At 67.7% G+C, this 57671-nt stretch carries 41 protein-coding genes and 2 pseudogenes (2 of these 43 only partly in view); 26 read left to right on the forward strand and 17 right to left on the reverse strand.

Annotated elements, in window-relative coordinates:
• Window positions 1-587, reverse strand: the 5' portion of a protein-coding gene (locus JF542_RS08565; RefSeq protein WP_207075526.1) for a UPF0280 family protein. It extends 277 nt beyond the left edge of the window; 587 of the gene's 864 nt are visible here — the first part of the coding sequence; its start codon is at window positions 585-587; its stop codon lies off the left edge, out of view.
• The gene (locus tag JF542_RS08570) at window positions 584-2014 is read right to left on the reverse strand and encodes a 6-hydroxynicotinate reductase (RefSeq protein ID WP_242533686.1); all 1431 of its coding nucleotides are present in this window, start codon (window positions 2012-2014) and stop codon (window positions 584-586) included. The genes JF542_RS08565 and JF542_RS08570 overlap by 4 nt, the downstream gene beginning before the upstream one ends.
• A gap of 371 nt (window positions 2015-2385) precedes the next feature.
• On the opposite strand from JF542_RS08570, the gene JF542_RS08575 reads away from it, so the two are divergent.
• The 4 genes from JF542_RS08575 (at window position 2386) to JF542_RS08590 (ending at window position 9960) form a co-directional block, all read left to right on the forward strand.
• Window positions 2386-3234: an FAD binding domain-containing protein gene (locus JF542_RS08575; RefSeq protein ID WP_207075528.1), complete on the forward strand. Its 849-nt coding sequence runs from the start codon at window positions 2386-2388 to the stop codon at window positions 3232-3234.
• Window positions 3224-5941: a molybdopterin-dependent oxidoreductase gene (locus tag JF542_RS08580; protein WP_207075529.1), complete on the forward strand. Its 2718-nt coding sequence runs from the start codon at window positions 3224-3226 to the stop codon at window positions 5939-5941. The genes JF542_RS08575 and JF542_RS08580 overlap by 11 nt, the downstream gene beginning before the upstream one ends.
• A gap of 47 nt (window positions 5942-5988) precedes the next feature.
• Window positions 5989-8049 (forward strand): hydantoinase/oxoprolinase family protein, encoded by a 2061-nt coding sequence (locus JF542_RS08585; protein WP_207075649.1) that lies wholly within the window; start codon window positions 5989-5991, stop codon window positions 8047-8049.
• 234 nt (window positions 8050-8283) lie between these two features.
• Complete coding sequence (locus JF542_RS08590; RefSeq protein ID WP_207075530.1) at window positions 8284-9960, forward strand: hydantoinase B/oxoprolinase family protein; 1677 nt, start codon at window positions 8284-8286, stop codon at window positions 9958-9960.
• A gap of 306 nt (window positions 9961-10266) precedes the next feature.
• Here JF542_RS08590 and acnA read toward each other — a convergent pair whose 3' ends face one another.
• Window positions 10267-13038 carry an aconitate hydratase AcnA gene (acnA, locus tag JF542_RS08595; protein WP_207075531.1) on the reverse strand — a complete coding sequence of 924 codons (2772 nt, stop codon included), beginning with the start codon at window positions 13036-13038 and terminating at the stop codon, window positions 10267-10269.
• Between the two features lie 231 nt (window positions 13039-13269).
• On the opposite strand from acnA, the gene JF542_RS08600 reads away from it, so the two are divergent.
• Complete coding sequence (locus tag JF542_RS08600) at window positions 13270-13977, forward strand: DUF1223 domain-containing protein (protein WP_207075532.1); 708 nt, start codon at window positions 13270-13272, stop codon at window positions 13975-13977.
• On the opposite strand, the gene JF542_RS08605 is transcribed toward JF542_RS08600, so the two are convergent.
• From JF542_RS08605 to purB, 4 genes are all read right to left on the reverse strand, one after another.
• Window positions 13941-14828: a lysophospholipid acyltransferase family protein gene (locus JF542_RS08605; RefSeq protein ID WP_423734650.1), complete on the reverse strand. Its 888-nt coding sequence runs from the start codon at window positions 14826-14828 to the stop codon at window positions 13941-13943. The two genes, JF542_RS08600 and JF542_RS08605, sit on opposite strands and share 37 nt — an antisense overlap.
• Before the next feature lie 175 nt (window positions 14829-15003).
• The gene (locus JF542_RS08610) at window positions 15004-16056 is read right to left on the reverse strand and encodes a flagellar motor switch protein FliG (protein WP_207075534.1); all 1053 of its coding nucleotides are present in this window, start codon (window positions 16054-16056) and stop codon (window positions 15004-15006) included.
• A 137-nt stretch (window positions 16057-16193) separates the two neighbouring features.
• The gene (locus tag JF542_RS08615) at window positions 16194-16349 is read right to left on the reverse strand and encodes an adenylosuccinate lyase (RefSeq protein ID WP_207075535.1); all 156 of its coding nucleotides are present in this window, start codon (window positions 16347-16349) and stop codon (window positions 16194-16196) included.
• Window positions 16350-16554: 205 nt separating this feature from the next.
• Window positions 16555-17859, reverse strand: coding sequence for an adenylosuccinate lyase (purB, locus tag JF542_RS08620; protein ID WP_007799455.1), 1305 nt, complete (start codon window positions 17857-17859; stop codon window positions 16555-16557).
• A gap of 216 nt (window positions 17860-18075) precedes the next feature.
• Between purB and JF542_RS08625 the strand changes: the two genes are divergently transcribed.
• Together JF542_RS08625 and JF542_RS08630 are read left to right on the forward strand one after the other, a co-directional pair.
• Entirely contained in the window at window positions 18076-18483 is a 408-nt protein-coding gene (locus JF542_RS08625; RefSeq protein WP_207075650.1) for a DUF6314 family protein, read from the forward strand.
• A 127-nt stretch (window positions 18484-18610) separates the two neighbouring features.
• The gene (locus JF542_RS08630; protein ID WP_007799458.1) at window positions 18611-19912 is read left to right on the forward strand and encodes a DUF3422 family protein; all 1302 of its coding nucleotides are present in this window, start codon (window positions 18611-18613) and stop codon (window positions 19910-19912) included.
• Here JF542_RS08630 and JF542_RS08635 read toward each other — a convergent pair.
• Window positions 19903-20652, reverse strand: coding sequence for a hypothetical protein (locus JF542_RS08635; protein WP_207075536.1), 750 nt, complete (start codon window positions 20650-20652; stop codon window positions 19903-19905). The genes JF542_RS08630 and JF542_RS08635 overlap by 10 nt on opposite strands.
• Before the next feature lie 123 nt (window positions 20653-20775).
• Between JF542_RS08635 and JF542_RS08640 the strand changes: the two genes are divergently transcribed.
• A complete protein-coding gene (locus JF542_RS08640) occupies window positions 20776-21651 on the forward strand; it encodes a glycosyltransferase family 2 protein (protein ID WP_207075537.1) in 876 nt (291 codons plus the stop codon).
• A gap of 155 nt (window positions 21652-21806) precedes the next feature.
• Here JF542_RS08640 and JF542_RS08645 read toward each other — a convergent pair whose 3' ends face one another.
• The 4 genes from JF542_RS08645 to JF542_RS08660 all read right to left on the reverse strand — a co-directional run bounded on the left by JF542_RS08645 (window position 21807) and on the right by JF542_RS08660 (window position 24909).
• The gene (locus tag JF542_RS08645; RefSeq protein WP_007799465.1) at window positions 21807-22337 is read right to left on the reverse strand and encodes a hypothetical protein; all 531 of its coding nucleotides are present in this window, start codon (window positions 22335-22337) and stop codon (window positions 21807-21809) included.
• 317 nt (window positions 22338-22654) lie between these two features.
• Window positions 22655-24028: a M20/M25/M40 family metallo-hydrolase gene (locus tag JF542_RS08650; RefSeq protein ID WP_207075538.1), complete on the reverse strand. Its 1374-nt coding sequence runs from the start codon at window positions 24026-24028 to the stop codon at window positions 22655-22657.
• 80 nt (window positions 24029-24108) lie between these two features.
• Window positions 24109-24441 (reverse strand): 5-aminolevulinate synthase, encoded by a 333-nt coding sequence (locus JF542_RS08655; protein ID WP_207075539.1) that lies wholly within the window; start codon window positions 24439-24441, stop codon window positions 24109-24111.
• A gap of 174 nt (window positions 24442-24615) precedes the next feature.
• Window positions 24616-24909, reverse strand: coding sequence for a hypothetical protein (locus tag JF542_RS08660; RefSeq protein ID WP_207075540.1), 294 nt, complete (start codon window positions 24907-24909; stop codon window positions 24616-24618).
• A 384-nt stretch (window positions 24910-25293) separates the two neighbouring features.
• Here JF542_RS08660 and hemA point away from each other — a divergent pair, with 384 nt between their 5' ends.
• The 3 genes from hemA (at window position 25294) to ispG (ending at window position 29751) form a co-directional block, all read left to right on the forward strand.
• Entirely contained in the window at window positions 25294-26517 is a 1224-nt protein-coding gene (gene hemA / locus JF542_RS08665) for a 5-aminolevulinate synthase (protein ID WP_207075541.1), read from the forward strand.
• 352 nt (window positions 26518-26869) lie between these two features.
• Window positions 26870-28495, forward strand: coding sequence for a helix-turn-helix domain-containing protein (locus JF542_RS08670; RefSeq protein ID WP_007799475.1), 1626 nt, complete (start codon window positions 26870-26872; stop codon window positions 28493-28495).
• 122 nt (window positions 28496-28617) lie between these two features.
• Entirely contained in the window at window positions 28618-29751 is a 1134-nt protein-coding gene (gene ispG, locus JF542_RS08675; protein WP_007799477.1) for a flavodoxin-dependent (E)-4-hydroxy-3-methylbut-2-enyl-diphosphate synthase, read from the forward strand.
• Between the two features lie 117 nt (window positions 29752-29868).
• Here the strand turns inward: ispG and JF542_RS08680 are convergent, their stop codons facing one another.
• Window positions 29869-31962, reverse strand: coding sequence for a protein kinase domain-containing protein (locus JF542_RS08680; protein ID WP_207075542.1), 2094 nt, complete (start codon window positions 31960-31962; stop codon window positions 29869-29871).
• A gap of 128 nt (window positions 31963-32090) precedes the next feature.
• On the opposite strand from JF542_RS08680, the pseudogene JF542_RS24595 reads away from it, so the two are divergent.
• The 15 genes and pseudogenes from JF542_RS24595 to tagF form a co-directional block, all read left to right on the forward strand.
• Window positions 32091-32228: pseudogene (locus JF542_RS24595) on the forward strand (hypothetical protein); the annotation flags it as partial.
• Window positions 32167-34845, forward strand: a pseudogene (gene tssH, locus JF542_RS08685) (type VI secretion system ATPase TssH); the annotation flags it as partial. The pseudogenes JF542_RS24595 and tssH, both read left to right, overlap by 62 nt.
• Window positions 34846-35051: 206 nt before the next feature.
• Window positions 35052-36200 carry a type VI secretion system protein TssA gene (locus JF542_RS08690; protein WP_207075544.1) on the forward strand — a complete coding sequence of 383 codons (1149 nt, stop codon included), beginning with the start codon at window positions 35052-35054 and terminating at the stop codon, window positions 36198-36200.
• A 21-nt stretch (window positions 36201-36221) separates the two neighbouring features.
• Window positions 36222-36761: a type VI secretion system contractile sheath small subunit gene (gene tssB / locus JF542_RS08695; RefSeq protein ID WP_007799484.1), complete on the forward strand. Its 540-nt coding sequence runs from the start codon at window positions 36222-36224 to the stop codon at window positions 36759-36761.
• A gap of 3 nt (window positions 36762-36764) precedes the next feature.
• Window positions 36765-38273, forward strand: coding sequence for a type VI secretion system contractile sheath large subunit (tssC, locus tag JF542_RS08700; protein ID WP_007799485.1), 1509 nt, complete (start codon window positions 36765-36767; stop codon window positions 38271-38273).
• Window positions 38274-38303: 30 nt separating this feature from the next.
• Window positions 38304-38813 carry an Hcp family type VI secretion system effector gene (locus JF542_RS08705; RefSeq protein ID WP_007799489.1) on the forward strand — a complete coding sequence of 170 codons (510 nt, stop codon included), beginning with the start codon at window positions 38304-38306 and terminating at the stop codon, window positions 38811-38813.
• Window positions 38814-38835: 22 nt separating this feature from the next.
• On the forward strand, window positions 38836-39558 hold the full coding sequence (gene tssE / locus JF542_RS08710) for a type VI secretion system baseplate subunit TssE (RefSeq protein WP_207075545.1): 723 nt from the start codon (window positions 38836-38838) through the stop codon (window positions 39556-39558).
• Window positions 39558-41435 (forward strand): type VI secretion system baseplate subunit TssF, encoded by a 1878-nt coding sequence (gene tssF / locus JF542_RS08715; protein WP_207075546.1) that lies wholly within the window; start codon window positions 39558-39560, stop codon window positions 41433-41435. The genes tssE and tssF overlap by 1 nt, the downstream gene beginning before the upstream one ends.
• Window positions 41399-42463 (forward strand): type VI secretion system baseplate subunit TssG, encoded by a 1065-nt coding sequence (tssG, locus tag JF542_RS08720; RefSeq protein ID WP_207075547.1) that lies wholly within the window; start codon window positions 41399-41401, stop codon window positions 42461-42463. The genes tssF and tssG overlap by 37 nt, the downstream gene beginning before the upstream one ends.
• Window positions 42460-44082, forward strand: a complete 1623-nt coding sequence (gene tagH, locus JF542_RS08725; protein ID WP_207075548.1) for a type VI secretion system-associated FHA domain protein TagH — start codon at window positions 42460-42462, stop codon at window positions 44080-44082. Before tssG ends, tagH begins: the two co-directional genes overlap by 4 nt.
• A 1-nt stretch (window position 44083) precedes the next feature.
• A complete protein-coding gene (tssJ, locus tag JF542_RS08730; protein ID WP_007799498.1) occupies window positions 44084-44536 on the forward strand; it encodes a type VI secretion system lipoprotein TssJ in 453 nt (150 codons plus the stop codon).
• A 14-nt stretch (window positions 44537-44550) separates the two neighbouring features.
• Complete coding sequence (tssK, locus tag JF542_RS08735) at window positions 44551-45885, forward strand: type VI secretion system baseplate subunit TssK (protein ID WP_207075549.1); 1335 nt, start codon at window positions 44551-44553, stop codon at window positions 45883-45885.
• Between the two features lies 1 nt (window position 45886).
• Complete coding sequence (gene icmH / locus JF542_RS08740; RefSeq protein ID WP_207075550.1) at window positions 45887-47245, forward strand: type IVB secretion system protein IcmH/DotU; 1359 nt, start codon at window positions 45887-45889, stop codon at window positions 47243-47245.
• A gap of 4 nt (window positions 47246-47249) precedes the next feature.
• Window positions 47250-50804 carry a type VI secretion system membrane subunit TssM gene (tssM, locus tag JF542_RS08745; protein ID WP_207075551.1) on the forward strand — a complete coding sequence of 1185 codons (3555 nt, stop codon included), beginning with the start codon at window positions 47250-47252 and terminating at the stop codon, window positions 50802-50804.
• Between the two features lie 2 nt (window positions 50805-50806).
• Window positions 50807-51286, forward strand: a complete 480-nt coding sequence (gene tagF, locus JF542_RS08750; protein WP_207075552.1) for a type VI secretion system-associated protein TagF — start codon at window positions 50807-50809, stop codon at window positions 51284-51286.
• Here tagF and JF542_RS08755 read toward each other — a convergent pair.
• The 4 genes from JF542_RS08755 to JF542_RS08770 all read right to left on the reverse strand — a co-directional run.
• Window positions 51273-53594: a type VI secretion system Vgr family protein gene (locus JF542_RS08755; RefSeq protein ID WP_207075553.1), complete on the reverse strand. Its 2322-nt coding sequence runs from the start codon at window positions 53592-53594 to the stop codon at window positions 51273-51275. The two genes, tagF and JF542_RS08755, sit on opposite strands and share 14 nt — an antisense overlap.
• Window positions 53595-53691: 97 nt before the next feature.
• Window positions 53692-56106: an ImcF-related family protein gene (locus JF542_RS08760; RefSeq protein ID WP_207075554.1), complete on the reverse strand. Its 2415-nt coding sequence runs from the start codon at window positions 56104-56106 to the stop codon at window positions 53692-53694.
• A 3-nt stretch (window positions 56107-56109) separates the two neighbouring features.
• Entirely contained in the window at window positions 56110-56988 is an 879-nt protein-coding gene (locus JF542_RS08765; protein ID WP_007799515.1) for a M15 family metallopeptidase, read from the reverse strand.
• 3 nt (window positions 56989-56991) lie between these two features.
• A protein-coding gene (locus JF542_RS08770; RefSeq protein WP_224886882.1) for a PP2C family protein-serine/threonine phosphatase crosses the window boundary here: on the reverse strand, window positions 56992-57671 show its 3' portion. The gene runs 34 nt beyond the window's last position; only the last 680 of its 714 coding nucleotides appear in the window; its start codon lies off the right edge, out of view; it ends in the stop codon at window positions 56992-56994.

The following is a 57671-nucleotide window of genomic DNA, read 5'->3' on the forward strand; positions in this document are numbered from 1 at the left end:
GTGGCGGCCACATCGGCGGTGGCAGCATCTCGGGCCAGTACGGTGACCGCGTCGGCGATGCCCATCGACTGCGAGCGCCCGCGCCAGCCGCTGGTGGCGACACCGCCGATGCCGTCGCCGGGGCCGATGACGGCGCGGCCGCCGGGGGCACGGATGATCGGGTCTTCGCAGATCGCCAGCCGCAGCGGGCTCTGACGGGTCCAGAGCGCGATGTCGCCGCCGTTGTTCACATGTGCACTGTCGAGCCCGTGGCCGGGCACCAGCATCGCGGCGAGCACGTGATCGGCCACCGAGCCAGCCACCGCCGCCATCGGCGTGACGAAGGTTTCGCTGAAGGGGGCGGCGGCTGACACCATGCGGTTTGCCACCGGGCCCATCGGCTGGGCGCCGCGTGGCGCGCGCAGGCGGGGCAGCTCCTGGCAGAGCGTGGGCAGCACCGGCTCGAAGGCTTCGTGGGCGCGGCGCAGGGCGGATTTCGCGGCCTCGGGCACGCCCTTCGCGGTCACGATCAGGTCGATGGGGCCGTGGGTCAGCCGCATCCGCCCATCGCGGGCAAAGCGCACCACGGGGCCCTCGCGAAAGCTCATTTCAAAGGCTCCTTGCCAACCGGCCAGGGCGCGCCGCTCTTGCGGCTCTCCGAGCGCTGGCCCGACAGGCGGTGATCGCTCTGCCGCGGATGCACGCCCTTGAGCGCATCCTCGAGCGGCATGACATAATCCATGTGACCGCCAAGCGCCTGGTAGTCGGCGCGCGACATGGTGAACTCGATCGGAGCGACCAGCGCCGGGGTGGGCACGTAGCCGAAGGCATTCTTCGGCATCTGCGTGACGTCCGACATGAAGGTGATGCCGCCGCCGGGCCACATCATCACCGGCGCGCCGCCGCAGGTGACGCGGGTCAGCCGCGACTGTACGGACCGGGTGAGCGAGACCGGGTTCTCGGTCACGCCAGAGCGCAATGAGCCGCCAGCTCCGGCCATGAACAGCACCGAGGCCATCGAGGGCTCGCAATTCTCCTCGATGCGCTGCACCGACGGCAACAGCCGCGCGGGCATCTCCTTCTGCACCGGCACGAGGTCGTCGTTGAGCTCGTAATAGGCGGCGTGCTCGCCGGTGGTCGAAACCATGAGGATCGACAGCCCCGGCCAGGCCTCGGGCTTCCATTTGTCGAGAATCGCCAGCGGGTCCGAGAGGTCGGTGCCGCCCCATCCGGTGCCGGGCTCGGCGACCTGAAAGTAGCGCCCGGGGGTCGAGCGGCGGCCCTTGATCTTGATGCCGGTGGGCTTCCAGCCGATGACCTTGCCGGCCTGGTGCTCGGACATGACGCCGGTGATGTGGTCGTCGACCACCACCACCTCGTCGACCAGCCCCTGCCATTGCGCCGCGAACATGCCGACGGTGGCCGAGCCGCAGCCGACACGCATGCGCTCTTCCGCCTGGCCGTTGACCACGGGCGCCTTGCCGGCAGTGATCTCGAGATCGGCGCCATTGTCGATGGTGAGTGCCACGCTCTCGCCGTTGCACAGCGCCAGCAGGGCAGAGCAGGTGGCGCGACCCTCTTTCTTGGATCCGCCGGTAAGGTGATTCACCCCGCCCAACGACAGCATCTGCGAGCCGTATTCCGAGGTCGTCACGTGGCCGATGACCTCGCCCTCGGCGCGCACCCAGGCGCATTCGGAGCCGAGGTGGCGATCGGTGTCGATCTTCACCTTGGCGCCGCAATAGGAAAAGATCCCCTCGGTCACAACGGTGATCATGTCGGCATCCGCCGCCGTTGATGCGACGATGAACGGCGCGGGCTTGTAATCGGGATAGGTGGTGCCCGAGCCCACGGCGGTGAGGAAGGCTTCGTCGCCCGAGACGATGTCGCCATCCCACTCGCGGTCGAGGAAGGGCACCAGCGCCACGTCCTCGCGGTTCTCCAGAATGGTCAGCGGGTCCAGACGCACCAGTTCGCCGCCCTCGTTGGCGTAGCGGTCGCAGGCCCCGGCGCGGCCCTCGGCGATATAGCACATCACCGGGCAGGCATCGCAGCGAATCTTTTCGGGCTTGTCCGCTCGCTTGCGTTTTACCGGGGGCGTCTCAACGGTCACGTGCGGGCTCCTTGGCTGGCCATGTGGCGTCATTGCGTCGTAATTCGTTTGTATACGAACGCATGGCCCCGGCCACTCTGTCAAGCGGCATGGTGTGACGGCGCGGGGCGAGATGGACCTGTGTCGCGTTTTTCAGCATTCTGCCAGATGCGGGCGATGGGCGCGATGAAGGCGATTGACAGAAATCGGAAACCGCCCCTACGCTCGCTCTCAAATCGTTCGCACACGAATGAAGTGCGGCGGAAAAGGCGGCGCAGACCGACCAACCCAGCGACCAGCAAGGAGAAAGCCCAATGCCACTGCATCGCCCCGAATCGCTCGACGCTGCGCTCGAGCTTCTGCAGGGCGGCAGGGCGGTCGCCCTTGGCGGCGGCACCGACCTTTACCCGGCGCTGCGCGACGGCACACCGCCGCCGGAGATGGTGGACCTCACGCGAATCGACGGGCTGCGCGGCATCTCTCGCAGCGGGGATGGCTGGCGCATCGGGGGGGCAACCACGTGGACGCAGGTGGTGAAGGCCGACCTGCCGCCGCTCTTCGATGGGCTGAAGGCCGCGGCGCGCGAGGTCGGCTCGGTGCAGATCCAGAACGCCGGGACTGTGGCCGGCAACCTCTGCAACGCCTCTCCGGCGGCCGATGGCGTGCCGGCGCTGCTGGCGCTCGATGCGCAGGTCGAACTGGCCGCGCCCTCGGGGATGCGACGGATGCCGCTGAGCGACTTCATCACCGGCCCGCGCGCCACGAAGCTGGTGCCGGGCGAGATCCTCACCGCGCTCTTCATCCCAGAGGCCACGGGGCAGGGCGCCTTCCTCAAGCTCGGCGCGCGGCGCTACCTGGTGATCTCCATCGCCATGATCTCTGCGGTGGTTGAGATGGAGTGCGACACCGTCAAGAGCGCGCGCCTCGCCGTGGGCGCCTGCTCCCCGGTGGCGCGGCGGCTTCCGACACTGGAGGCGACGCTCGCCGGCAAGACCATAGCGCAGGCCGAGCAGGCCGCGCTGGACTACGGCTACCCCGAGCTCAGCCCCATCGACGACGTGCGTGCCGGCGCCGGCTACCGCCGGGAGGCCGTTGCCACGCTGGTGGCCCGCGCGCTTTCGCAGGCCGCTCTCACCGACAAGGAGGTGCCCCATGTCGCTTGATGCGCCGCAGGGCCATATCGGCTTCACCCTCAACGGGTCCGAGATCACCGTGCCCGCCGATCCCACCGCGCGTCTCTCGGAGGTGCTGCGCGAGAGTGCCGGGGCGCGTGACGTCAAGGTCGGCTGCAATGCCGGCGATTGCGGCGCCTGCACGGTGCTGCTCGACGGCGCGCCGGTCTGCGCCTGCATGATCGCCGCCGGGCAGGCGCAGGGTTGCGAGATCGAGACGCAGGCCGGGCTGGTGGCGGGCGACCGCGACGCCGAGCGTCTGGCGCAGAGCTTCCAGCGCCATCAGGCGGCGCAATGCGGCATCTGCACCCCGGGCATGATGGTCTCGGCCGTCGCGCTGCTGCGCTCGGGCGAGGACCTGACCGAAGAGAGCGTGTCGGACGCATTGGGTGGTGTGCTCTGCCGCTGCACCGGGTATCGCAAGATCATCGCCGCCGTGCTCGACGCCTCGACGGCGGCCCCCCTGGCGGAAGGCGGCGTCGGCGCGCCCATTGCGCGGCTCGACGGCTGGCCGAAGGTCAATGGCAGCGAGCGCTTCGGCGATGACGTGGCGCCGGCGGATGCGCTTACCGTGCAGGTGATCCGGTCGCCGTTCCACCGGGCAAGCTTCAGCTTCGGCGATCTCGAGACCTTCCGCGAGGAGAATGCCCTCGAGCTGATCCTCACGGCGGAGGACGTGCCCGGCGAGAACCGTTTCGGCGTGATCCCCGGCTTCGAGGACCAGCCGGTCTTTGCCGAAGGTGAGACCCGCTTCAAGGGGGAGGCGGTGGCGGCCGTGGTCGGCACGCCCGAGGCGCTGGGGGGGATGGAGCCGTTTCCTGTCGCATGGGAAGAGCTGGCGTCGGTGCTGACCCCGGAGGGGGCCGACACCGCCGCGCTGCTGCATGGGGACCGCACCGACAACGTCATGTGCCGCGGCTATGTCGCGCGCGGCGATGCCGCTGAGGCGATGAGCAAGGCCGCGCATGTGGTTTCGGGCGATTTCTCCACCGGCTTCATCGAGCATGGCTATATCGAGCCCGAGGCCGCCTCGGCCCGGCGCTTGGGCGACCGCATCGAGGTGCAATGCTGCACGCAGGCGCCGTTCATGAACCGCGACGGCATCGCCGGGATCATGGGGCTGGCGCCGGAGCAGGTGCGCATCCTGCCCACGGCCACGGGCGGCGGCTTCGGCTCCAAGCTCGACCTCACCGCGCAGCCCTACGTGGCGCTGGCGGCGTGGGTTCTGAACCGCCCGGTGCGCATCGCCTACACCCGGACCGAATCCATCGCGACCTCGACCAAGCGGCATCCGAGCCAGGTCCACATGGAGGTCGGCGCGGATGCGGAGGGTCGGATCAGCGCGGTGCGCTTCGACGGGATCTTCAACACCGGCGCCTATGCCAGCTGGGGGCCCACCGTGGCCAACCGTGTGCCGATCCACGCCTCTGGCCCCTACAAGACCCCGAATTACGAGGCGAAAAGCGCCGGCATCCACACCAACACCGCCCCCGCAGGGGCCTTCCGGGGCTTCGGCGTACCGCAATCGGCGGTGGCGCAGGAGCAGCTCTACGATCTGCTGGCCGAAAAGCTGAACATGGACCGGCTCGAATTCCGGCGCCTCAACTGCCTCGGCAATGGCGATCCGACCGTGACCGGGCAGGTCTTCGAGACCGGCATGGGCATCGACGCCTGCTTCGATGCGCTCAAGCCCCATTGGGACAAGGCGCTGGACGAGGCCGAGGCATTCAACGCCACGAGCCAGACGAAGAAACGCGGCGTCGGCATCGCGGCGGGCTGGTATGGCTGCGGCAACACCTCGATCTCGAACCCCTCGACGATCCGCGCCGGCATCACGCCCGAAGGCACGCTCTGCCTGCACCAGGGCGCGGTCGATATCGGGCAGGGGGCCAACACCGTCATCACCCAGATCTTCGCCGAGGCGCTGGGCGTGCCGGTGGGCCAGATCACCATCCTCGGCCCCGACACAGACATTACGCCTGATGCCGGCAAGACGTCTGCCAGCCGCCAGACCTATATCTCGGGCAACGCCGCCCGCCTCTGCGGTGCGGCACTCCGGGCCAAGATCCTGCGGCAGGGCAATGTCTCCGAGGCAGCGACGATCACGTTCGAGGATGGCGGCATCACGCTTTCGGACGCGGGCACAAAGGTGCGTGTCGAGCTCGAGCCCTCCGAGGGCTACGCCATCGAGGCGGTCGAGAGCTACGACCCACCGACCACGCCGCTGGATGAGAACGGGCAGGGCGATCCCTACGCCGTCTTCGGCACCGCGGCGCAGATCTGCGAGCTCGAGGTCGATATGGCGCTGGGCATGGTCAAGCTCTTGCGCATCGTGGCGGCGCATGACGTGGGCCGCGCGATCAACCCGCTGCTGGTCGAGGGCCAGATCGAGGGCGGCGTGGCGCAGGGCATTGGCCTCGCGCTGATGGAAGAGTTCCTTCCCGGACGCACCGAGAACCTGCACGACTATCTCATTCCCACCATCGGCGACGTGCCCCCGATCAAGAGCCTGATCATCGAGAGTGGCGATGCTCACGGCCCCTATGGCGCCAAGGGCCTCGGCGAGCACTGCCTGATCCCCACTGCGCCTGCGGTGCTCAATGCCATCGCGCACGCCACCGGCGCCCGCGTCCATCACCTTCCCGCCACGCCCGACACGGTGCGCGCGGCGATCCTCGCCTCAGGCAAGGGCGCGTGATGCTCGACCACAAGACCCCGGCAGATGCCGCAGGAAAGGCCCCCGAGATGACCGACAAGACCCTCACCGGACGCTTCGCCGGGATTGACGTGGGCGGCACCTTCACCGACCTGGTGTTCTACGACAGCAAGGCGCGGGCGGTGAAGCTTGCCAAGGTGCCCACCACGCTCGACAACCAGTCGAAGGGGGTGCTTGCGGCGCTCGATGCGGCGGCGGTGGACGCCGCGGCGCTTGATCTCATCGTGCACGGCACCACCACCACCACCAACGCGGTGCTCGAGCGTCAGCTCTGCAAGACCGGGCTGGTGACGACACTGGGCTTCCGCGACGTGCTCGAGCTTGGCCGCCGGACGCGCCCGCACGCCTATGGCATGACCGGCCAGTTCCGCCCGATCATCCCGCGCGACTTGCGGCTCGAGATCCCCGAGCGCATGCTGGCGGACGGCTCGGAATACGCGGCCCTCGACGAGGACGCGCTGCGCGCCGCGCTTGCGGAGCTGCTCGAGAAGGGCTGCGAGGCGCTGGTGATCCACTTCCTGCACGCCTATGCCAACCCCGCCCACGAGATCCGCGCCGGCGAGATCGCCCGCGAGATCTGGCCCAACGGCAACATCACCCTCGGCCACGCGCTGATCTCGGAAAGCCGCGAGTTCGAGCGTGGTGTCACGGCGGCGGTCAATGCCTCGGTGCAGCCGCTGTTGCGCCGCTATGTCGAGCGGCTGGCCGACCGGCTGTCGGAGCGCGGCTATGAGCGTGACCTCTTGGTGATGAACGGCAATGGCGGCATGGTCTCGGCCCGTGTGGTGGCCGAGGAGGCCGCCAAGACGGTGATGTCCGGTCCGGCGTCAGGTGTCATGGCCGCCGCCTATACCGGGCGGCGCGCCGGCATCCCCGATCTTCTGACCTATGACATGGGCGGCACCTCCACGGATGTGGCGATGATCCGCGGCGCCGATCCGGCGGTCTCGCACGAGATCGAGATCGAGTATGCCATGCCGATCCACGTGCCGATGGTCGACGTGCGCACCGTGGGGGCGGGTGGCGGCTCCATCGCGCGGGTTGACGCGGCGGGGCTCTTGCAGGTGGGGCCCGACAGCGCCGGCTCGGTGCCGGGGCCGATCTGCTACGGCAAGGGCGGCCTTGAGCCCACCATCTCGGATGCCAACATGGCGCTGGGCCGGATGGATCCGGGCAAGCTCAACACCATCTCCGGCGATGTCTCGCTCGAAACCATCCGCGCCGCCTTCCAGAGCCGGCTCGGCGATGCGCTGGGGCTGGACGCCACCGAGGCGGCAGCGGCGGTGCTGCGCATCGCCACGGCCAAGATGGCCGACGCGGTGCGCATGGTGTCGATCTCGCTCGGCGAGGATCCGCGCGACTTCGCGCTCTTCGCCTTCGGCGGGGCGGGGCCGTTGCACGCCTGCGCCATCGCGCGCGAGCTCGGCGTGCCTCGGGTGCTGGTGCCGGCGCGGCCCGGCATCACCAACGCGCTGGGCTGCGTGGTGGCCGACCTGCGCCACGATTACGTGGCCACGGTGAACCAGCCTCTGGATGCCTGCGACATGGAGGAGGTGCACGCGCTCTTCGCCCGCCAGGTCGAGGAGGGCCGCGCCGCCATCGGGCGCGAGCGGGTCGAGATCGCCGAGGAGAAGATCTCCTTCTCGGTCGAGATGCGCTTCATCGGCCAGACCCACTTGCTGCGCGTGCCGCTGCCCTCGGCGACGCCCACGCGCGAGGCACTTCAGGCGCTGTTCGAGGAGGCCTATTTCAAGCGCTTCCAGGTCAAGCTGCCGGAAATCCGCCCGGCGCTGGTCAACGTGAACACCTCTGTCATCGGCCGCCGCCCCGAGATTGACCTCTCGGCGCTGATCGACCCCGCGGGCCGCAAGGCGACGCTGGACGAGGCCCGCACCGGCACCCGCCCGGTGTTCTTTGACGCCTGGATCGACACCCCGATCTACTGGCGCGACCACCTGCCGGCGGAAACCACGCTTTCGGGGCCGGCCATCGTCGAGCAGATGGACTGCACCCTGGTGCTCGAGCCCGGCGACGTGGCCACGCAGGATACCGATGGCAATCTCATCGTGACCGTGGGGCCACGCACATGACCGGCGGCATCAAGAGCTCCGGCGCCGGAGTTGGGGGGCACACCCCGCACCCTGGGCTCCGCCCACGTCAGGGCGAAACCGTCCCCCGGACGCTTTCCGGGACGCCCATCCGCCCCCCGTGGAGTATTTGCAACGTAAAGAAGCCGGGAGCGGCGCCCCTGTCTTCTCTTCGTCAAGAATACTCCCGCCGGAGGCATCCTCCCTTTCCGCCCTTGCTGTCTTCGGAGGTCTGACATGACGCTCGATCCCATCACCCTCACGGTCATCCAGTCCGGCTTGCAGCAGGTCTGCGACGAGATGGATCTGTCCTTCTCCCGCGCCGCCTTCTCTCCGGTGATCGCCGAGGCCAATGACCGCTCGGACGGGGTCTATTCCGCCGAGGATGGCAGCCTGATCGCACAAGGCTCCCAGGGCCTGCCGGTCTTCGTCGGCGTGATGCAGTATTCCACTGCGACGCTGATCAGGATGATCGCGGAGGGCAAGGTCGTGGCACCGAAGCCCGGCGACATCTACATCGTCAACGATCCCTATCTCGGCGGCACCCACCTGATGGACGTGCGTTTTGCAATGCCGGTCTGGCGCAATGGCGAGATCTTCTGCTGGCTGTCCAACACCGGTCACTGGCCCGATACCGGCGGCGCGGTGCCCGGCGGGTTCTCGGCCTCGGCCACGGCGGTCGAGCAGGAGGGGCTGCGGTTGCCACCCGTGCGCCTGTTCAAGAACGGCGAGCTCGACCCAGAGATTTACGCCATCATCTGCTCCAACATTCGCGTCGCGGACCAGCGCATCGGCGACGTCAAGGCGCAGGCGGCGGCGCTCTACGTGGGTGAAGCGCGGCTCACCCGGCTGCTCGACCGCTACGGAGACGACACCGTGCGCGAGGCCATCGGCGAGCTGCGCAGCCGCGCCGCCGAGCAGATGCGGGCGCAGATCGCCCAGATCCCGCCGGGCACCTACCGCTCCACCGCCTATATCGACAGCGATGGCGTGGTGAACGAGCCGCTCGAGATCAAGCTCGCGGTGACCGCCGATGGCGAAGGCCTGTCCTTCGATTTCGCCGGCTCCAGCCCGCCCTGCCAGGGGCCGATGAACTCGGTCATCGCCACCACGCTGAGCTCGGTCTACCTTGCCATGCGGCACATCTTTCCCGATGTGCCGATCAGCGCCGGCGCCTTCGAGCCGCTCACCGTCAAGCGCCCGGAGGGCACCTTCCTCGACGCGCAATACCCGCGCCCGGTCTCGGGCTGCGCGGCGGAGGTCAGCCAGCGTATCGCCGAGGCGGTGTTCGCGGCTCTGGTCGAGGCGCTGCCGGGCAAGGTGAGCGCGGCCCCTGCGGGCTCCTCGGGCAATTTCGCGCTGGGCGGCGAGGTGCCCGAGACCGGGCAGAGCTACGTCATGTACCAGATCTCGGGCGGCGGCTATGGCGGCTACGCGGGCGGCGACGGCATCTCCAACGGCTGCTCGACCATCGGCATCTCCAAGGCCCCCCCGGTGGAGATCATGGAGCAGCAATTCCCGGTGCTCTACCACCGCTATGCGCTGCGCGAGGGCTCGGGCGGGGCGGGCGCGCAGCGCGGCGGGTTCGGGCTCGACTACGAGGTCGAGATCCTCAAGGGGCAGGCGCGGGCGAGCTTTGTTATGGATCACGGCCGCTTCGGCCCGCAGGGGGCGCTCGGCGGCGGCGACGGCGCGGTCAACGAGGTGGCGGTGACGCGCGGCGGCGAGACCTTCACGCCGGAGCACCTGTCGAAGGCGCAGGACATCTCGCTGGTCGCGGGCGACCGGGTGCGGGTGAAGACCCCCGGCGGCGGCGGCTACGGTGATCCAGCGACTCGTGAGCGTGCGCTGGTCGACGAGGACGTGCGGCTCGGGCGGTACTCGGCGGAAGAGGCGAAGCGGCTCTTTGGGTGAGCGCTTCCCCGGCGCGGAACAAGGCTGAAGGCCGCCGCGCCATCGTCATGCTGGAAGCATGCCTCTGGCATGGCCCGCCCCCCGGGCTGGCGATTTGTCTGGTCTGGGCGCTGAGTTGCGAGGTCCTTCGGATTTGGTCGGGATAAATCGAGAGATCGCCATCCCGCGGACCGGCGATGGCACGGCAGGCTCCGCGTCGTGGTGAGACGATGGGAACGTTCAAAAAAACCGCCGGTCAGACCGGCGGGTTTCTACGTTCTTGTGATCGTGCCACCCGCGCCAGCGCGCGGGTGGCACGATCAGATATCAAGCGGCGGCGAGGTCGCGCAGCACGTAGTGCAGCACGCCGCCGTGCTCGACATATTCCTTCTCGATCGCCGTATCGATGCGGCACTTCAGGGTGATCTCCTTGGTGGAGCCATCCGCATAGGTGATCGAGCAGGGCACCTCGGCCAGCGGGGCGATGGTGTCGAGCCCAGTGATCGAGACAGTCTCCTCGCCGGTCAGTTCCAGCGTCTTGCGGGTGTCGCCGCCGGTGAACTCGAACGGGATCACGCCCATGCCCACGAGGTTCGAGCGGTGGATGCGCTCGAAGCTCTCTGCGATCACCGCCTTGACGCCCAGCAGCGCCGTGCCCTTGGCGGCCCAGTCACGCGAGGAGCCCGCGCCGTACTGTTCGCCGCCGAAGATCACCAGCGGAGTGCCCTGCTCCTGATGTGCCATCGAGGCATCGTAGATCGAGGTCTGCTCGCCGTCGGGGCCCTTGGTGTAGCCGCCCTCGACGCCGTCCAGCATCTCGTTCTTGATGCGGATGTTGGCAAAGGTGCCGCGCATCATCACCTCGTGGTTGCCGCGCCGCGAGCCGTAGGAGTTGAACTCGCGCACTGGCACCTGACGCTCGATCAGGTACTGGCCGGCCGGGGTGCTTTCCTTGAACGAGCCGGCGGGCGAGATGTGGTCGGTGGTGATCATGTCACCCAGCAGGGCCAGCACCTTGGCGCCTTCGATATTGGTGATCTCGCCCGGCTCCTTGGACATGCCCTGGAAGTAGGGCGGGTTCTGGACGTAGGTCGAGCTTGCCGGCCAGTCATAGGTCTCGCCGCCGTTCACCTCCACGGACTGCCACTTCTCGTCGCCCTTGAACACGTCGGCATATTTCGACTGGAACGACTCGCGGGTCACGGTCTTCTCGACCAGCTCGGCGATCTCGGCATTCGAGGGCCAGATGTCCTTGAGATAGACATCGTTGCCATCCTTGTCGGTGCCGATCGGATCGGTGGCGATGTTGACGTTCATGTCTCCCACCAGCGCATAGGCCACCACCAGCGGCGGCGAAGCGAGGTAGTTTGCACGCACGTCGGGCGAGATCCGGCCCTCGAAGTTGCGGTTGCCCGACAGCACCGAGGTGGCGATCAGGTCATAGTCGTTGATCGCCTTCGAGATCGGCTCGTCGAGCGGGCCGGAGTTGCCGATGCAGGTGGTGCAGCCATAGCCCACGAGGTTGAAGCCCACCGCGTCGAGATCCTCCTGCAGGCCGGCGGCCTCGAGATAGTCGGAGACGACCTTGGAGCCCGGGGCCAGCGAGGTCTTGACCCACGGCTTGCGGTTCAGGCCGAGCTCGCGCGCCTTGCGGGCGACGAGGCCGGCGCCGATCATGACGTAGGGGTTCGAGGTGTTGGTGCAGGACGTGATCGAGGCGATCACGATCGAGCCGTCATGCAGCTGGTAGGCGCCGTCGTCGGTCTTGTACCAGCCCTTCCTGTGGTGGCCCTGATCGCCGGGGATGTCCGCCGGCTCCGGTGCGCCGCCCTCGGCTTCCCAGCGGGCTTCCGAGCTCTCGGAGGCATCCTTGCCGGCGCGCTGGTCCTCGACGAACTTGGCAAAGGCCGGGGCCGCGCCGTCAAGCGCGATGTAATCCTGCGGGCGTTTGGGCCCGGAGATCGCGGGCACGATGGTGCCCATGTCGAGCTCGAGCGTGTCGGTGTAGACCGGATCGTAATCGGGGGTGCGCCAGAAGCCGTTTTCCTTGGCATAAGCCTCGACCAGCGCGATGCGGTCCTTCTCGCGACCGGTCTGCTCGAGATAGCGGATGGTCTCGGCGTCGATCGGGAAGAAGCCGCAGGTGGCGCCGTATTCGGGGGCCATGTTGGCGATGGTGGCACGCTGCGCCAGCGGCAGGTTGTCGAGGCCGGAGCCGTAGAATTCCACGAACTTGCCGACCACGCCCTTCTCGCGCAGCATCTCGACCACCTTGAGCACGAGGTCGGTGCCGGTGGTGCCTTCCATCATCTCGCCGGTGAGTTTGAAGCCCACCACCTCGGGGATCAGCATCGAGATCGGCTGGCCGAGCATCGCGGCCTCGGCCTCGATGCCGCCCACGCCCCAGCCCAGAACGGCGGCGCCGTTGACCATGGTGGTGTGGCTGTCGGTGCCGACCAGCGTGTCGGGATAGGCGACCTCTTGGCCATCCTGATCCTCGTCGGTCCAGACCGTCTGGGCGAGGTATTCGAGGTTGACCTGGTGGCAGATGCCGGTGCCCGGGGGCACGACGCGGAAGTTGTTGAAGGCCGACTGGCCCCACTTGAGGAACTCGTAGCGCTCGATGTTGCGCTCGTACTCACGATCCACGTTCATCTGGAAGGCGCGCGGGTTGCCGAACTCGTCGATCATCACCGAGTGGTCGATCACCAGATCGACCGGGTTCAGCGGGTTGATCTTCTGGGCGTCGCCGCCAAGCGCCTTGATGCCGTCGCGCATCGCGGCAAGGTCGACCACCGCCGGAACGCCGGTGAAATCCTGCATCAGCACGCGGGCGGGGCGATAGGCAAGCTCGCGGTTGCCCTTACCGCCATCCTTGGCCCAGTCGGAAAACGCCTTGATGTCATCCACCGAGACGGTCTTGCCATCCTCGAAGCGGAGCATGTTCTCGAGCACGACCTTCAGCGCCGCGGGCAGCTTGGAGAAATCGCCGAGCCCGGCCGCCTCGGCGGCGGGGATGGAATAATAGGCATAGCTTTTGCCGTTCACCTCAAGCGTCTTGCGCGTCTTGGATGTGTCGTGTCCGACCGTGATAGGCATGTCTGGCTCCCTTGCATAAAGGCTGGAGAAAAGCGTGTGCTTCTCAAATAACTGGCGCATGAACATCTAGTCTTCAAGGGCTTTGCGCCAAATTGTATACCGTAGGATACCAAATGTTTTGCATTCGTGCCACGGCTGGCGCGCTTCACCTGCTCTCGCAAAACCTTGATTGGTTATTTCAAGCGCGTTTGGATACCCCGGATCGGGGGAAAAACAGGGAAAAGACCACCGATGCTTCGACAAAGCCGATGGAGCCACTGGATCGCCGCTGCCTGTCTTGCCGTTTCGGCGACGGTTGCCGGCGCGGACGAGCATCCCGTGGTGGTCGAACTGTTCACCTCGCAGGGCTGTGCCTCGTGCCCGGCGGCGGATGCGATCCTGGCCGAGCTCGGCGAGCAGGAGAACGTGATCCCGCTGGCGCTGCATGTCGATTACTGGGACTACATCGGCTGGAAGGACAATTTCGCCGATCCGGTCTTCACCAAGCGGCAGAAGGGCTATGCCCGGTCCGCCGGGCGGCGGTCGATCTATACGCCCCAGATGATGGTGGGCGGGGTCTACGACGTGGTCGGCTCACGCCCGATGAAGGTGGTTGACGCGATCCGCCACGCCAGCGAGAAGCCGGCGCAGGCGCGGGTCAGCCTGAGCCGCGACGGCGACACGCTTCAGATCATCGCTCAGCCGCTGTCGGCGCTGCCGGAAACCGTGGTGCAAATGGTGCGCTATTCCCCGCGCGAGCGCGTCGAGATCCTGGATGGCGAAAACGCCGGACGTGAAATCACCTATACCCATGTGGCGCATGGCTGGCAGGTTCTGGGCGTCTGGAACGGCGATGCCGATCTCGAGATGAACGTGGCGCTCGAGGGATCCGACCCGGTGGTCGTGATGCTTCAGGAGAAGGATTACGGCGCCATTCTCGCCGCCGCGCGCTTGCGCTGACGCTTGGCCTGCCGCTTCGGTTTCCAGCGGCGGTGAATCCAGAACCACTGACCGGGATCCGCCTCGATCCGCGCCTCGAGCCGGTGGGTCGCCGCGCGCATCATCTCGACCGGATCACCATGCGGGATCGGCGCCTCGAACACCGCCTCGAAGGACACGCCGTCGGGCTGCCGGATGCCGAAGAACGGCACGAAGAGCGCGCCCGTCTTGACCGCGATCTCCGCGCTCGAGGTCAGGGTGGGGGCCGGCTGGCCGAGGAAATCGATCGGCGTGCCGTCGCTGCTGTAGACATCGAAGAGCAGCACGCCCATGCCGCCGCCGCGGATGTGTTTCAGCAGCCCCATGGTGCCGCGCCGGCCCTGTTCGAAGACCGGGTCCGACAGCGCGTGCATGTTGGCGGCGTAATGCTCGTTGAAGAACGGGTTGGCCATTGGACGGTAGAGCCCGCCGATGCGCCAGCCACGCGCCACCAACGCCGCGCGCGGGGCTTCGAAATTGCCGTAATGGCCGGTGACGAAGAGCACGGGGCGGCCCTCGGCGCGGGCGCGCTCGATCTCGGGCAGGCCGTCTCCGGAGACCGGGGCATCCTTCATGCGCTCGAGCAGGCCGGCGACGTCGTAATTCTCGATCATCGTGCGGCCGGCATTCTCGGTCACCTCGTCGGCGATGCGCTGGCGCTCGGGCTCGGGCAGGTCGGGCCAGACATGGGCGAGGTTGTCGAGCACGCGGGTCCGGTAGCCGGCGAGCGGCGCGATGACCCGGCGCACGGCCCAGCCCATGATCCGCAGACGGCTGCGCAGGGGCAGGGTGAGCGCCAGCGCGATCAGGCCGCGCAGGGCGCGGTCCGCCATCCAGTCGGCCCAGCCGCCGCGCGGTGTGTCCTTGCTCTTGCCCAAGCGTCCGCTCCTGTCGTTGCGGGCGAAGAGATAGGCCGGGCGGCCGCGCGGCACAAGCGCCGGGTCCCGGAAGGGGGCTGCGCGCGGAGGCCTTGCGCCGGGTTGGGCCATCGTGTTTCACCGCCGACGCTCAGTCGTCGTCGCCGTCGGGATCGCGCAGCTCGATCTCTCCGGTATTGACGAGGTCGCGGATCGCCGAGACCACCTCGTTCATCGCGGCCTCGCCCTTCTTGGCGTTGACGCTCATCCCGGCGGCATCCTCGCGCAGCGAGCCCGACATGCGCTTGGACACGTTCTCGAGGATGAACTCGACCGCCTTGAGATCGGCCTCGCTGCTAGAGGCGGCGATGGCCATGGTCAGCACATTGCCGGGCACGTCGCGCGTGATCTTGGGCACATCCTCGGGCTTCAACCGCTCGGGGATGTTGGCGAAGGTGAAGATCGCCTTGCGCACCGCCTCGGCGAAGTCCCTGTCGGTCTCTTCCAGCCCTTCGAGCACTTCATCGCGCTTGGCGCTGGCGGCATAGTTGAGGATCGCGCCGACCCGTTCGTTGGGCTTTTTCTCGAAGGCGCGGGGCGGTTCGGCATCGAGCTGGGCGGCGATGCTGAGGCCGATGCGATCGACCGCCTCGGGGCTGACGCCGGCGGTCATCGAGATGGCGTAGCTGATGCGCCGGGCACGATCGCCGGGCAAACGGGCGAGTACTTTGGCGGCCTTCGCGGTCTCGATCTTGGACATCATGACTGCCGCGACCTCGGTCGATTCGCCCAGAACCAGCGTCTCGAGCCGCTCTTCTTCGAGCCCGTTGATCCGTTCCCACGGGTCGCCGGTCTGTCGCACCCCGGCCTCCTTGCGCAGGCGTGCGGCGGTGCGGTGGCTGATGCGCCCGTCGAGCGCCGAGAGCGCGCCGGCCATGTCACCGGGGAAGGACATGCCGATCTGTTCGAGCTCGTTGGTGAATTCCTCGATCACGCTGTTCAGCGTTTCGCGGTCGATATAGCGCATGCGGCCGAGCTGCGCGGTGAGTTCGGCCTGGAGATCGTCAGGCAGGGCGGAGAGCGGAATGTCGGCACCCTCGTTGAGCAGGAACTGCACCACGATGGCGGCCTTGGCCCGCCGGGTCAGCGGACCGCGTCCGGAGGAGGGGCCGGGAAGGGCGGCGAGAGAGGAAGCGTGGGACATCGGACACCGCTTGGGATGGGACATCCGAAGAGGTAGCGCGTCGGGGTTAACGAAGCCTCATCAAATGCCGGCTTGCGGGCCGCGACGAAAAAAGGCGACCCGTTGGGCCGCCTCGATCCAGCTCCGTGAGCGATGTGTCAGCCGGAGATGACCTTGCAGGTGCCGGTGGCGGCGTCAAACACCGTGCCGGCGGCGCAGCTCACCTTGGCCTCGCTATGGCCGGTGCAGGCTGCGGTGACGGCGAAGGGGGCCACGGCGAGGGCAGCGGCGGTCAGTAGGGTCTTGATCGTCATCTTGCGTCCTCCTGTTGGAATACGGGAAGGCTAGCACGGGTTGACGTGGCGGCAAAAAGAAACCGCGCGGATGTCGGTTTCACATCGCCGTGACGGGGAGAGCTTCGGCAAAACGCCGGCTGTCGCCGGCGATGCACCACCGTGGTGGTGCGCCTCCGGCCGGGCGCGCTGCAAATGCGGCCGGAGGCTATGGGCAAGGCGCGGCTTATTCGCCGAAGACGCGCTTGAAGATCGTGTCCACGTGCTTGGTGTGATAGCCCATGTCGAATTTCTCGTTGATGCCGTCGACACCGAGGGCGGCCACGACCTCTTCGTCCGCCAGCAGCAGCTCGCGGAAATCGAGGCGCTCTTCCCAGACCTTGAGCGCGTTGCGCTGGACCATGGAATAAGCATCCTCGCGGCTCACGCCGGCCTGGGTCAGCGCCAGCAGCACGCGCTGCGACATCACCAGCCCGGGGAACTTGTTCATGTTGTCGAGCATGTTCTGCGGGTAGATGATCATCTTGTCGACCACGCCCGCGAGGCGGTTCAGCGCGAAGTCGAGGGTGATGGTGGCGTCGGGGCCGATGCCGCGCTCGACCGAGCTGTGCGAGATGTCGCGCTCGTGCCACAGCGCCACGTTCTCCATCGCCGGGATCACCGTCATCCGCACGAGGCGGGCGAGGCCGGTGAGGTTCTCGGTCAGCACCGGGTTCTTCTTGTGCGGCATCGCCGAGGAGCCCTTCTGGCCCATCGAGAAGAACTCGGCGCCTTCCAGCACCTCGGTGCGCTGCATGTGGCGGATCTCGATGGCGATGTTCTCGATCGACGAGGCGATCACGCCGAGCGTGGCGAAGAACATGGCGTGACGGTCACGCGGGATCACCTGGGTCGAGATCGGCTCGGCGCGCAGGCCGAGCTTTTCACAGACATGCTCTTCGACTGCCGGGTCGATGTTGGCGAAGGTGCCGACGGCGCCCGAGATCGCGCCGGTTGCGATCTCCCACTTGGCCTTCTCGAGACGGTTCTTGTTGCGGTCCATCTCGGCGTAGAAACGGGCGAAGGTCAGGCCCATGGTGGTGGGCTCGGCGTGGATGCCGTGGCTGCGGCCGACGCGGACGGTCATCTTGTGCTCGAGCGCACGCTTCTTCAGCGCCGCGAGCACCTTGTCGACGCCCTCGAGCAGGATGTCGGCGGCGCGCACCAGCTGCACGTTGAGGCAGGTGTCGAGCACGTCCGAGCTGGTCATGCCTTGGTGCACGAAGCGCGCCTCGTCGGAGCCCACATGCTCGGCGAGGTGGGTCAGGAAGGCGATGACGTCATGCTTGGTGACGGCTTCGATCTCGTCGATGCGGGCGACGTCGAACTCGACATCCTTGGCTTTCCAGACGGCGTCAGCGTTTTCCTGCGGGATCACGCCAAGCTTGGCCTGCGCGTCGCAGGCATGGGCCTCGATCTCGTACCAGATGCGGAACTTGGTGGCGGGCTCCCAGATCGCGGTCATCTCGGGGCGGGCATAACGGGGGATCATCGGCTGTCCTCGGGGTTGCGTGCGGATTGCGCGCGTCATAGGGCGTGAGGGGCTGGGCGGCAAGGGTCGGCTGCCTTTGCGGCAGGCGGGGCGCGCAAGAGGGCGCTGTCCGATGGTCGCCCGAGCCGCGACGCCGGGGCAAGAGGGGGCGCTGCCCCCGCCGCAGCGGAGCTGCGACCCCCCCGGAGTATTTTGGACGTAGAGAAGGGCAAGGCGATGCGCGGGTTGGAGGGGTTTCTCGGGACATGGCAGCTTGAGCGGGAGATCTCGCACGGCGATGGCAGCTCTGCGCGCTTCGAAGGGGTGGCCGAATGGCGGCCCGAGGGCGAGGGCGCGGTCTATGTCGAGCGTGGCGAGCTCGTGATGGGGCAGGGGCGCTTCGCGGCCGAGCGGCGCTATCTCTGGGACCGCGACCTGCGGGTGTTCTTCGATGACGGGCGGTTCTTTCACCAGGTCCCCGAGGAGGGGGGCGCTGCGGCGCATTGGTGCGATCCCGACCAGTACGACGTGCATTACGATTTCAGCCGCTGGCCGGAGTGGCAGGCGCGCTGGCAGGTGCGGGGGCCCCGCAAGGACTATGTCATGGTCTCGCGCTACCTGCCGGTGGGGCCGTCAAAGCAGTGAGATTTCCGTGGCTTGTGCCCGGGTATACGTTTGTATCCCGCTAAGGCGCTGAAACGGTTGGTGAAATTTTCTTTACTTCGGGCGGGGGCCTTGTAGGTTTCGGCAGATGACTGCCCGAGGACGCCCCATGCCCCCGATCGAGGACCACCCGCTGCGCTACCAGCTCGCCAACGAGCTGCACGCCCGCCCGTTTCCCGCGCTGCAGGCGCCGGCGCGGGCGGTCTACCTTGCCATCAAGAAGGCGCAGGACGCGGCCTCGCGCGACCGCTCGGAGGATCTCGATCACCTGCTCGACCTGCTCGACCGCTACGGCACCCAGCATCCGCAGCCCGGAGCGACGCATTTCACCGCCGCCATCGGCAAGCACGTGCTGAAATGGGAGCAGCATACCGAGTTCGTCACCTACACGGTGTTTCTCAACGGGCTTGGCGAGCGGCCCTACGATCCGGCGGATTTCGAGGTGTTTCCGGATGACTGGCTGCGCGATGCGCCGGGCGTGCGGGTGACCTCGGCGATGCTGCGGATCTGCGAGCGCCCCGAGGACGAGGATCGGATCAACGATATGACGCGGGACTGGATGGTGGCCGACAGCCTCGCGGTGAGCCGGGTGATCGACGATGCCGTCGTGGTGGCAGGCGACTTCCGCATCGACGAGGGCGGCCATCTGCGCTTTGCGGTGTTCCCGCGCAGCGATGTCGGGGTGCGCCGGGTCGGGCGCATCGTGCAGCGGCTCTGCGAGATCGAGACCTACAAGGCGCTGTCGATGCTGGGGTTCACCCGGGTGCGGGCAATCCAGCCGCGGATGACCGAGATCGACGAGGAGCTGACCCGGCTGATGACCGCCATGACCCATAGCGACGCGCCCGAGGAAGAGACGCTGCAGGCACTGCTGCGGGTGTCCTCCGAGCTCGAGACCCTTTCGGCGCAGACCGCGTTCCGGCTCTCGGCAACCGGCGCCTATGAAGCGCTGGTGACGCAGCGCATCGCCGTGCTGCGGGAGGAGCGCTTCGAGGGGCGTCAGACCTTCCGCGAGTTCATGGCGCGGCGCTTCGATCCGGCCATGCGCACTGTGAAGAGCGCCGAGAAACGGCTCGAGGCGATGTCGGCGCGGGCGATGCGGGCAGGCGATCTGCTGCGCACGCGGGTCGAGGTCAAACGCTCGGCACAGAACCAGGACCTGCTCGAGAGCATGGACCGGCGCGCCGGGTTGCAGCTGCGGCTGCAGCACACGGTCGAGGGTCTTTCGGTCGTGGCGATCAGCTATTACGCGGTGTCGCTGGTGGCCTACCTGCTTTACCCGCTTGCGGGGATGGCGGGGCTCAGCAAGGGCATGATGACGGCGCTGGTGGTGCCGCCGGTGGTGCTGGCGGTCTGGCTCGGGCTCAGGCGCATCCGCGCCAAGGTCGAGGGCGGCGAGGCTCACGAATAGCGGTAGCCGAGATCCGCCTCGCGCCCGAGATCGAGCTGGCTTTGCAGGAAGGTGAGATCCTCCGGCGAGAGTAGGTCCGGCGTCGAGGGGCGCTCTGCGACCGAGGGCAGGAAACGCGAGCCGAGGCGCTTGACCACCGGCCGGTAGGGCTGCGGCGCGGGCGGCAGAGTAAGCCGTTTCTCCAGCGTTTTCAGGAAGCTCTGGGGATCTCCTTGTACCGTTTCCAGCCGGCAGAAGATGACCGAGCAGCCGCGGTTGAGAAAGCCCAGAAGCCCCTCGAGCTTGGCGCGGCGCAGGGCGAAGAGATTGGCGAAGGGCGCCCCTGTCAGCGGATGGCGGTCGAGTTGCAGCGCCTCGCCGCTGCCGCCATGCGCCTGCACCTGCGGGAAGTAGCGCGGCCGGTCGGCGATGGTGGCCCACTCGGCACGGAGGAACGCGGCAAAGGGCAGGCGCTGCATCTCGGACGGGCAGTGCCAGGGTTTCGAGTGCATCGACAGCGCCCATTCGGCGGCGTGGCGGATGACGCAGATCACCGCGAGATCGGCGGGGATCGCGGTCATGTGCGGGAAGCCGTGCTTCCAGCCGAAATCGTCGCTCGGGGCCAGCGCGGTGTTCCGCCCGATCAGGCGCTTGACGTAATTGGTGCCAGAGGACCGCTCGCCGAAGACCTGGTAGCGGGTGATCTTCGCTCCGGTCAGGGCAAAATGCAGGCCGGTCTCGGGGAAGTCGTCGGGGATCATGCGGACGGGCCTCGCGTGATATGCCCGCAACGCTGGCGGGCGGGGCTGGCAATGGCGATTCTCTTTAGAGTGACATGCCGATAGGCTATTGCCGGGGCAGCTGGCAAGAAAGGGATGGGGCGGATGCAATCGGTCGTGGCGGCGGTGACGATGGTGCGGGACGACGCGTTCTTCCTGAAGGCGTGGCTGCGCCATTACGGCGAGACGCTGGGGCGCGAGAACTGCTACATCGTCAACCACGGGCGCGGCGAGGAGGTCGCGAAGCTGGCCGAGGGCTGCAACGTGATCGGCATCCCGGGCGATCCGCACCCGAATTTCGATATGAAGCGCTGGCGGCTGCTGAACGGTGTCGTGGCGGGGCTGCGCAGCTATTACAACCATGTCATCGTGGGCGATGTGGACGAGCTGGTCGTGCTCGACCCAGAGGAGGGGCGCGGGCTGGTGGACTATCTTGCCGAGCAGCCGTTGCGGCGGGTGCTGACGCCGCTGGGGCTCGAGGTGATCCATCGCATCGATCTTGAAGAGCAGGCGATCGAGGGGCAGATCCTCGGGCCGCGCCGTCACGTGCGGCTGGCGCCGCATTATTCCAAGCCCTGCGTGCTCTCGCTCGGCACCAAGATCGCGCGCGGCGGGCATTTCACCCAGGCCTCGAAGCTCTTTACGCCGGATCCGCTGTACCTCTTCCACCTGAAGTTCTGTGACTTCGGCACCTATGTCGAGGCGATGGACCGGCGCAACGCCGTCACCGAAGAGATCGGCGTGGGCGTGAAGGAGGCCGCGATCGGGCGCCACTGGTTCGCAGAGGCGCGGGGCGAGGATCGCGCGCTCTTCGAGGGCTTCGCGGCGTTGCCGATGCAGGAGGGGTTCGACCTCGCCTGGGTGCGCAAGCGCATGAAGCGGAGTTGGAAGGCGCGGGGTGAGACCGGCTACTGGCAGTTCGACCGGCCCGATTATGACCAGCAATATCTGCTGCCGGAGCGGTTCAGCGGGCTGTTCTGAGCAAGCGGTGCGGGAGGTGGGGCGTTGGCGGTATGCCTGCCTCCTGGCAGAAACACCGATGACCGCCGCAAGCGGCGGTCAGGGCGCGTGGGCTTTTCCGATGCGTGAGGGGGCGCGATCGGTCGGCGCGTCACGATGGGATCAGGTCACAGGGATCAGTTCAGGCCGTTCGAGGACACGAAGGCAATCGAGGCGAGATCGATATTGGCAGTGCTCGAAGCGGCGACGATCAGCGAACGAGAGTTCTGATCGATCATCCCGAGGCCCGCGTCGAAGACGCTTGCCGGGGTGTAGACCAGCGCGCCGGCGGCGAGGGCGCCGGCCAGAAGGCCCCCGGAGTTGCGCTTGTCGGTGCTGGCGCGGCGCGCCATCAGGAAGCGGAACAGGTGGATGCCAAGCATCACCGCGGAAACCGCGAGCAGGGCGGCCAGCATGAAGAACACGTAGTCGTGGTATTCCGCGGGCAGATTGCCCTGAAGCAGGCTGTTCTCGATATGGCCGCGGTTGCGGGCGACCGAGATCACCAGGTAGGCCCAGCCGAAGCCCATGATCAGCGACATGATCGGACGTGCGGGGGAAGAGAAGGACTTCTTCACCTCGCCATGGCGCGAGAATTCGGGGTCAATGCGGCTGACCCGTGCTTTGAAGTCCTGCTGCGTCATCTTGCGAAACGTATAGTTTCTCATGATCCGTTCCTTGACCCTTCGACCCTTCAGATCGTCTTTTCGGGAGAAGGCTGATCCCCATGGGGGCCTCTCCTATCCTTAAGGGTAGGCTAGGAAGCAATCATGGCGGATTTGTGCGCCGATTACGGCTGCAACGGGATTTGAAAACGGAAATTTCTCGAAGTTTTTCGGTATCTTTGGGGGAATTAGGCGGAACGTGACAACTTTGTGGCGATTAGATGCGCTTCCTGACACTTTTCCCACTCTGAAGTCTTTCTGGGGGTCTCTGAGAGGGAAACTTGATTCTCAAGAGTCCCCCTCAGGTTGTTCATCTGTCGTCAGGCTGACATTGCATCGAGGATCCGCGCCCAGCTGCGAATGCCCTTGTGATAGCTTTCGAGATCGTACTTCTCGTTGGGCGAGTGGATCTGGTCGTCATCCTTGCCCCAGCCTACCAGCATGGCGTCCATGTCGAGGATGGTCTTGAAGTAGCCGGCGATCGGGATCGAGCCGCCGCAGCCCGCATAGGCCGCCGGGTCGGGCCACTCGTCGGACAGCGCCTTGCGCGCCGCCTCGAAGCCCGGATGCTCGGTCGACATCTGCGAGGCGGGCGAGCAGCTGTGGTCGGTCCAGGCGATCTTGCAGTCGGCGGGCAGTTGCGCCTCGACCCAGGCACGGAAGTTCTTGCGGATCGCCTGCGGGTCCTGCGTGCCGACGAGGCGGAAGCTGATCTTGGCATGGGCCTCGGAGGGCAGCACGGTCTTGAAGCCGTCGCCGGTATAGCCCGACCAGATGCCGTTGATCTCGGCGGTGGGGCGGGCCCAGATCATCTCCAGCGGGGTGACGCTGTTTTCACCCGCGGGGACCGACAGCCCGACATCGCCGAGGAAGCCCTTGGCATCGAAGCCCAAGCCCTCCCACTGGGCCTTGAGCTCGTCCGACAGCTCCGGCACGCCTTCATAAAGCTCGGGCACCTGGATCACGCCGTTCTCATCGAAGAGCCCGCCGAGGATCCTGGTCAGAACGCGGGCGGGGTTCATGGCGATGCCGCCATACATGCCCGAGTGCAGATCCTTGTCGGGGCCGGTGATGGTCAGCTCCTCGCCGAGCAGGCCGCGCAGCATGGTCATGATCGCCGGGGTCTTCGACTGAAACAGGCCGGTGTCGCAGATCAGCGCGATCTCGGCTTTCAGCTCCTCCGCGTTCTCCTTCATGAACGGCACCAGCGACGGCGAGCCGCTCTCTTCCTCGCCCTCAAGGAAGAAGGTGATCTTGCAGGGCAGCGCGCCGTGCTCGGCCTTCCACGCCCGACAGGCCTCGATGAAGGTCATCAGCTGGCCCTTGTCGTCCGAGCTGCCGCGGCCGCGGATCACCTTGCCCTTGGGCGTCTCCTCGATGGCCGGGTCGAACGGGTCGCGGTCCCACAGGTTCAGCGGATCGACCGGCTGCACATCATAGTGTCCGTAGAACAGCACGTGCGGGCCGGGGCCATCGACATGGCCCACCACCATCGGGTGGCCCGGCGTGGCGCGTTTCTCGGCGCTGACGCCAAGCGTCTGCAGATCCGCCACCAGCCAGTCGGCGGCCTTGTCGCACTCAGCCTTGTAGGCCGGGTCGGTCGAGATCGACTGGATGCGGAGAAGCTCGAGCAGACGATCGGTTGCGGCGGGAAGATCGCTGTCGATGCGGGCGAGAACGGCGTCGAGGGACATGCCATGTGCTCCTGTGGCTGTGGGGAGATTGGGTTCGCCGCGACCCTACCAGCGCCGCGGGCACTGTCCAGAGCAGGCGCTCAGACCGCCACCACCGCGAGCCCGGCCAGCACCATCCCGGCACCGAGCGCCTGCCGCAGGCTCAGCCCTTCGCCGATCCAGCTGGCATAGCCGAGCACCAGCAGCGTCTCGGCGGCGATGATGGCGAGATAGACCACCGAGAGCTCGGCTTGACGCATCAGCAGGATCTCTGCCGCGAAGGCAGCCAGGAACCCCGCGATCGCGAGGGCGAGGCCGGTCGCCATGTGGCCCTGCGCCGAGAGCTTCATGCCGACGGTGGCCAGCGCGTAGCCAGCCGCGGTGCCAAGCACCAGCGTGGGCGCGGAAAGGGCCGGGAGGGACAGGCTCCACATGAAATGACCTTTGAAAATCCACTATCAAATCGGGTGTGGCACCACCGGGGTGGCCTCCACGGGTGTTTTCAATGTCATCACGATGCACGCGCCAGAGTTGTCTGGCGAGTACGATAAACCTTACCCTTCGTCAGGGAGGCCGGGACACGTGAGCAATGCCCCGACCGGCAGCGCTCAGCGCTTTCCGGCGCCGCGGCGACCGGATGCCTCGCGCGACCCGCTGCCGTCGCTGCCGCTGCCAGCCCCGGCGGCGGTGCCGCTGGTCTTGCCATGGGCGTTGCGGCTCATGACGCCGCGCATCTCGTCTTCGCCGGGCGTGTCGGCGCTCTTGGCCTGATTGCTGTCGTGGTTCTTCTCCCTGACTTCGCTCAGGTCGTCGGTCCACGGGTTGGCGTGGCCAGCGGCAAGGGTGCTGGCGCTGCCGGTCAGGGCGATGACGGCAAGGGCCAGTGTCGCGAACTGCTTCATGCTGCTCTCTCCTCTCATTGTCTCGGATGGCACCCTGGGGTGCAATCTTTAACATATCATTTTTTGAATGTAATGTCGCCGTGGCATGATGTCCCGACACGTGCCGGCAGCGCTCACGCTTGCGGGAGGGCAGGGGAACGCGCTTGAATTGCTGTATTCGGACGGTATCTATGCGCCAGATCCCGATGCGCCCCGAGAGACGACGCCGGAACACGATCCGAAAGTCTTGATGCAAATCAAGGCCGCGACTCTTAGTCTCTTTCTAAACCGTGGACAGGATGCACTGTGAGCGTTATCCATTCACGAACGTGAATGCGGGTAGGACCGCCGACGAGACGCCGCGCAGCCAGCAACGACGTGGCCAAAGCGAAGGAGGAGATACCGGTGGATTACGCCGCGAAGCTCGACGAAGCCCTGAACCGACTGCACGACGAAGGCCGCTACCGCACCTTCATCGACATCGAGCGCAAGAAGGGCCAGTTCCCGCACGCCACATGGCGCAAGGCCGATGGTTCGGAGCAACCGATCACCGTGTGGTGCGGCAACGACTATCTCGGCATGGGTCAGCACCCGGCGGTGCTGGGCGCGATGCACGATGCGATCGACGCCACCGGCGCAGGCTCGGGCGGCACGCGCAACATTTCGGGCACCACGGTTTATCACAAGCGGCTCGAGGCCGAGCTGGCGGATCTGCACGGCAAGGAAGCGGCGCTGGTCTTCTCCTCCGCCTATATCGCCAATGACGCCACGCTCTCGACCCTGCCCAAGCTGTTCCCCGGACTGATCATCTATTCCGACGAGCTGAACCATGCCTCGATGATCGAGGGCATCAAGCGCAACGGCGGCGCCAAGCGGATCTTCCGTCACAATGATGTCGATCACCTGCGCGAACTGATCGCCGCCGACGACCCGCGTGCGCCGAAGCTCATCGCGTTTGAATCGGTCTACTCGATGGATGGCGATTTCGGCCCCATCGCCGAGATCTGCGATCTGGCAGAGGAGGTCGGCGCGCTGACCTATCTCGACGAGGTGCACGCCGTCGGCATGTACGGCCCGCGCGGCGGCGGCGTGGCCGAGCGCGACCGGCTGGCGCATCGCATCGACATCATCAACGGCACGCTGGGGAAGGCCTTCGGCGTGTTCGGCGGCTACATCGCGGCGAGCGAAAAGATGTGCGACGCTGTGCGCTCCTACGCGCCGGGCTTCATCTTCACGACCTCGATCCCGCCGGCGGTGGCGGCCGGTGCGGCGGCCTCGATCGCTCATCTCAAGCAGGACCAGGGGCTGCGCGACAGGCACCAGACACAGGCGCGGATCCTCAAGACCCGGCTCAAGGGCATGGGGCTGCCGATCATCGACCACGGCAGCCACATCGTTCCGGTGATCGTCGGTGACCCTGTGCACACCAAGCAGCTCTCGGACATGCTGCTCGATGGTTACGGCATCTACGTCCAGCCGATCAACTTCCCCACCGTGCCGCGCGGCACCGAGCGTCTGCGCTTCACGCCCTCGCCAGTGCACGGCCCCGACGAGATGGACAAACTGGTGCATGCGCTCGATGCGCTGTGGTCGCATTGCGCCCTGAACCGTCAGGAACTCAGCGCCTGATCCGATCACACTCCGGTCCCGGAGCGCTGAGTGTCTTGCCAACCCTCCCGTCCGCATGGACCGGGAGGGTTTATCTATCTTTTTACCAATTCGGCGCAGGATCACATCGCGCCGAACGAGAATCCAGCCGATGGGATTCGTGAACAGATAGAGGAACTTCGGCGCGGCCCGCTTCGTTGGGCCAAGTGCACGATGTACGGGCGGGCTTGCGCAGAACGACGCTCATAGCCTGCCGAATCTCTGTAAAAGCAGTTGTGATGTGCTAACGTGGCTCTAATAAAACGCGCGACGCGAATCGCGAAAGCGTGATTGGGCAGGCGAGCTGGGACAGCACCATTTTTAGGTTGAACGCATGATCGGGCGGAAATCCTCACGTAGGCCGGACGAGGTCGTCGAAGATGATGGCCCGCGCGGATTTGATGATTTTGCACTGCGGCTTGGCGATGTCATGCGCGGTGAACGCGCGACCATGGGCAAATCGCTGCTCGACGTCCAGCGCGAGCTGAGGATCAAGGCAAGCTACATCGCCGCGATTGAGAACTGCGATCCCTCCGCCTTCGATACCCCGGGCTTCATCGCCGGCTACGTGCGCTCCTATGCGCGCTATCTCGGCATGGATCCGGACGAGTGCTTCCAGGAATTCTGCGCCGAGAGCGGATTCTCCGTCGCGCACGGCATGTCCGAGAACGCCTCGACCATCCGCAAGCCGAACTACACCAAGTCCGAAGCGCCGCGCCCCGCCGCGCGCGATCCCTTCGCCGAGCCGCGGATGCCCTTCGTGCCCGCCGGCGACAGCCTGCTGTCGCGGATCGAGCCCGGGGCGGTGGCCTCGATGCTGGTGCTGGTCGCGCTGATCGGCGGCATCGGGTATGGCGGCTGGGCGGTCCTGCGCGAGGTGCAGCGTGTGCAGCTTGCCCCGGTCGACCAGACCCCGGTGGTGCTGAGCGAGCTCGACCCGCTCGATGGCGCGGTCGCGCCGGTCGCGGAAGAGGGCACCACCGATGATGTGGTGGCGCAGGCCGATGGCGTTGGCGCCTTCTCGCCCCCGGGCGCCGAGGCGCTCGACCGTCTCTATCGTCCGCAAGCGCTCGACGTGCCGGTGCTGGTGGCCCGCGATGCGCCGATTTCCTCGCTTGATCCTGCCACGGTCGGTGTCTTCGCGCAGCGCGGCACCGTGCCGCCGGCGCCGGTTGCCGCCCCCGATGGTTCCGAGCGTCAGCTTGCGCAGCTGCAGCCGGTGGCGCCGCAGCTCGGCACCGGCGATCAGATGACGCTGGTCGCAGTGCGCCCGGCCTGGGTGCGCGTGCGCGGCGACGATGGCAGCGTGCTGTTCGAGCGCGTGATGGATGCCGGAGAGACCTGGGCGGTGCCGGCAGGGCAGACCGATCCCAAGCTCAACGTGGGCGAGTCCGGCGCGGTCTATTTCGCGGTGAACGGCCAGACCTACGGCCCGGCCGGTCCCACCGGCACGGTGACCCGCGACCTGTCGCTTCAACCCGAGCTGATCGCCGCCGCCTACACCCCGGCCGACGCCACGCGCGACACCGATCTGCAGCGCGTGATGGACGACCTGACCCAGTTCGCAGCGGCGCAGCCGCAGGGCGAGCCCGGCCAGCCCAAGGTGCTCGAGGACAGCGCTCCCGGCGTGACGATGATCGCCGTGCGCACCGCGTGGGTGAGGGTCCGCGCTGCTGACGGCTCGGTGATCTACGAGGCGACCATGCGCGCCGGCGACACGTTCGAGCTGCCCAGCACCGAGGATCCGGCGACCCTGCGGGTGGGCGAATCCGGCGCGGTCTATTTCGCCGTCAACGGCCAGACCTACGGCCCGGCCGGCGACACCGGCGCGGTGACCTCGAACCTTGCGCTCTCGGTCGACAACCTGACCTCGAGCTACCAGGTCGCCGACATCGCGCGTGACGCCGATCTCGAGCGGGTGGTCGCCGAGCTCAACAGCGGCGTAACCGTCACCGACTGATCCGCGCCTCGGTTTCCGTCCGGTTCCCGGCCCGGGTGTCACGCAATCGTCTCTGGTCTCGTGGCGCTCGCGGCATTAGGTATGGCCGCACGCGAACCACCTGTCTCGAGGAGCCTTGCGGCATGAGCCACAATCCGATCCGTCCCTGGCGCAACATCGAGCGGCGCAAGTCGCGCCGGATCATGGTCGGCAACGTGCCGGTGGGCGGCGACGCCCCGATCTCGGTCCAGACCATGACCAACACGATCACCACCGACGTCAAGGCGACGGTGGAACAGGTCCAGCGCGCCGCCGAGGCCGGGGCCGATATCGTGCGCGTCTCGGTCCCCGACGAGGACAGTGCGAAAGCTCTGAAGGAGATCGTGCGCGAAAGCCCGGTGCCGATCGTCGCCGACATCCATTTCCACTACAAGCGCGGCATCGAGGCCGCCGAGGCCGGCGCCGCCTGCCTGCGCATCAATCCCGGCAACATCGGCAGCGAGGCCCGCGTGCGCGAGGTCATTGCCGCTGCCCGCGATCATGGCTGCTCGATGCGCATCGGGGTGAATGGCGGCTCGCTCGAGAAGCACCTGCTGGAGAAATACGGCGAGCCATGCCCCGAGGCGATGGTCGAGAGCGCGCTCGATCACATCCGCATCCTCGAGGACAACGATTTCCACGAGTTCAAGATCTCGGTGAAGGCCTCGGACGTGTTCCTGTCGTCCGCTGCCTACATGGGGCTTGCCGACGTGACCGACAAGCCGATCCACCTCGGCATCACCGAGGCGGGCGGCCTGACCTCGGGCACGATCAAGAGCGCCATCGGCCTCGGCCAGTTGCTCTGGATGGGCATCGGCGACACGCTGCGCGTCTCGCTTTCCGCCGATCCGGTCGAGGAGATCAAGGTCGGCTACGAGATCCTCAAGTCTCTCGGCCTGCGCCATCGCGGCGTCAACATCATCTCCTGCCCGTCCTGCGCCCGTCAGGGCTTTGACGTGATCAAGACCGTCGAGGCGCTGGAAGAGCGCCTCGAGCACATCAAGACGCCGATGTCGCTGTCGATCATCGGCTGCGTGGTGAACGGCCCCGGCGAGGCGCTGATGACCGATGTGGGCTTTACCGGCGGCGGCGCCGGCAGCGGCATGGTCTATCTCGCGGGGAAGGCCAGCCACAAGATGAGCAACGACCAGATGATCGACCACATCGTCGAGGAGGTCGAGAAGAAGGCGGCGCAGATCGAGGCAGAGGCCGACGCCGCCACCGAAGCGGCAGAGTAACGCGGTCGGGCCCAGGAGACGCGGCCGTGGCCCAGAGCCGGGCCGCGGCTCCCTGCCGATCCGTCAGAACAAGACGCTCCTCGCGCAGCGCCGGCCCAACGCCATGTTGTCATTCGCTCAGGGCCGTGCGTCGATGATCCGCGACGCGACGCCAAGCACCACGCCCTCGCGGCCCTCGAGCGTCTCGGCCAGGGCCTCGGCCACCGAGGCCACGCTCTCGTCGCGCGGGCGGCGGATGTCGAAGAGAGGTTCGCGCGACAGGATCGCCACCACCTCGGACTTGCCGTAATCGCCTTCGGTCACCTGCACCGCCAGCCGCGTCGGGTCCTCGGTCAGCGACGAGATCGGCCACAGCACGCGGATCTTGCGAATGCCGTTCTCGACCACGCCGAGTGCGTCGACCGAGGTCTCCTCGGCATTCATGTTGGGCAGGATGTGGAAGACCTTGCCGGTGTTGTCGACCACCATCACCCAGAGCGAGGCGTCGGCCACGTCGGCGGGCAGCTGGATCTCGGCCACCGGGTTCTCGCCTGTGCGGTAGACACCGGTGAGCACCGGCTTGCCCGTGCCGCCGTCGCCGAGCCAGATCGACACCGGCCCGGCGGGCGTGTTGGGCATCACCGAGCGGATGGCGCAGAGATCCTCGTTCAGGGTGCGGGTTTCGATACGCAGCTTGCGGTCGCCGATGGCCGGGCTCAGGTCGGCGCGCATCGCCTCGGCCACCGCTTCGTCCGAGATGTCGCCGGTGATGGTGACGGTTTCGAACAGCGCATAGGTCACGCCATCGCCGTCGAGCTGCTCGAGCGGGCCGCAATCGGCGTGGCCGGCGAGCACCCGGTCGAGCGCGGAGGCCTGCAGCCGCTCGGGCCCTGCCAGCAGTTCGGCGCTGACCGCGAGCGCGCTGTCGCGCCCCGAAATGGCATCGCGGAGCGCGTCGCGCGCCGGCGTGCTGGGGGCGAGGCCGGTGAGCCGGGCGGTGTTGCCGCTGACCTCGAGGTCCCAGCTTTCGAGCGGCGCGAGGCTGGTGAGCAGCGTTGCAACCTCCTCGGTCCAGCCCTCGAAGGGCAGGCCTGTCGCGAGCGTCAACGCGCCCTCGGGTGCGGCACCGCCCGCGGCCTCGCCGAAGGCGGCGCTCAGCGTCTGCGCCGCCGCCTCGTCGGGGGCGTTGCCGCTCAGGTGCGGGGTGGCGCCGTTCTTGACGGCGCTCAGCCGGTAGGGTTCGGCCTGGGGCAGGGGCGGCGGGAACAGCGCATCAAACGCGCCGCCCTGCCACAGCGCGACGCCGCCGGCGGCCATCGCCACCAAGAGCCCGGCTGCGATCATCCCGCCGCGGCCGCCCGTCTTCTTTTTCTGCTTTCCGGTCGCCTTGCCCGAGAACGGCTTCAGCCAACTGTCGAGCTTCTCCAGCGCCTCGGTCGCATCGCGCGGACGGTTGCGCAGATCGGGGGCGGCGAGCCATTCGATCAGGTCCTTCAGCGGCGATTCCAGCCCCGAGGTGTCGAGCGGACGCGCCTTGAAGCGCACCACCTCGCCGGGATTGGTGCCCACCTCCGGCACTTCGCGCCGCTTCACTGCCAGCAGAGAGGCGCCGAGCGCATAGAGGTCGGCGCGGAAATCCGCGTCACCGTCGAGCTGCTCGGGGGCGGCGTATTCGTATTTCCCCGCGAACTGCTTGCCGACGATGGTGCGCGCGCCGGCGGCGGTGTCCTTGGCGATGCCGAAGTCGATGATCGTCGCCTGCTCGGGCTCGCCGGCGCGCAGGATGATGTTGTCGGGTGAGAGATCCCGATGGACGATGCCCTGCGCATGGGTCGCCACCAGCCCCTCGAGCACGCGGTGCGCCACGATCAGCAGCTCGCGATCCTCGAGCCGGCGCTGCTCCATCAGGTCGCTGAGCGATATGCCGTCGACGTAATCCATCACGAGGAAGACGTGGCCGTCATCCGAGCGTGAGCAGTCGGAATAGCGCACCACCGCGTCGTTGAGAATGCTGCGCATCTGCTCTTCGCGCTTCATCAGCTCGACATATTCGGACTGGCCCGAGAACTGCGCGTTGAGCGCCTTGATCGCCACGTTGCGCTCGGAAATCTGGTTTCGGGCGAGGTAGACCTCGCCGGTTCCGCCGCGCCCGAGCACGCCAAGCACCTCGTATGTATTGTTGAGCACCTGGCCCTTGGAAAAGATGTCCGTCGCGAGCGGGTCCTTGAGCACGATCTGTTCCTCGTGGCCGGCGAGCGCCAAAGCGGTCGATTTGAAAGCGAAATTAGGTTAGTCTGAAAGCATAATACGAGACCGATTATTTCATTACCGGCTCTGCCGGACAATATTTTTCGCCGGAGATACTCAAAGATGGCCACTCGCGGCTCGCAGGAAACGATCAAGCGCAAGGAGCTTGTCGGCAAGCTCAACCCCACCTGCCTCAAGGCATTTTCCGAGGCTGCACAGGCCGCGAAACGGCGCGGCAACCCTTATGTGGAACTTGTCCACTTCGTCACGGCGCTCGCGGATACCGAGTATTCGGATGTTGCGATTCTCTTTGATGCCGCCGGGGTCGACCGGCACCGTTTCGACGGCGACATCCTCAAGGCGACAGACGCGCTGCCGCATGGCGCGAGCGCCGTCGAGGAGTTCTCCGACCACATCTTCCGCGCCATCCAGGAGGCCTGGAGCCTCGCGTCGCTCGATTACGGCGATGACACGGTGCGCTCGGCCTACTTGCTGATCGCGGCGCTGAAGGTGCCGGTGCTCGAGGGGCTGCTCTACAAGATCAGTCTCGAGTTCGACAAGATCGACCCCAACGCCATGGCCGACCAGCTCGACACGCTGCTGGTCGACAGCGTCGAGCGCCCGGCCACCGCGCCGGAGGAGGCGCCCAAGGCCAAGCCCGCGCCGGGCGGCAAGTCGGCGCTGGCGCAATACGCCACCAACCTCACCGAGCGCGCCAAGGCGGGCAAGATGGACCCGGTGGTGGGCCGCGACCCCGAGATCCGGCAAATCGTCGACATCCTGCTGCGGCGCAAGCAGAACAACCCGATCCTCACCGGCGAGGCCGGGGTCGGCAAGACCGCGGTGGTCGAGGGCTTCGCCCAGCGGCTGGCGCGCGGCGACGTGCCGCCGCAGCTGCGCAATGTCGATCTGCACATGCTCGACATCGGCCTGATGCAGGCTGGCGCCTCGGTGAAGGGCGAGTTCGAGAAGCGCCTCAAGGCGGTGATCGAGGAGGTGCAGAGCTCGGACACGCCGATCATCCTGTTCATCGACGAGGCTCACACCCTGATCGGGGCGGGCGGTGCCGCCGGCACCGGCGATGCGGCCAACCTGCTGAAGCCGCCGCTGGCGCGCGGCGAGCTGCGCACCATCGCGGCCACGACATGGGCGGAGTACAAGCAGCATATCGAGCCCGACCCGGCGCTGACCCGGCGCTTCCAGACGGTGATCGTCGACGAGCCCGACGAGGAGAAGGCTGTGCTGATGTGCCGGGGCGTGGCCGGCGTGCTCGAGAAGCACCACAAGGTCGAGCTGCTGGACGAGAGCATCGAGGCGGCGGTGAAGCTGTCGCATCGCTACATCCCGGCACGGCAGTTGCCCGACAAGGCCATCAGCCTGCTCGACACCGCCTGCGCCCGCGTCGCGGTGAGCCAGCACGCCACCCCTGCCGAGGTCGAGGATTGCGAGCGGCGGTTGGCGGCGCTCGAGATCGAGTCCGGCATCATCGAACGCGAGGAGGCGATTGGCATCGAGGTCGACGCGCGCGCCGCCGAGGTGGCAGCCCAGCTTGCCGATGCGCAGGCCTGTCTCGACCGCGCCAATGCGCGCTGGGAGGAGGAAAAGGCCATCGTGGCCGAGATCCTCGACTTGCGTGCCCAGCTGCGCGGCGCCGGGGCCAAGCTCGACGAGACCGGCGAGATCGGCGACGCGCCGCCGCCCGAGTGGGAGGTCGCCGAAGGCGACGTTGCCGTGGCCGAGGCCCCGGTTCAGACCGAGCCCGTGACCGAGAGCTTCGACCGCGCCGCCGCGCTCGACAGCCTGCGCGAGCGCATGGCGGCGCTGAGCGCGGCGCAGGGCGAGACGCCGCTGATCCTGCCGGCGGTCGATGCCATGGCGGTGGCCGCGGTGGTGCAGGACTGGACCGGCATTCCCATGGGACGGATGCTGGCAAGCCAGACCGAGCGCGCGCTGTCGCTGGCGAGCAACCTCGCCGAGCGGGTGGTCGGTCAGGACCACGCCATGGAGATGATCGCCAACCGCATCCAGACCTCTGCCGCCGGGCTCAAGGCGCCCGAGAAGCCGGTGGGCGTGTTCCTGCTCTGCGGCCCCTCTGGCGTCGGCAAGACCGAGACCGCGCTGGCGCTGGCCGAGCTGATGTATGGCGGCGAGGACAACCTCATCTCGATCAACATGAGCGAATACCAGGAGGCCCACACGGTCTCGACGCTGAAGGGCGCGCCTCCGGGCTATGTCGGCTACGGCAAGGGCGGGGTGCTGACCGAGGCGGTGCGGCGCCGACCCTATTCGGTGGTGCTGCTCGATGAGGTCGAGAAGGCGCATCCCGATGTGCACGAGATTTTCTTTCAGGTCTTCGACAAGGGCATGATGGATGACAGCGAGGGCCGCCGGATCGACTTCAAGAACACGCTGATCCTGCTGACCTCGAATGTCGGCTCGGACGAGATCATGCGGCTGACGAAGGACGGCACCGAAGCGGTCGAGGAGCAGGTGCTCTCGGACGCGCTGCGCCCGCCGCTGCTCAACGTCTTCCCGGCGGCGCTGCTGGGGCGGGTGGTGACGATCCCGTACTATCCGCTCTCGGACACGATGATCGAGGCCATCGCCGGTCACAAGCTGCGCGGCATCGCCAAGCGGCTGGGCGAGGGCTATGGCGCCGAGCTGGTGATGGGCGACGGCGCGATGCAGGTCATCAAGGATCGCTGTACCGAGATCGAGAGCGGCGGCCGGATGATCGACGCCATTCTGACCAACACGCTGCTGCCAGAGCTGAGCCGGCGAATCCTGTCCTATCAACTGGAGAAGAAGGCGCTGCACAGGGTCACGGTGACCGGCGGTCCCGAGGGGTTCGGTTACGCGTTCGATTAGGCCGGTGCGGCGGAAACGGGCGCGGTCGTCGCTCGGTTTTTGGTAATATGTTGCAACTATTAGGAGAATCTTGACGTAGCGTCGCGATCATTTTCTCGCGAGCCTGCGTTTTGGGCATTGAATACCTTACCTTCAAGATCGTTGCCCGAATCGACGCCGTCTGTAACACTTTGTTTCGTTAAGTCATTTTTTAGAGGCCATTTCTGATGGAGATCGTTTCGCTCCTGGCGCCTGTGGAAGGCGATCAGCCTTCCGGTGTCGAGTTGAGAAATGATGGGAGGTTTCACGCCATCGAGCGTCTGCTCGAGGCTGCCGACAGCAGCGTTCGCCTTAAGGATGATGGAGCGATCAACGAGGCGGCGGCTGCGGTGCCGTGGCAGGAGATCATGGACGAGGGCCGGGCGCTCTCTGCCGATGGTCGCGATCTGCGACTCCTGGTGATCCTCGTGCGGGCCGGCTACGGCAGCGAGGGCTTCGAGGGGCTGCGCCACGGGCTCGAGCTTCTGACCAAGACGCTGGCCGACTACTGGGACAGCCTGCACCCGGCGCTGCGCGACCGGCCCGATCCGAAGATGGCGGTGCTGCCGCGCTCCAACGCGTTGCGCCAGCTCGAGAACGACGACAACGGTCTGCTGGGCGATTTGCGCTGGGGCTTTGTGCTGACCCCGCGCGGCATCGGCCCGATCAGCGGCGATGACCTTGCGAAGGCTGGGTTGAGCGATTTCGAGATGCTCAACCGCGCCGCTTCGGGTCTGAGCCAGGGCGAGAAGGACGCGCTGGTCTCGAAGCACGGCCAGCGGGTCAACCGGGTGAACGCGGCGACGCGGGCGCTCGCCACCGAGGAGACCGAGCGCGCCGACGCGATGATCGCGGATCTGATGGCCTGCGAGGCGGGCATCAAGGCGCTGTGCGCCGCTTTCGATCAGGGCGCCGGGCTGCCGGAGGGGCAGGGACTGATCCTGCCCGAGCTGCTCGAGTTCCTCGAGCGCTGCCGCGCCAGCCTCGAGATGGGCCGCGCTGCCGTGGCCGGGTCCGCCGCGCCCGAGACACAGGCCGCCGCGCCTGCACCGGACGGCGCGGCCGCAGCGCCCGCCGCCGGGGCCGCGCCCGCCGCTGCCGCACCGGCGGTGCCGGCGGTCGATGGCGCGATCCGCAACCGCGCCGATGTCGAGAATTCGCTCGACCGCATCGTCGAGTTCTACGAGCGCACCGAGCCCTCGTCTCCGATCCCGCATCTCGCCCGGCGGATGCGGCGCATGGTGGCGATGGATTTCTTGGAGCTGATGGAAGAGATCGCGCCCTCGGGACTGAAGGAGTTCCGCAACATCGCCGGGGTCGACGACAAGAAGAAATAGGGACACAGGAAAGGTATTCGGATGGCCGACAGCAAGCAGAAAGTCATTGAACGAAACCGGGCCCCCCGGGTTCAGATCGCCTATGACGTGGAGCATTACGGCAGCCCCACGACCATTGAACTGCCCTTCGTGATGGGGGTGATGGCGGACCTTTCCGGTGCCTCCGAGACGCCCGAGGCGAAAAAGCCGATCGGCGACCGCAATTTCGTTGAGACCGATGCCGGGCGCTTCAACAAGTTCATGGAAGCGCTGGCACCGCGGGTGAAGGCGCGGGTCAAGAACACTCTGCCGGCCGAAGAGGGCGAGGAGGCGGACGAGGAGATGTTCGTCGATCTCAGCTTCAAGAGCATGAGCGATTTCGCCCCCGACAAGGTCGCCGAGCAGGTGCCGGCGCTCAACGAGCTGCTCGGCATGCGCCGCAAGCTCGAGGAGCTGCTCAGCTACATGGACGGCAAGGTCGATGCGGAGAAGCGCATCGCCCAGCTTCTCAACAACGAGCCGCTGCTGGCGCAGGCCGCAGAGCAGGCGATGGCCGCGCAGGCCGACAGCAAGGAGGACTGACGCATGGCTGAAGAACAGAAGACGGACGCCGGCGGCGCAGCCGAGGCCGAAGCGCTCGACCTCGGGGAGTTCTCCTCGCTGCTCGAGAAGGATTTCCGGGTCAAGGACGCCGAGAGCGACAAGTTGCAGTCGCTGGTCGCCAACCTCGCGGTTGCGGCGAAGGAGAAGTCGGGCACCGCGACGATCTCGGGCAACGCGGTGAAGTCGATCAAGTCGCTGATCGCCGGCATCGACCAGATGCTGTCGAAGCAGATGAACGAGATCCTGCACGCTCCCGAGGTGCGCGAGATCGAGGGCACCTGGCGCGGCCTGCATTACCTCGTGAACAACACCGAAACGGATCAGAAGCTGAAGATCCGGGTGATGAACATGAAGAAGGACGAACTGGCCGACCACCTCGAGGACTACGAGGGCCAGATGTGGGACCAGTCTGCGGTCTTCAAGAAGATTTACTCGGACGAATACTCGATGTTCGGCGGCGAGCCCTTCGGTGCCATCGTCGGCGCCTACGAGTTCAGCCACAAGCCCAAGGACGTGGGCATGCTGCGCAATCTCAGCGGCATCTGCGCCTCGGCCCACGCGCCGTTCATCGCCGCCGCCGCGCCGCAGCTGTTCCGCATGGAAAGCTGGCAGGAACTGCCCAATCCGCAGGACCTCGAGCAGATCGTCTCGAGCCCGGAATATGCCAGCTGGCAGTCGCTGCGCGAATCCGAGGATGCGCGCTATATCGGCCTGACCATGCCGCGCGTGCTCGGGCGTCTGCCCTACGGCGCCGAGACGGTGCCGGTGAAGGGCTTCGATTTCGAGGAAGAGCTCGACGGCCAGCACGACCATTACGTCTGGATGAACGCGGCCTTCGCCATGGGCGTGAACATCAACCGCAGCCACAAGATCTCGGGCTGGGGAACGCAGATCCGGGGCGTGGAATCCGGCGGCACGGTGATGAACCTGCCGGTGCACACCTTCCCCACGGATGACGGCTCGGTGGCGATGAAATGCCCCACCGAGATCGCCATCGACGACCGGCGCGAGGCGGAACTGGCCAAGCTCGGCATGATGCCCATCCTGCACCGCAAGAATACCGACGTGGCCGCCTTCATCGGTGCCCACTCGCTGCAGGATGACGAAACGCGGGCCGGCAAGCTGGTCGACCCCGATGCGCAGGCGAACGAACGCCTGTCGGCGAACCTTCCCTACCTGTTTCCGGTCAGCCGGTTCGCCCATTACCTCAAAGCCATCGCGCGCGACAAAGTCGGAAGTTTCAAGGAACGCGCCGATATGCAGGTTTGGCTGGGAGAGTGGATTAACCGCTACGTCCTCGCCAATCCGGCCATGGCCGATGACAAGGCCAAGGCCCGAAGACCGCTTGCTGCCGCTGAGGTGCAGGTGGACAGTGTCGAGGGACGTCCCGGGTATTACAACGCCCGCTTCTACCTTCGGCCGCACTACCAGCTGGAGGGGATCAATGCGAGCCTGAGGCTCGTCTCCGAGCTGCCCTCCGTGAAATCGTAGCACTGACTTTGAAGCAAATGGAGAGGTAGAATGGCATTTACCGGCTATCTGAAAATCCCGGATATCGACGGCGAGTCGCAGCGCGCCGAGCATGAGGAAGAGATCGACATCACCGACATCATGTGGTCGGTCGAGCAGGCCGCCACTGCGCAGACCGGCCGCGGCCGGGCGCGCTCGCGCGCCGAGGTCTCGTCGCTCTACTGCAAGAAGGTCTACGATGCCTCCTCGCCCTACATCGCGCTCGCCGCGATGCAGGCCAAGAGCTTCAAGGACGTGATCGTGACGGTGCGGCGGGACTCGGGCGATGCCCATCTCGACTACCTCACCATCACCATGACCAACACGATCATCTCGAGATACGAGGTCAATGGCGTCGGGCGGATCACCGATTCCGAGGGCAAGGAGCGTGAAGGTCAGGAGCTGCAGGAGTCGATCGGCTTCGCGTTCGAGAACATCAAGATCAAGTACATCGTCCAGGAGGAGGATCACTCCGCCGGCGACGAGCACGAGGTCGAGTTCGACATCGCCATGGGGGCCTGAGGCGCGCCGATGAGCACCCCTGATGCCCGAAAGTAGCAAGTCGCAGGCTGTCTCCCGGCAGGAAGTTGTCCAGCCGTCCCTCTGGGACCGGTTGGTCAACGACCTGCCGGGGCTTTCGGCCGAGGCCGACGCGCTGTCCCGCGATCTGGCGGTGGCGCTTGGCTCCGCCGAGGAGGTCGGCGTGCTGCTCGAGGGCGGCCTGCGCGGCATCGAACGCCGCGACGGTCTCGACGACGAGACCCGCATCCTCGCGCGGCGTCTGTTCGGGCTGCGCGCCCGGCAGAAGATGCTCGAGGACAGCGGCATCGTGGTCACCGCGGACGTGCTGCGCGAAGCGGTGCGGCGCGACATCGAGATATTGTTCAATACCGAGCGGCTGGAGGCGGACTTCTTGCTGACCGAGCGCGAAATGCTGGACCACGAGAGCCCCGGGGATCTCCTCGCGGAGTTTCCCGAGGTGCGGCGCAGCGTGCTCAATTACGGCGTGCCGTCCTTCTCGGGGCGGAACGGGCTGGATTTCGACGCGGACGCGCTGGCGCGTGAGCTGAAGCTGGTGATGAACACCTTCGAGCCCCGGCTCAAGCGTGACAGCGTCAAGGTCAAGGTCGAGCGCTCCGCCAAGGCCGGGCTGGTGATCCAGATCGAAGGCACGTTGCTGCTGTCACCGGTGCCCGAACGGATGCGCCTGTCGACAACCATCGACCTCGACAACGGCAACGCCCGCACGACGCTGGAGGAGCGCTGATGGACGCGGTCTTCCTTGATTACTACGAAGAAGAGCTCGGCCATATCCGCGGGCTGGCGCAGGAATTTGCCGCCCTGCACCCCAACGTCGCGCGCAACCTCGCGCTCGACGCGGTGCCGTGTCCCGATCCTTACGTCGAGCGGCTGCTCGAGGGCGTGGCCTTCCTTGCCGCGCGCACGCGGCTCAAGGTCGATGCCGAGGCCAGCCGCTACGTGCGCAACCTGCTCGACATGCTCTATCCCGATCTCGCCGGGCCGTCGCCGGCGATGTCGATGGCGCGCATGGGGCCCGGACCGCAGGTCGAGCGGATGCTCGACGGCTACCGCATGAAGCGTGGGACGCGGCTGGTCTCGGGGTTGCGCGAGGGGCTGCAGACCCGCTGTACCTACACCACCGCGCAGGAGGTGCATCTCTGGCCGATCAAGCTTGGCGCGGTGCGCTACCTGCCGGATCGCGGCGCGCTGGCGCAGGCGGGCGTGAGCCAGGCGCTGACCCGAGAGGCCTCGGCCGGGCTGCTGTTCGAGATCGAGCGGCAAGGGGCGGGCGCGCTGTCGGAGCTGTCGCTCGACCGGCTCGATGTCTATCTCGGCACCGGCGCGCGCGGCGGTGCGCTGTTCGACGCGGTGTTCGGCTTCGGGGCAGGGGCCGCGGCACGGCCCGCCGACGGGCGCACCCCGTTCCGCCGCATCGACGCACCGCAGATGGTGGGCATCAGCGACACAGAGGCGCTGCTGCCGCGCGTGCGGCCCTCGTTCGAGGGGTACCGCCTGCTGCGCGAGTACTTCCTGATGCCCGAGCGCTTCCACTACCTCCGGCTCGACGGGCTCGCCCCGGTGATCCGCGCCTGCGACAAGGGCAAGGCCGAGATCGTGGTGCTGCTGACCGAGGAGCGCGGCGACCTTTCCAGCACCTCGGCGCAGGACCTGAGCCTGTTCGTGAGCCCGGTCGTCAACCTCTTCGAGCACGAGTGCAACCTCGTGGAGCTGCGGCGCAACCGCTCGGCCCATATCGTGCAGGCCGACCGCACCCGCCCCAAGGATTACGAGATCTACCGCCTCCTGCGGGTCGAGGATGCCGAGGCCGACGGTCCGCAGGCACGGGTCAAGCCGCTGTTCTCGACCGAGGTCAGCGCCGACAGCGGCGCGGTCTATTCCGCCGAACGCCGCCCGCGCCTGCCCGACACCGAGGAGGTGCGCCGTGGCCAGACCCGCTCGAGCTATTCGGGCGACGATTTCTACGTTTCCATCGGTCGCCCGGCCGGCGGCGAGGCGACAAAGCCGCTGCGCCGGCTCGATGTGCGGGCGCTCTGCACCAACCGCGATCTGCCGATCCTCGACGACATGCCCAAGCTCACCCTCGAGACCGGCGATCCGGTGCAGGAGATCCGCCTGCTGCGCAACATGCGCCGGCCGCGCCCGTCGTTGCGCTCGAGCCTGCCGCACGGCGCTGGCGGCGAGGGCCAGCTCGATCACCTTACATGGCGTTGGATCAGCCAGCTCAGCCTCAACCACATCTCGCTGACCGAGAGCCGCGATGGTGCCGAGCCGCTGCAGGCGCTGATCTCGCTCTATGCCGATCGCGGCGACCCGAGCCTGCGCCGCCACGGCGAAAGCGTTGAGGGCATCGAGGCGCGCTCGATCGTCGAGCGGTTGCAGCGCTCGGGGCCGATCTGCTTTGGCCGCGGCACCGAGATCACCTTGCTGGTCAACGATCAGATGCTCTCGGGCGGCAGCGACCTGCTGCTCTCGGCGCTGCTCTCGCGGCTCTTCGCGCGGCACGCGGCGATCAATTCCTTCATCCGGACCCGTACGAAACTGACCCATCAGCAGACGGAGGTGAGATGGCCGATGACGCCGGGCACACGCGCGCTGATCTGAGCGCCGCGCCCCCCTCGGCGGAGGAGATCGCCGAGATGGATTTCTTCGAGCTGCTTCGCCAGCTCGAGACCGAGGACCGCCGCTTCGGACGCTCTGGCGATGCCGGGCGCGAGCCGGCCCGGCTGGGCCAGTCGGCACGCATGAGCTTTGCCACCTCCGATCTCGCCGCCTTTACACCGGCGAGGGGCGCGCACCCGGCGCAGGTCACGGTCAACGTGCTGGGGCTGATCGGACCCGAGGGGCCGATGCCGCTGCACATGACGCGCTGGATCCTGCAGCGCCTGTCGAACCGCTGGTTCTCGGGCGAGAGCGAGGGCGTCACCGCCGACACCTCCTTCCTCGAGTTCGCCAACCTGTTGCAGCACAGGATGATGGCGCTCTACTGGCGCGCCTGGGCCGACACCCGGCCCGAGATCCACATCGCCCATGGCGATGGCGAGCGCATCACCGCGATGCTGCGCGCCTTGGCGGGGATCGGGCTGCCCGGAGAGATGACCGGAGACCGCCGCCTCGACGGCTCCAAGCTGCACCACGCCACCTCGCTGGCGCAGGAGGTGCGCAGCCCCGAGCGGCTGGCGCGCTTCCTCGAGACGGTGCTCGAGATGCCGGTGAGCATCGACGAGTTCTCCGGCCACTGGATCGAGATCCCCGAACCGCTGCAGACCCGCGTGGGGCAGCAATATTGCGGCCTTGGCACCGGGGCGGTGGTGGGGGCGCGCAGCTATGACCGGCAGTCCCGCGCCGAGATCCGGCTCGGGCCGTTGACGCTGTCGCAGTTCACCACCTTCCTCGACGATGCAGAGGCGTGGGACCGGCTGCGCCATGCGGTCGTCTTTGCCATGGGGCGCGACCTCGATTTCGGCCTGCGCCTCGTGCTGCGCGCCGACGAGGTCCCCGAGGCCCGCATCGGCAAGGGCCGGCTGGGGCAGACGCTGTGGCTCGACCCGGTCGCCGGGCGCGATGGCGACGAGCTCTGCTTTGGCAGCCTCACCGAGAGCACCGGCGCTGCGGCGGGAGGGGCATCATGAGTTTGCGACTGGTGATCGAGGCGGCGCCGCGGCCGCAGGCGGTGACCGAGATGGTCTTCGAGGGCGGGCGGCTCAGCATCGGGCGCAGCGACGATGCGGATTGGCAGCTCGACGATCCCGAGATGTTCGTCTCGCGCCGGCATTGCGTGCTGTCGGACGAGGACGGACGGGTGATGGTCACCGATGCGTCCTCCGGCGGGCTGTTCATCGACAACGCGGCCAACCCGGTGGGCGCGGGCAACGCGGTGCCGCTGGAGCCGGGCATGCGGCTGCGACTGGGGGATTTCACCCTGCGGGTGGAGCCTGCCAGCGCCGCTCCGGCGGACCCCGGCAGCGGCACCGTGGCGCCGGCGCGGGTGCAGTCGGGCGGTTTCGATTTCGGCCCGCCCGAGGAGGTCGCCCCGCCGCCCGAGCGCCCGGCCTCGCTGCCCGATCCGTTCGGCCTGCGCCGCGATGGCGGGGAGGCGCTGAGCTGGGAGAAGGAAGAGCCCAAGCCGCCGAGGCCGCTGGATCAGGCCGATCCGTTCGAGCTCGACCTGCGTGGGTCGGCCCGGAGCGCGCCGCGCGGCGAGGACGCGCCCTCAGGTGTGGCGCGCCGTGACGACGCGACGCCGCGCCAGCGCGAGCGGCCCGGACGGGGCTATTTCTTCGACGAGGACGCGACCGCTTCGCGTGGCTCGGAGCCTGTGGGCGAGCCCAGACCCGAACCGGAGCAGGCCCCGCCGCGCCGTTCCGACCTGTTTGCGGATCTCTCGGCGGGGCTTGCGCCGCCCGTGGCGGAGGTCGAGGCGCCCGAGGAACCGGACGAAGACGAGACGCCGATCCTGTCGGCGGATTTTTCCTTCGGCCCGCCACCCAAGCCGGAGCCAGAGCCAGGGCAAGAGACCGCGCCCGAGTCAGAGCGCGGCCCCGAACCGCCCGTGGCCGCCGTCGCGCAGCCCGTGCGCGGCGCCCCTGAGCCTCAGGCCCCGCCGCCCGAAGCCTCCGGGCCGCCGGTCCCACCCCAGCAGCCCGCAGCCAGCGACCCGCCGCCGGCGAGCGGGCAGGGCGACCGGCTCGAGGCGCTGTTCCGGGGCATGGGGCTCGACCCCGAGGGCCGCGAGACATGGAGCGACGAGGAGATCGAGCGCATTGGCGCCTCCATGCGCGCCATGGTCGAGGGGGTCATGCTGCTGCTGCGCACCCGCGCCAAGGAGCGCCAGAAGGTGCGCGTGGCCCAGACCATCATCGCCAGTCAGGACGTCAATCCGTTGAAATTTCTCGCCACCTCCGAGGAGGCGCTGGAGGCGCTGATCCGCCCGCGTGGGCGCGGCTACCTTGCCCCCGAGCCGGCGCTGGCCGAGGCCTTCCGCGATCTCACCGACCACCAGGTGCGTACCTGGTCCGCGTTGCAGACCGCGCTGCGCCGCATGGTCGACAAGTTCGATCCCGCCGAGATCTCGCGCGAGATGGAGGATGTCGGCCGGCTCGAGAGCCTGATCGCCGGGGGGCGCAGCGCCAAGCTGTGGCAGCTTTACGAGGAACGCTACCGCGAAATCGCGCGCTCCGCCGAGGAGCAGTTCCTCGGCGAGGTCGGGGCGGATTTCCGCGAGGCCTATGAAAACCAGAGGAGGGACTGACATGCTGATCCATCGTCGCAATTTCCTGATCATCGGGGGCTGCGGGCTGGCGCTCGCGGGCTGCATGGAGACCGCCGCACCGGTGATGACCGTGCGCGTCTCGGGCGCCGCCGGGATGAACCCCGGCCCCGACGGCGCAGACCGTCCGGTCACCGTGAGCGTGCTGCAGCTCTCGGGCTCCAGCGCCTTCGACGCGGCGGATGTCTTCGCGCTGCAGGACCCCGCCACGGCGCTCGGCGGCGAACTGATCAGGTCCGACCAGATCGTGCTCGCCCCCGGCGCCAGCGCCACCCGCGACATCACGCTGCAGACCGGCGTCACCACCATCGGCGTCACCGCCGGCTTCCGCGACCCCGCGGGCAAGATCGTGCGCCGCAAGATCGCCGCCCCCGCCGAGGACATCGGCCTGATGATCTCGGTCGGCAGCGGCGGCCTGAGCGTGACCACCGCCTGAACGAAAGGACCCGCATGGCAAACAGGAACAAGGTCGTCTGGTCCGAGGGGCTCTTCCTTCGGACCCAGCACCTGCAGCAGCAGGACCGGCACGCGGCGTGGCAGCTGTGGCAGGCGCTCGAGGCGATGCCGCTGCAGAGCTTCGGCTTCACCAAGCTCGCGCTTGACCCGGTGGCGCTGGAGACCGGGCAGATCGCCATCGCCGAGGCGCAGGGCGTGATGCCGGACGGCACGTTCTTCTCGATCCCGCATGACACCGCCGAGATCGAGCCGGTGGGCGTTGTCTCGCAATCGGGGGCAGGGCTGGTGCACCTTGCAGTGCCGGCGGTGGCCGCCGACGCGCCGCAGATCGACCCGGCCCACGCGCCGGCCTCGGGCACCCGCTATCGCGGGCGCATGGTCACGGTGCGCGACGAGATCCGCGAAGGCTCGGACCCGGTCGAGCTCGAGGTGGCGCAGCTGGCGCCGAAGCTGCTTTTGCCCGAGGACGAGACCCGCGGCTACGCCACGCTGCCCATTGCCCGGCTCGAGGGGCTGAGCGCGGATGGCTCGGCGCTGCTTGACGCGGGCTTCCTGCCGCCGGCGCTGAACACCGGGGCGGTGCCGTGGTACGGGCGGTTGCTGAAGGAGCTGGTGACCGGCATCGACCGGGTGGCCGACGCCCATGGCGGCATGGTGCTGGGCGGCACCGGCGCCTCGATGGAGAACCTGCTGATCCTCGAGGCGGCCAACAGCGCGCGGCAGCGGCTGGCGCACATGCTGACGCAGGACAACTTCCATCCCTCCGAGCTTTACATGGAGCTCGCCGCCATCGCCGGGCGGCTGGCGACCTACGGTGCCTCGGCGCGGCGCCTCGGAGAGATGCCGCCCTATGACCACACCGATCCGCAGCCGGGCTTCGGCGAGCTTGCCGACACGCTGCGCTCGCTCGTGCTGTCGCTGCGCCATGTCGAGCCCAAGAGCCGTGCCCTGCGGGTGACGCGCCATTCCGAGAACATCTGGACCGTGCGCATCGACAACCCCGAGATCATCCGGACCAGCCGCATCGTGCTGCGGGTGGGGGGCGACCTTTCGGAGGCGCTCTTGCGCAAGATGTTCGTCGACCAGGCAACGGTGGGCGCCGCCGACGATTTCGACGCGTTGTGGAAGTCGCGACTGACCGGCATCCCGCTCAAGCCGCTCGGCTCGCAGCCGCGCGAGATCCCCTATGATGGCGAGCGGCTCTGCCTCGAGCTCGACCGCAGCTCGAACCACTGGGCTTCGCTGGCAGAGGCGCCGGGCTTCGTGGTGGGGGTTGCGGGCAAGCTGGAGCGCGAGCCCGAGATTGATTGCTATGCGGTGAGCCGGTGACATGAGTGACGAAGATCCATTCGGGCTGGAGAACGACGCCGGGCGCACCCGCATCCGGCCGCGCCCCGCTGCCCGGCAGAACCAGAGCACGCCGCGGCACGATCAAGTGGTCATGCCCGAGGGCGGCGGCTCGGTGCGGCTGCGCGGTGGACGGGCGAGCGACAACCCTCTGGTCAATTCCTACGCCGCACTGCTGGGTTTCGCGCCTGAACTCGAGCGCGCGGTGCCGCCGGAGAACCCGGATCTGCTGCGCCTGCGCCTGCACGAGAACCTCACCTACGCGCGCGACGCTGCGGTGACCGCCGGGGTCACGCTGACCCGTGCCGATCAGGGGGCGTGGTTCGTGGCTGCGCTGCTGGACGACATCGCGCTCAACACGCCATGGGGCGGGGCAAGCGGCTGGCCGCGCCATCCGCTGGTGGTGCAGATGTATGGCGACATCGACGCGGGGGAGCGCTTCTTCGAGCTGGCCGAGGGGCTTGTGCGCTACCCCGAGCGCGACCCGGAGCTGCTCGAGCTGGCGTTTCTCTGCCTGTCGCTGGGATTTCGCGGCAAGCACCGGCTCGAGCCGGGTGCGGGGGAGGCGGCTTTGGGTCAGCTGCGTGGCCAGATGGCCCGTATCCTGCGCGACCGTGACAGCGAGGACGCGCCGCTCTCGCCGCATTGGCAGGGGGTCCGTGCCGAGGACGAGGATCGCGGCTTTATCGTGCCGCTCTGGTCCATCGGGCTCATCGCGGTGGCGCTTGTCGTGGGCATCTACGTGGCGTTGGGCATGAGCCTGTCGAAGCGGGGCGAGCAGCTGTTCTCGGTGGCGGGGCTGCTGCCGCCGACCGAGCGGGCCGAGATCTTCCGCCCGGTGATCGAGACCGTCGAGAGCCCGCAATTCGTGGCCGAGCCTGTGGTGCTCGAACTGCTGCCGCTCTTCGCCGAGGCCGCGCCCTCGGACACTGGCGGGGCGCTTAGCGGGCGCGAGGACGTGTCGCTCGCCGTGGTGGTGATTCAGGCGACCCAACCCGAGGTGTTCCGCTCGGCTAAGGCCGACATCAACGATGTCTACAGCCCGCTGGTGGGCTCCATCGCGCAGGTTATCCGGGACAATATCGAGTTCATCGGCGCGGTGCGTGTGGTCGGGCATACCGACAGCATCCCTGTGCAGACCTCGAACCCGTTCCGCTCCAATCAGGGGCTGAGCGAGGCGCGCGCCAAGACCATCGCCGACATGTTGCGCGCGCAGGGCGTGCCGGCGGAGCTGGTGAGCTCCGAGGGGCGCGCCGCCGAGGATCCGATCGCCGACAACGGCACCCGCGACGGGCGCGCGCGCAACCGACGCGTCGAAGTCATCCTGCAGAAGAAGGTGTGAGGCGATGGGTGTGCTCAAGGCGATCTTCCGCTTCCTGTTCTCCCGCTTCCTGTGGACGCTGATCGGCATTGCGGTGCTCTGCACGCTGATCTGGTTCTACGGTCCGCTGGTCAGCATCGGTTCGGCGCAGCCGCTCGCCGGGGAACTGGTGCGGGTCATCGTGATCGGGGTGATCCTGATCCTGTGGCTTCTGTCCATGCTGATCCGCCAGATCCGCGCCGCCAAGGCCAACCGCGCCTTCGTGTCGGAACTGGCCGCACCGCCGCCCGAAACCGCGATGGCGCCGGGCGAGGAGAACCTCGCCGAGGTCAGCGCCAAGTTCCAGGGCGTGCTCGAGCAGATGAAGCGCTCCAAGCTTGGCGGCCGCAAGTTCCTGCGCGACATGCCGTGGTACGTTTTCATCGGCCCGCCGGGCACCGGCAAGACCACGGCGCTGCGCCAGTCGGGGCTGCATTTCCCGATCGACCTGTCGGACGATCTCAAGGGCATCGGCGGCACCCGCAATTGCGACTGGTTCTTCACCGAGGACGCGGTGCTGATCGACACCGCCGGGCGCTACGTGCAGCAGCAGTCCGACCCGGAGGTCGACGCCGCCGAGTGGAAGGGGTTTGTCGAGCTTCTGGTCAAGCACCGCGGACGGCGGGCGCTCAACGGCGTGATCCTGACGCTTTCGACCCGCGAGCTGACCGGCGACGACACCGCGATCCGCGAGCATGGGCGCGAGATCCGCAAGCGCCTCGCGGAGCTCTCGGCGCAGACCGGCCTGAAGCTGCCGGTCTACCTGATGATCACCAAGGCTGACCTGATCCCGGGCTTCGAGAGCTTCTTCGGCGATCTCAACACCCGCGAGCGCGAGCAGGTCTGGGGCGCCACGCTGGGCACCGCCGACCGGGTCGACGCGATCACCGTCGAGCGCGAGATGAAGGTGCTTCAGGAATCGCTCGAGGCGCGGCTTGACGGGCGCATCGCCCAAGATCTGCCGCTCGAGGAACGGGCCGAGATCTTCCGCTTCCCGGCGCAGGTCGAGGCGCTGACGCGGCCGCTCAAGGTGCTGGTCGAGGCGGTGTTCGGTGAAAGCCGCTACGAGGACAGCCCGTGGCTGCGCGGCGTCTATTTCAGCTCGGCCACGCAGGAGGGCTCGCCCATCGACCGGCTGGTGGCGGGCACCGCCGCGGCGCTGGGCATGGATGCACCGCGTCCCGAGCGGCGCGCGCATCGCGAGACCCGCAGCTTCTTTTTGCGCAACCTGCTGAGCGAACTGATCTTCCCCGAGGCCGGGCTTGGCCGTTTCGATCCGCGGGCCGAGGACCGCCGGCGCTGGGCGTGGCGTGGCACGCTGGCGGCAGCGGTTCTGGTGACGGCGCTGCTGGGCACCGCCTTCCTGTTCTCCTACCTGCGCTACAACGGGGCGCTCGCCGATCAGGAGCGCCAGCTCGCGACGCTCTCGGCGCGACTGGCCAATGTTGCCTCCCGGCAGGCGCCCACCGATCCGCTCGATCTCGACCTCGCGCTCGACGCCGCCAACGAGACGGTCAACGCCGCCACCACGCTGCCGCCGTCGCCGCTCACCGTGCTCGGCCCGACCGCCGAGCCCGAGCTCGCCCGGGTGCACGAGATCGCCTATGACCATACGCTCCGGAACGTGCTCGAGCCGCGCATGGTGGCGCTGCTCGAGGCGACTATGTGGCGCCATGCGCGCGACCCGGAATTCCTGCTCGGCGGGCTCAAGGCCTATCAGATGCTGACCGGTCAGGCGCCCTACGATGCCGCCTTTCTCAATGTCTGGTGGCAGACCGTGCTGCCCGAGTTCGCGCCCATCGACGTGTTCCCCACCGAGGAGAGCATCGACCACCAGATCGCCGCGCTGCAACGCATGGGCGGCGAAGAGCAGAAGATCGAACCAGACGCGGCGCTGATCTCGACCGCGCTCGAGAGCATCTGCACCATCCCGCTGGCGGTGCGCGCCTACCGCAGCCTGCGCAGCGACCCGGCGGTGGCTTCGCTGCCCGAATGGGTGCCCGCCGAGGTCGCGGGGCCCAATGGTGCACGCGTGTTGACCCGGCTGTCGGAGAAATCTCTGCGCGTCGGTCTGCCCGGCGCCTTCACCTTTGCGGGCTTCCACGAGACCGTGCTGCCGCTGGTGCCCGAGGTGGCGGCGCAGGCGCAACTCGACCGGGCGGTGTTCGCCGGCGGCTGCAACGAGAGCGCAGAGGCCTCGGTCGACACGCTCGAAGCGGACGTGCTCAAGCTCTACTACGACGATTTCATCGCCCAGTGGGACGGCTTCCTGCGCGACATCCGGCTGACCCCGATCTCGGATCTCGAGCAGGCGCGGCAGAACCTCAAGGACCTTGCCTCGGCGGACAGCGCGCTGAAGCGGCTGTTGACCTCGGTCGTGACCGAGACCCATCTGGCGCGGCCCGAGGATGCGGGCGGCGGAGGGCTCGCCAACAACTCCGCCGCGCAGCGCGAGGGCACCAAGGCGCTCTCCAAGCTCGGCAAGCTCGGCAAGCTGGTCAAGACCGGCACCCGCATCGCCAGGGCGGGCGGCGGCTCGGAGACGGTCGAGCCCGATCCGCCGGGCACCCCGGTCTCGGACCATTTCGCGCCGATCCGCGCCACCGTCGAGGAGGTCGATGGCCAGCCGCCACTGCTGGGCGATGCGGTCGCGGCGCTCACCGCGCTGTCGAACGAGCTGCAGACCGTCTCGGCCAGCCCCGACCCGCAGGCGGCGCTGCTGGCGCGCGGCGGTCTGCCAAAGCTCACCGGGGCCATCGCGAACGAGGCGGCGGCGCTGCCCGATCCGATCGACGACTGGATCTCGGGCATTGCCGGCGACGCGATCAGCGTCACCCGCGAGGCGGTGCTGGCGCAGCTCAACGCCCGCTGGCGGGCCGACGTGCTGCCGTTCTGCGTCTCCGCCACGGCCGGGCGCTACCCGTTCGACCAGAGCTCGGCCATCGACGTGAACACGCTCGATTTCGCCCGGCTCTTCGGGCGCGGCGGGCTGATCGACGCCTTCATCGAAACGCATCTCGGCGCTTATATCGACACCACCGTGCGTCCCTGGCAGTGGCGCGCGGATTTCGGGCTCGAGCCTTCGGTGCTCGCCCCGTTCGAGAACGCCCGATCGATGCGCGACGCGCTGTTCCCCGGCGGTGCCGGGCCGGTCATGGCCTTCAGTCTCGAGCCGCGCGACCTTTCGCCCAATGCAAGCCGGGTGACGCTGAATGTCGACGGGCAGGTGCTGTCGTACTTCAACGCCGCCGCACGCCCGGTGCCGATGACCTGGCCGGGGCCTGACCAGACCAACATGATCACCCTGAGCTTCGCGCCGGTGGACGGCAGCGGCGAGGTCATCACCTCGGAAACCGGAAGCTGGGCGATCCTGCGGATGCTGCGCAAGGGCGCGCTCTCGGCCACGGCGCTGCCCGAGGTGTTCGGCCTCCGGCTCGGGGCGCGCGGCTTCTCGGCGAGCTTCAACCTGCGCGCTAACTCGGTGGAGAACCCGTTCGATCTCGAGATGTTCTCGGGCTTCACCTGTCCGCGCGGGTTCTGAGCGTGGCCACCGGACTGTTCGGAAAGCTGCCTCTGGCGGGGGACTTCCTCGCCCGCGGCCTAGGGCCGGGGCAGCGGGCGCGCGTCGACCAGTGGCTGACGCGTCACCTTGGCGCCTTCTCGGCACACCCGGAACGCTGGCCGGCGCAAGGGCTGATGGCGCTGCTCGAGGGCACCCGCGAGGACGTGCTCCTGCTGCTGGTGGTGCCCAGCGTCGACGCGGCCGGGCGGGCATTTCCGCTGGCGGCGGTCTCTGCGGTGGCGTCCGTGGCGCAGGACGCGGCCGAGCGCTGGGGAGGGAAGGTGCTGCCGCATCTCGACCGTGCGGTGGCCGGAGAGGCCGGGGCAGACGGACTTGCCGCAGCGCTCGCGCCGCTCGCTCCCGAAGGCGGGGGCGCGGTGCTGCGCCCGCCGCTGGTCTGGGCGCCCGGGCGCATCCCGCGCGGCCCCGAGGCGCTGGAGCGGCTCGTCAGTTCTGGTTGATCTTCGATCCCTTGAGGGTCATGTCGCTGCTGGCCTTGGCGGTGATCTTGCCAGAGCCGTCGATGCTGATGTCCTTGCCCTTGATGGTGATCGAGCCGTCCTTCTTCATCAGGATGCTGGCCTTGCCGCAGGTCAGGCTGATGCTGTCCTTGGCGTCGATGGTGAGGTCTTTGCCCACCGAGACAACACCGTTTTCGCCGATCGCGACGATGGCGTCCTTGCCGACCGAGATCGAGCTCATCTCGCCCACATTGAGCGAATGGTTCTTGGCGACCTGCGTGACCTGATCGGCGCCAACCGAGACCGACTGGCTGGCGCCGATCTTCCAGGCGTCCGAGCCGCCGATGCCGTGGCCCTGGCTGGCGCCCACGGTGACCTGACGCGCGGCGCCGATGGTGTTCATCTGCGCCGCGCCCACGGTACGGGTCTCGGTGACGCCGACGGTGTCGACCCGGTTGGCGCCCACGGACACCGTCTGGTTGCTGCCCACGCTCTGGCTGTGGTTGACTCCGATGGTCTCGGTCGAGTTGCTACCGACCATGATGGTCTCGTTGACGCCCACCGTCAGCGCGCGATTGTTGCCGACGGTCTCGGTGTCGTCATGGTCGATATTGACCGTGCGGTCGACCTTCACATGGGTGGTCTTGCAGTTGTCGACGGTCTCGTCGCGATTGTTGCCGACCCATTGCGTGGCGTCGTGCACCACCTCTTCGGACCAGTCGTTGCCGATATGGCGGGTCTCGTTGTTCTTGACCAGTTCGTCATGATCCTTCTGGGCCTGAAAATAGACCAGCTCCGAGCCCGCCTTGTCCTCGAACATCAGCTCGTTCCAGCCGCCGCCACCGAGCGAGGAATTTGACTTCCAGCCCGATTTCGTGGCCTCTCCGGGCAGGCCATAGGGCGGCATCTGCTCGGCGTTGTAGACCCGGCCGGTGATGATCGGCCGGTCTGGATCGCCCTCGAGGAAGTCGACGATCACCTCCTGACCGATACGCGGGATCTGGATGAAGCCCCAGCCCGAGCCGGCCCAGGCAGAGCTCACCCGCACCCAGCAGGACGAGTTCTCGTTCTTCTCGCCGACCCGGTCCCAGTGGAACTGAACCTTCACCCGGCTGTACTGGTCGGTATAGATCTCCTCGCCGCCCGGACCCACCACCACGGCGGTCTGCGGGCCGCGCATCACCGGGCGCGGGGTCGCGTGGGGCGGGCGCCAGCGCGAGGCCGCCGGCAGCACCCGGTAGCGGGCGCTGTAGCCCATCGCCTCGTCGCCCGTCTCGGAACTTCCGGCGAAATACTGGCCGTCCCAGAGCTCGTAATCGGCGCGCAGGATGAAATAGGCATCGTTCTCAACCAGCCGCGGGAAGTCGATGAAATCGAAGCTGTTGCCGGACCAGAGCAGGCTCGCCGTGCTGTCGGCATCCATCTCGAAATGGCTGCCCTGATCGGCCTCGAGACGGATATCGGTGAGCCGCTGACCGCCGCCGATCTCTGTGTAGACGCCGGGATAGTCGTAGCGCTCCATCTCGCTTTCGCTGTGCTTCTTGGGATCCGAGAGCTTGGTGCTGAGATCGGCGGAGGGCTTTTCAAAATCGTAATCGGTCTGGGTATGGGTGCCGGTCACCACGGTGGCCTGCCGCCGCCAGCTGGTGATCACGCCGGGGCCGCGCTGCGCGTCGGTGGTGTCGGGCTCGAAGCGCAACACCGGCAGATCGGCCTGCGGCACGAGATCGTCGAGCCTGTCGGCGATGATCAGCGAGTGCCGCAACTCGTCGAATTCGTGGAAGTAGAAGATCCCCTCATGCTCCATCAGGCGCTGCAGGAAATCCAGCGTGCTCTCGCCGTATTGTACGCAGTATATCCGGGGATCGTAGCTGCCGCTCAGTCGCAGCTCGTAATCCGAGAAACCGTTCTCGTCGAGGATCTGGCTGATGATCTCGGGCACCGTCATCTCCTGGAAGATGCGGTTGTCGCTGGCTTTCGAGAGCAGCCAGAGCGCCGGGCGCAGCACCAGCCGGTAGCCGTAGACGACGTCGAAGGCATCGCTCTCCGTGCCGAGAAAGGCGAACTGGTCGACGATGCCGCTGAAGTGGCGGATCTGGGTGTCGTCGAGCGTGTTCGTGTGGGCCGCGACGTTGCAGACCTGACCGAGCAGCTCGCTGGCCGGGATGTCGGGATCCTCGCTGACGGCAATCACCTCGTAGCGGAAGCAGCTGCTGATCGCATCGTGCCCGCTCATCCGCGAGAAGGTCAGGTCGCCGGCGCCGCCGATATTGATCGGGGTCGTCAGTTCGGCAATTCGGTCGGTCATATCGCGCGTCCCCTCTATCGGGAATGGTCGGATCAAAATAACAAGCTGTAATCACTGTTGACTATACAGGGATTCCCGACCTCGTGGGTTGTAAACTTCACAAGCTCGCGGGGCAGTCGAAGGCTCGCAGGACCGGTCGGATCGACACCGGGTTGAGCGGCGCCGGAAATCCGAGCTCCAGAAACACCCGTCCCTCGCTGTTGCGCAGGTCGAGAAGGGCGCGCGCGCCGTCATCGCGCAGCCGCAGCCTTGTGCCGTCGATCAGGCGGTAGAGCCCCCAAGCGCCGGTCTCGATCAGACGCGCCGCGTCGGTGCTTTCGCGAAACGCCACCTCGACCCCGGCCTCGGGGCGGGGGCCCGGCCAGTCGAGCGTCGCGGGCGCGCCGCTGGCGCGCACCGGGGCGGCGCTGCCTCCGATCGCCACGAGGGTCTGGCCGCGCTCGGCCAGTGCCGCAAGCGTCAGGCTGTGCGAGAGCCGGCCGTCGGCGGTGAACAGCGCCTGCGAGATCTGCGCCGCGCGCTCGAGGAACTCGGCGCTTTCCGGCTGCATCCCGGCAAAGCGCGCCTCGGGCTTCCAGCGCCACGGGCTTTCGCCGGTCTCGAGCATCGGCTGGGCATAGGTCGCGAGGAAGGTGGTCAGCGTGCCCTGCGGGCCAAGCAGGGAGGCGAGCTCGGCAAGGCTCGCATCGGCCCCATTCTGGAACGGGTAGCGCCCGCTCACGGTGTTGCGACAGAGCGGGAAGACCTGCTGCTGCCATTGCCGCGCAATGGGATATTGCGCCGCGTCCTCGGCAGCGGGGCGGGCGGATTGCGCCAGCACGTCCTCGGCGATCTGCACCACGATGCGCGGCGCGCTTTTCAGCGCCGCGATGGAGCGCGCGCGGTCCTGAAAGGTCATCAGCCGCCGGCTGGCGCGGCGGGCGTCGATATCGACCGCGCCGAGTGCCACGTTGAGGGTCGAAAAGAGCCGCGCGATTTCGGCCATGCGGCCCTGTTCGACATACTGGATCATCGGCCCGAACTCTCGCGCGAGCAGGAGTTGCTGCTCGTGGCTGCGGCTGCGGTCATTGCCGCCGCTCTGCTCCCAGACCTCGCGCAGCAGGCGGGTGAGGGGGTTCTCTGCCTGCGCCAGCTGTCCCGAGACCATGATGGCGGTTTCGCGGTCGGCGAAGGGCTGCACCCGCAGATCTGCCAGCCAGTCCTTCCACGCCGCCGCCGTCTCGCGGTGCAGCCGGTCGAGCAGCAGGTCGGGCGAGCTGTTCTCGGGCGGCAGCGCCACGCCGGTGATGTCGGGCGCCACGGCGCGGGCCTTCTGCACCGCGAGGCCCACGCCGGTGCTGCGCGCCGCCTGCCAGCCTTGGGTCGTGAAAAGGCCGGGGATGCCCTGCGAGATTGGCGCACCGGAGCGGCGCAGCAGCACTGTCTCGACCCCGGGCACCGCCTTGGGGGCGACCCAGTCGGGCAGGGCGCGCATCTCGTCCGAGCGCAGAAGCTCGAGCCAGGCGCGCGCGGGTTCCGGCACCTCGGCGGCAAAGTCGCGCGCCTGGTCCATGATCTGGGTGTCCTGCGGTTGCAGCGCCAACGGCCCCTCGAGCGGCGCCACGTGCCGCGCCAGCCCGTCGAGCCCGACCGAGGCGCCGTGATCCTCGAGCCAGCCGGCAAGGTAGCCGGGCTGCCAGCCCTGATCGCCGGTCAGCACCGACCAGGCGCGCAGCGTGTCGTAAAGCGCCAGCCCGTCGCCCTCGGTGGCAAGGAACTGCTCTAACCCGCGCGCCAGCTCCGGCGGCACCTGACGGCGCGCAGCCTCGGCATAGGCGGCCTCGGCGCGGGTCTCGCTGTCGACCACGGGCAGCCTTACCACGCGGCGCAGCGGCGCGCGCTGCTCGACCTGCACCACCCGGTCGGCGGCGGCGCGCAGCGCGTCGAGACGGCGCACCAGTTCAGCCCCCTCCTGCGGGCGGTCGAGCCCGATATTGAGCGCCTCGGCCTCGAAATCCGCGCCGATCTGGCGCTGGAACCGGTACTCGAGCACCCCGGCATAGGCGGCCAGACCGCCGACCAGCAGCAGCGCGAAGGCCGCTGCCTTCCAGCCCCAGCCGCCGCCGTGGCGGCGCTGCGGCCCGGCGCGCAGGGTCTCGGCCCGCTCCAGCATCTCGCCAAGAAACGCCTCGAGATCGTCCATGCCGTTGCGCCGGGCGGTGTCGCGAAATTCGCGGATCCGGGCCATCGGGATGTCGCGCCCCTCGAAGAGCGTGCGCCGGGCCAGCACCGACCAGGTGCCCAACGTGATGCCTTTGAGTTGGCGTGCGCGCTGGTCGATCAGCATCGCCAGCGCATAGCGGGCGGGCTTGATCGCAACCGGCGCGACGCCGGCCCGTTGCGCGGCTGTTTCGAACCCGTCGAGGAGCGGCGCGGCCTCGTCGATGATGCGGCGCTCGCCATGTCTGGCGTCGAGCCCTTCGATGAAGTGGAGCACCGGCCCGGCGGTCTGTCTGAGCGGGGACGGTGCCATCTGTCAGAGCAGGCCCTCGGCCTGCCATTTGCGCAGGGTCTCGACCCCGACCTCGAAATGCATCGAGTCCTCGCGCCGGTACCCCGCGCCCCAGTACCAGCCTTCCTCGTTGAAGAGCTCGGCCAGCAGCAGCAGGCCGAACTGGGTGCCGCCATCGGCAAAGCCGTCGAGCTGGCCCTGCAGCTTGAGGTCGATCGCGGTGCCCCAGCTGTGGTTCGAGACCGAGCTGCGTGACCCGCGGATCAGCCGTGCGCAGATCGCGCCCGCGGTGCCGAGCGCGGCGTAGATGTCGGGCTCCTGCGCCTCGAGCTTGTCGACGATGCGCTGAAGACTGTCGAGCGCCGGGCGGATCATGGTGACCCGGATCGGACCGACCTGCCGGGTCTCCATCAGCGCCTTGAGCTTGGGCTGGGTCACCGCCTGGCAGGTGGTCGAATAGGTGCTGCGCGGGTGACCGAGGATCTCCAGCATCACGCGGTTGCCGGGCTGGGTGATGCCCATGTTGAAGCGCGACTTGGCGGTGCGCATCTCCTCGGTCATCTCCTCGGTCCCGGGCAGATCCTCGGCGGCGCCGATGACCTCTGCTGCGCCGGGCACGACCTCAGGCACGGCAAGCGCGGGGCTCGCGGCGGGGGCGCGGCTGGCGGCGAGGGCGATCTCCTCCTCGAGCCGCTCGGTCTCGGCCTCGGCGTCGCGCAGTTCGGAGCGCAGCGTGTCGAGCCCGCTGCGCAGCTGCGAGATCTCGGCCTCGGCGCGCTCGAGCCGCAACTCGGTGCGGCCGTCGGCGGTCTGCAGAAGGGCGCCGACCACGGCAAAGCAGATCGCCGCAACGATCAGCCCGATGGCAATGATGATGGGGCCGATGAAGGCGCCGTCCCGCATCGCTCAGCCCTCCGAGGCGAAGACGCAGATCACCGAGACGTTGTCCGGTGCGCCGGCCTCGATGCAGGCGCGCACCAGCTCGGCGCAGATCTCGCGCGGGGGGGCGTCAAGATGCATGAGGTTGGCGATGGTCTGGTCGGCGAGCCCGGCGGTGAGCCCGTCGCTGCAGAGCAGGATCCGGTCGCCGGGCACCAGCGGCACGGCGGTGTCGTCGACCTCGAGATCGGGCTCTGCGCCCACGGCGCGGGTGACCACGTGGCGTTGCGGGTGGCGGTTGCGGTCGCCGTCCTTCAGAAGGCCCTGATCGACCATCTCTTGCACCACGGTGTGATCGCGGGTCAGAAGCCGCAGCTGCCCGGCACGCATCAGGTAGGCGCGGCAATCGCCGGCCCAGGCAATATGGGCGGTGGAGTTCTGGATCAGCATGACCACGGCGGTGGCGCCCATCTGGCCGATCCCGGGGCTCTGGGCCTTTGCGTGGATGGCGCGGTTGGCCTGCTGCAGGCGGGCGCGGATGGTCGGGACGGGCGGGGCGAAATCGCTCACCAGCGTGACCTGGTCGATCACCATGTCCGAGGCCATCGCGCCGTGGCCATAGCCGCCCATGCCATCGGCCACCGCCCAGAGAAGGCCCGCGGGATCGGTGAGGATGCTGTCCTCGTTCTCTTCGCGGACACAGCCCG

The organism is Salipiger bermudensis (assembly GCF_017309175.1).
Lineage (GTDB): Bacteria > Pseudomonadota > Alphaproteobacteria > Rhodobacterales > Rhodobacteraceae > Salipiger > Salipiger bermudensis.

What these genes read in the sequence shown, in the direction of transcription:
- JF542_RS08570 (WP_242533686.1), bottom strand. Translation starts at nt 2,014, where the DNA reads ATGTGCTATATCGCCGAGGGCCGCGCCGGGGCCTGCGACCGCTACGCC.
- JF542_RS08575 (WP_207075528.1), top strand. Translation starts at nt 2,386, where the DNA reads ATGCCACTGCATCGCCCCGAATCGCTCGACGCTGCGCTCGAGCTTCTG.
- JF542_RS08580 (WP_207075529.1), top strand. Translation starts at nt 3,224, where the DNA reads ATGTCGCTTGATGCGCCGCAGGGCCATATCGGCTTCACCCTCAACGGG.
- JF542_RS08585 (WP_207075649.1), top strand. Translation starts at nt 5,989, where the DNA reads ATGACCGACAAGACCCTCACCGGACGCTTCGCCGGGATTGACGTGGGC.
- JF542_RS08590 (WP_207075530.1), top strand. Translation starts at nt 8,284, where the DNA reads ATGACGCTCGATCCCATCACCCTCACGGTCATCCAGTCCGGCTTGCAG.
- acnA (WP_207075531.1), bottom strand. Translation starts at nt 13,038, where the DNA reads ATGCCTATCACGGTCGGACACGACACATCCAAGACGCGCAAGACGCTT.
- JF542_RS08600 (WP_207075532.1), top strand. Translation starts at nt 13,270, where the DNA reads ATGCTTCGACAAAGCCGATGGAGCCACTGGATCGCCGCTGCCTGTCTT.
- JF542_RS08605 (WP_423734650.1), bottom strand. Translation starts at nt 14,828, where the DNA reads ATGGCGGACCGCGCCCTGCGCGGCCTGATCGCGCTGGCGCTCACCCTG.
- JF542_RS08610 (WP_207075534.1), bottom strand. Translation starts at nt 16,056, where the DNA reads ATGTCCCACGCTTCCTCTCTCGCCGCCCTTCCCGGCCCCTCCTCCGGA.
- JF542_RS08615 (WP_207075535.1), bottom strand. Translation starts at nt 16,349, where the DNA reads ATGACGATCAAGACCCTACTGACCGCCGCTGCCCTCGCCGTGGCCCCC.
- purB (WP_007799455.1), bottom strand. Translation starts at nt 17,859, where the DNA reads ATGATCCCCCGTTATGCCCGCCCCGAGATGACCGCGATCTGGGAGCCC.
- JF542_RS08625 (WP_207075650.1), top strand. Translation starts at nt 18,076, where the DNA reads ATGCGCGGGTTGGAGGGGTTTCTCGGGACATGGCAGCTTGAGCGGGAG.
- JF542_RS08630 (WP_007799458.1), top strand. Translation starts at nt 18,611, where the DNA reads ATGCCCCCGATCGAGGACCACCCGCTGCGCTACCAGCTCGCCAACGAG.
- JF542_RS08635 (WP_207075536.1), bottom strand. Translation starts at nt 20,652, where the DNA reads ATGATCCCCGACGACTTCCCCGAGACCGGCCTGCATTTTGCCCTGACC.
- JF542_RS08640 (WP_207075537.1), top strand. Translation starts at nt 20,776, where the DNA reads ATGCAATCGGTCGTGGCGGCGGTGACGATGGTGCGGGACGACGCGTTC.
- JF542_RS08645 (WP_007799465.1), bottom strand. Translation starts at nt 22,337, where the DNA reads ATGAGAAACTATACGTTTCGCAAGATGACGCAGCAGGACTTCAAAGCA.
- JF542_RS08650 (WP_207075538.1), bottom strand. Translation starts at nt 24,028, where the DNA reads ATGTCCCTCGACGCCGTTCTCGCCCGCATCGACAGCGATCTTCCCGCC.
- JF542_RS08655 (WP_207075539.1), bottom strand. Translation starts at nt 24,441, where the DNA reads ATGTGGAGCCTGTCCCTCCCGGCCCTTTCCGCGCCCACGCTGGTGCTT.
- JF542_RS08660 (WP_207075540.1), bottom strand. Translation starts at nt 24,909, where the DNA reads ATGAAGCAGTTCGCGACACTGGCCCTTGCCGTCATCGCCCTGACCGGC.
- JF542_RS08670 (WP_007799475.1), top strand. Translation starts at nt 26,870, where the DNA reads ATGATCGGGCGGAAATCCTCACGTAGGCCGGACGAGGTCGTCGAAGAT.
- ispG (WP_007799477.1), top strand. Translation starts at nt 28,618, where the DNA reads ATGAGCCACAATCCGATCCGTCCCTGGCGCAACATCGAGCGGCGCAAG.
- JF542_RS08690 (WP_207075544.1), top strand. Translation starts at nt 35,052, where the DNA reads ATGGAGATCGTTTCGCTCCTGGCGCCTGTGGAAGGCGATCAGCCTTCC.
- tssB (WP_007799484.1), top strand. Translation starts at nt 36,222, where the DNA reads ATGGCCGACAGCAAGCAGAAAGTCATTGAACGAAACCGGGCCCCCCGG.
- tssC (WP_007799485.1), top strand. Translation starts at nt 36,765, where the DNA reads ATGGCTGAAGAACAGAAGACGGACGCCGGCGGCGCAGCCGAGGCCGAA.
- JF542_RS08705 (WP_007799489.1), top strand. Translation starts at nt 38,304, where the DNA reads ATGGCATTTACCGGCTATCTGAAAATCCCGGATATCGACGGCGAGTCG.
- tssE (WP_207075545.1), top strand. Translation starts at nt 38,836, where the DNA reads ATGCCCGAAAGTAGCAAGTCGCAGGCTGTCTCCCGGCAGGAAGTTGTC.
- tssF (WP_207075546.1), top strand. Translation starts at nt 39,558, where the DNA reads ATGGACGCGGTCTTCCTTGATTACTACGAAGAAGAGCTCGGCCATATC.
- tssG (WP_207075547.1), top strand. Translation starts at nt 41,399, where the DNA reads ATGGCCGATGACGCCGGGCACACGCGCGCTGATCTGAGCGCCGCGCCC.
- tagH (WP_207075548.1), top strand. Translation starts at nt 42,460, where the DNA reads ATGAGTTTGCGACTGGTGATCGAGGCGGCGCCGCGGCCGCAGGCGGTG.
- tssJ (WP_007799498.1), top strand. Translation starts at nt 44,084, where the DNA reads ATGCTGATCCATCGTCGCAATTTCCTGATCATCGGGGGCTGCGGGCTG.
- tssK (WP_207075549.1), top strand. Translation starts at nt 44,551, where the DNA reads ATGGCAAACAGGAACAAGGTCGTCTGGTCCGAGGGGCTCTTCCTTCGG.
- icmH (WP_207075550.1), top strand. Translation starts at nt 45,887, where the DNA reads ATGAGTGACGAAGATCCATTCGGGCTGGAGAACGACGCCGGGCGCACC.
- tssM (WP_207075551.1), top strand. Translation starts at nt 47,250, where the DNA reads ATGGGTGTGCTCAAGGCGATCTTCCGCTTCCTGTTCTCCCGCTTCCTG.
- JF542_RS08755 (WP_207075553.1), bottom strand. Translation starts at nt 53,594, where the DNA reads ATGACCGACCGAATTGCCGAACTGACGACCCCGATCAATATCGGCGGC.
- JF542_RS08760 (WP_207075554.1), bottom strand. Translation starts at nt 56,106, where the DNA reads ATGGCACCGTCCCCGCTCAGACAGACCGCCGGGCCGGTGCTCCACTTC.
- JF542_RS08765 (WP_007799515.1), bottom strand. Translation starts at nt 56,988, where the DNA reads ATGCGGGACGGCGCCTTCATCGGCCCCATCATCATTGCCATCGGGCTG.